The organism is Mesorhizobium sp. WSM1386 (genome assembly GCF_055901595.1).
The window spans coordinates 6,605,915-6,663,282 of the sequence record NZ_CM148373.1 but is presented as its reverse complement, the minus strand read 5'-3'; the positions used below and the strand labels follow the sequence as shown (position 1 = coordinate 6,663,282).

Annotated in this window: 49 protein-coding genes, 1 tRNA gene and 2 pseudogenes (2 of these 52 running past the window's edge); 24 read left to right on the top strand and 28 right to left on the bottom strand. The window is 61.3% G+C overall.

What is annotated here, in order from left to right; genetic code table 11:
• From mmsB to chvE, 3 genes are all read right to left on the bottom strand, one after another.
• On the bottom strand, window positions 1-575 hold the beginning of the coding sequence (gene mmsB / locus AC0NIH_RS32370) for a multiple monosaccharide ABC transporter permease (protein ID WP_473463195.1). The gene continues 712 nt to the left of window position 1, outside the view; 575 of the gene's 1,287 nt are visible here — the first part of the coding sequence; it begins with the start codon at window positions 573-575; its stop codon lies off the left edge, out of view.
• Window positions 572-2,104, bottom strand: a complete 1,533-nt coding sequence (mmsA, locus tag AC0NIH_RS32365; RefSeq protein ID WP_473463192.1) for a multiple monosaccharide ABC transporter ATP-binding protein — start codon at window positions 2,102-2,104, stop codon at window positions 572-574. The genes mmsB and mmsA overlap by 4 nt, the downstream gene beginning before the upstream one ends.
• Before the next feature lie 99 nt (window positions 2,105-2,203).
• A complete protein-coding gene (gene chvE / locus AC0NIH_RS32360) occupies window positions 2,204-3,274 on the bottom strand; it encodes a multiple monosaccharide ABC transporter substrate-binding protein (protein ID WP_023768349.1) in 1,071 nt (356 codons plus the stop codon).
• 289 nt (window positions 3,275-3,563) lie between these two features.
• On the opposite strand from chvE, the gene AC0NIH_RS32355 reads away from it, so the two are divergent.
• Entirely contained in the window at window positions 3,564-4,553 is a 990-nt protein-coding gene (locus AC0NIH_RS32355; RefSeq protein ID WP_023768348.1) for a LysR family transcriptional regulator, read from the top strand.
• A 119-nt stretch (window positions 4,554-4,672) separates the two neighbouring features.
• Here AC0NIH_RS32355 and AC0NIH_RS32350 read toward each other — a convergent pair whose 3' ends face one another.
• Window positions 4,673-4,945 carry a hypothetical protein gene (locus AC0NIH_RS32350; RefSeq protein WP_473463189.1) on the bottom strand — a complete coding sequence of 91 codons (273 nt, stop codon included), beginning with the start codon at window positions 4,943-4,945 and terminating at the stop codon, window positions 4,673-4,675.
• Window positions 4,946-5,280: 335 nt separating this feature from the next.
• Between AC0NIH_RS32350 and AC0NIH_RS32345 the strand changes: the two genes are divergently transcribed.
• Window positions 5,281-6,042, top strand: a complete 762-nt coding sequence (locus AC0NIH_RS32345; protein ID WP_473463187.1) for a Stf0 family sulfotransferase — start codon at window positions 5,281-5,283, stop codon at window positions 6,040-6,042.
• 244 nt (window positions 6,043-6,286) lie between these two features.
• On the opposite strand, the gene AC0NIH_RS32340 is transcribed toward AC0NIH_RS32345, so the two are convergent.
• The 7 genes from AC0NIH_RS32340 to AC0NIH_RS32310 form a co-directional block, all read right to left on the bottom strand.
• Window positions 6,287-7,627: a TubC N-terminal docking domain-related protein gene (locus AC0NIH_RS32340; protein ID WP_473463184.1), complete on the bottom strand. Its 1,341-nt coding sequence runs from the start codon at window positions 7,625-7,627 to the stop codon at window positions 6,287-6,289.
• Window positions 7,628-8,029: 402 nt separating this feature from the next.
• Entirely contained in the window at window positions 8,030-8,371 is a 342-nt protein-coding gene (locus tag AC0NIH_RS32335; protein WP_473463181.1) for an ATP-dependent DNA ligase, read from the bottom strand.
• A 189-nt stretch (window positions 8,372-8,560) separates the two neighbouring features.
• Window positions 8,561-8,634 (bottom strand) — tRNA-Gly (locus AC0NIH_RS32330).
• Window positions 8,635-8,658: 24 nt separating this feature from the next.
• On the bottom strand, window positions 8,659-10,626 hold the full coding sequence (locus tag AC0NIH_RS32325; RefSeq protein WP_473463179.1) for an acyltransferase family protein: 1,968 nt from the start codon (window positions 10,624-10,626) through the stop codon (window positions 8,659-8,661).
• 235 nt (window positions 10,627-10,861) lie between these two features.
• Window positions 10,862-12,352, bottom strand: a complete 1,491-nt coding sequence (locus AC0NIH_RS32320; RefSeq protein ID WP_473463176.1) for a hypothetical protein — start codon at window positions 12,350-12,352, stop codon at window positions 10,862-10,864.
• Window positions 12,353-12,401: 49 nt separating this feature from the next.
• A complete protein-coding gene (locus AC0NIH_RS32315) occupies window positions 12,402-12,857 on the bottom strand; it encodes a GtrA family protein (RefSeq protein ID WP_473463174.1) in 456 nt (151 codons plus the stop codon).
• Between the two features lie 32 nt (window positions 12,858-12,889).
• Window positions 12,890-13,918, bottom strand: coding sequence for a glycosyltransferase family 2 protein (locus tag AC0NIH_RS32310; RefSeq protein WP_473463171.1), 1,029 nt, complete (start codon window positions 13,916-13,918; stop codon window positions 12,890-12,892).
• 234 nt (window positions 13,919-14,152) lie between these two features.
• Between AC0NIH_RS32310 and AC0NIH_RS32305 the strand changes: the two genes are divergently transcribed.
• Entirely contained in the window at window positions 14,153-14,416 is a 264-nt protein-coding gene (locus AC0NIH_RS32305; protein WP_473463168.1) for a DUF6460 domain-containing protein, read from the top strand.
• 20 nt (window positions 14,417-14,436) lie between these two features.
• Here the strand turns inward: AC0NIH_RS32305 and AC0NIH_RS32300 are convergent, their stop codons facing one another.
• Window positions 14,437-15,333, bottom strand: coding sequence for a histone deacetylase family protein (locus AC0NIH_RS32300; RefSeq protein ID WP_473463166.1), 897 nt, complete (start codon window positions 15,331-15,333; stop codon window positions 14,437-14,439).
• Window positions 15,334-15,464: 131 nt separating this feature from the next.
• On the opposite strand from AC0NIH_RS32300, the gene AC0NIH_RS32295 reads away from it, so the two are divergent.
• Window positions 15,465-16,805: an MATE family efflux transporter gene (locus AC0NIH_RS32295; protein WP_473463164.1), complete on the top strand. Its 1,341-nt coding sequence runs from the start codon at window positions 15,465-15,467 to the stop codon at window positions 16,803-16,805.
• On the opposite strand, the gene AC0NIH_RS32290 is transcribed toward AC0NIH_RS32295, so the two are convergent.
• Window positions 16,798-17,877 carry a quinone-dependent dihydroorotate dehydrogenase gene (locus tag AC0NIH_RS32290; RefSeq protein WP_473463162.1) on the bottom strand — a complete coding sequence of 360 codons (1,080 nt, stop codon included), beginning with the start codon at window positions 17,875-17,877 and terminating at the stop codon, window positions 16,798-16,800. The two genes, AC0NIH_RS32295 and AC0NIH_RS32290, sit on opposite strands and share 8 nt — an antisense overlap.
• Window positions 17,874-18,224, bottom strand: coding sequence for a DUF952 domain-containing protein (locus tag AC0NIH_RS32285; protein WP_473463160.1), 351 nt, complete (start codon window positions 18,222-18,224; stop codon window positions 17,874-17,876). Before AC0NIH_RS32285 ends, AC0NIH_RS32290 begins: the two co-directional genes overlap by 4 nt.
• 163 nt (window positions 18,225-18,387) lie before the next feature.
• Here AC0NIH_RS32285 and AC0NIH_RS32280 point away from each other — a divergent pair, with 163 nt between their 5' ends.
• Window positions 18,388-18,822, top strand: a complete 435-nt coding sequence (locus AC0NIH_RS32280; protein ID WP_473463157.1) for a hypothetical protein — start codon at window positions 18,388-18,390, stop codon at window positions 18,820-18,822.
• A 127-nt stretch (window positions 18,823-18,949) separates the two neighbouring features.
• Window positions 18,950-19,609 (top strand): response regulator transcription factor, encoded by a 660-nt coding sequence (locus AC0NIH_RS32275; protein ID WP_023768333.1) that lies wholly within the window; start codon window positions 18,950-18,952, stop codon window positions 19,607-19,609.
• Between the two features lies 1 nt (window position 19,610).
• On the opposite strand, the gene AC0NIH_RS32270 is transcribed toward AC0NIH_RS32275, so the two are convergent.
• Window positions 19,611-23,102, bottom strand: a complete 3,492-nt coding sequence (locus AC0NIH_RS32270) for a PAS domain-containing hybrid sensor histidine kinase/response regulator (protein WP_473463154.1) — start codon at window positions 23,100-23,102, stop codon at window positions 19,611-19,613.
• A gap of 250 nt (window positions 23,103-23,352) precedes the next feature.
• On the opposite strand from AC0NIH_RS32270, the gene mscL reads away from it, so the two are divergent.
• Both mscL and AC0NIH_RS32260 read left to right on the top strand, forming a co-directional pair.
• Window positions 23,353-23,775, top strand: a complete 423-nt coding sequence (gene mscL / locus AC0NIH_RS32265) for a large conductance mechanosensitive channel protein MscL (protein ID WP_473463152.1) — start codon at window positions 23,353-23,355, stop codon at window positions 23,773-23,775.
• Window positions 23,776-23,880: 105 nt separating this feature from the next.
• Entirely contained in the window at window positions 23,881-25,047 is a 1,167-nt protein-coding gene (locus tag AC0NIH_RS32260; protein WP_287275447.1) for a pyridoxal phosphate-dependent aminotransferase, read from the top strand.
• A 74-nt stretch (window positions 25,048-25,121) separates the two neighbouring features.
• On the opposite strand, the gene hemA is transcribed toward AC0NIH_RS32260, so the two are convergent.
• Window positions 25,122-26,399: a 5-aminolevulinate synthase gene (gene hemA, locus AC0NIH_RS32255; RefSeq protein ID WP_473469868.1), complete on the bottom strand. Its 1,278-nt coding sequence runs from the start codon at window positions 26,397-26,399 to the stop codon at window positions 25,122-25,124.
• A gap of 278 nt (window positions 26,400-26,677) precedes the next feature.
• Between hemA and galE the strand changes: the two genes are divergently transcribed.
• Together galE and AC0NIH_RS32245 are read left to right on the top strand one after the other, a co-directional pair.
• Window positions 26,678-27,673 (top strand): UDP-glucose 4-epimerase GalE, encoded by a 996-nt coding sequence (gene galE / locus AC0NIH_RS32250; protein ID WP_473469136.1) that lies wholly within the window; start codon window positions 26,678-26,680, stop codon window positions 27,671-27,673.
• A gap of 97 nt (window positions 27,674-27,770) precedes the next feature.
• Complete coding sequence (locus AC0NIH_RS32245; protein ID WP_473469139.1) at window positions 27,771-29,021, top strand: D-amino acid dehydrogenase; 1,251 nt, start codon at window positions 27,771-27,773, stop codon at window positions 29,019-29,021.
• A 192-nt stretch (window positions 29,022-29,213) separates the two neighbouring features.
• Here AC0NIH_RS32245 and AC0NIH_RS32240 read toward each other — a convergent pair whose 3' ends face one another.
• The 7 genes from AC0NIH_RS32240 to AC0NIH_RS32210 form a co-directional block, all read right to left on the bottom strand.
• Window positions 29,214-30,590, bottom strand: coding sequence for an FGGY-family carbohydrate kinase (locus AC0NIH_RS32240; RefSeq protein ID WP_473469142.1), 1,377 nt, complete (start codon window positions 30,588-30,590; stop codon window positions 29,214-29,216).
• On the bottom strand, window positions 30,587-30,904 hold the full coding sequence (gene rhaM / locus AC0NIH_RS32235; protein ID WP_023769312.1) for an L-rhamnose mutarotase: 318 nt from the start codon (window positions 30,902-30,904) through the stop codon (window positions 30,587-30,589). Before rhaM ends, AC0NIH_RS32240 begins: the two co-directional genes overlap by 4 nt.
• Entirely contained in the window at window positions 30,904-31,899 is a 996-nt protein-coding gene (locus tag AC0NIH_RS32230) for an ABC transporter permease (protein WP_023769313.1), read from the bottom strand. Before AC0NIH_RS32230 ends, rhaM begins: the two co-directional genes overlap by 1 nt.
• The gene (locus tag AC0NIH_RS32225) at window positions 31,896-32,873 is read right to left on the bottom strand and encodes an ABC transporter permease (protein ID WP_473469145.1); all 978 of its coding nucleotides are present in this window, start codon (window positions 32,871-32,873) and stop codon (window positions 31,896-31,898) included. The genes AC0NIH_RS32230 and AC0NIH_RS32225 overlap by 4 nt, the downstream gene beginning before the upstream one ends.
• Window positions 32,870-34,426, bottom strand: coding sequence for a sugar ABC transporter ATP-binding protein (locus AC0NIH_RS32220; RefSeq protein WP_473469147.1), 1,557 nt, complete (start codon window positions 34,424-34,426; stop codon window positions 32,870-32,872). Before AC0NIH_RS32220 ends, AC0NIH_RS32225 begins: the two co-directional genes overlap by 4 nt.
• A 117-nt stretch (window positions 34,427-34,543) precedes the next feature.
• Complete coding sequence (gene rhaS / locus AC0NIH_RS32215; protein ID WP_023769316.1) at window positions 34,544-35,539, bottom strand: rhamnose ABC transporter substrate-binding protein; 996 nt, start codon at window positions 35,537-35,539, stop codon at window positions 34,544-34,546.
• A gap of 55 nt (window positions 35,540-35,594) precedes the next feature.
• Window positions 35,595-36,398 (bottom strand): DeoR/GlpR family DNA-binding transcription regulator, encoded by an 804-nt coding sequence (locus tag AC0NIH_RS32210; protein WP_013897232.1) that lies wholly within the window; start codon window positions 36,396-36,398, stop codon window positions 35,595-35,597.
• A gap of 184 nt (window positions 36,399-36,582) precedes the next feature.
• Between AC0NIH_RS32210 and AC0NIH_RS32205 the strand changes: the two genes are divergently transcribed.
• From AC0NIH_RS32205 to ggt, 3 genes are all read left to right on the top strand, one after another.
• Window positions 36,583-38,685 (top strand): bifunctional rhamnulose-1-phosphate aldolase/short-chain dehydrogenase, encoded by a 2,103-nt coding sequence (locus AC0NIH_RS32205; protein ID WP_473469150.1) that lies wholly within the window; start codon window positions 36,583-36,585, stop codon window positions 38,683-38,685.
• 94 nt (window positions 38,686-38,779) lie between these two features.
• Window positions 38,780-40,072: an L-rhamnose catabolism isomerase gene (rhaI, locus tag AC0NIH_RS32200; RefSeq protein WP_473469152.1), complete on the top strand. Its 1,293-nt coding sequence runs from the start codon at window positions 38,780-38,782 to the stop codon at window positions 40,070-40,072.
• A gap of 264 nt (window positions 40,073-40,336) precedes the next feature.
• Window positions 40,337-42,073, top strand: coding sequence for a gamma-glutamyltransferase (gene ggt / locus AC0NIH_RS32195; RefSeq protein WP_473469154.1), 1,737 nt, complete (start codon window positions 40,337-40,339; stop codon window positions 42,071-42,073).
• Window positions 42,074-42,184: 111 nt separating this feature from the next.
• Here ggt and AC0NIH_RS32190 read toward each other — a convergent pair whose 3' ends face one another.
• Window positions 42,185-42,526, bottom strand: coding sequence for a hypothetical protein (locus tag AC0NIH_RS32190; protein ID WP_473469192.1), 342 nt, complete (start codon window positions 42,524-42,526; stop codon window positions 42,185-42,187).
• A 269-nt stretch (window positions 42,527-42,795) separates the two neighbouring features.
• Between AC0NIH_RS32190 and AC0NIH_RS32185 the strand changes: the two genes are divergently transcribed.
• Window positions 42,796-43,119 carry a hypothetical protein gene (locus AC0NIH_RS32185; protein WP_473469156.1) on the top strand — a complete coding sequence of 108 codons (324 nt, stop codon included), beginning with the start codon at window positions 42,796-42,798 and terminating at the stop codon, window positions 43,117-43,119.
• Window positions 43,120-43,128: 9 nt separating this feature from the next.
• Here AC0NIH_RS32185 and AC0NIH_RS32180 read toward each other — a convergent pair whose 3' ends face one another.
• The 3 genes from AC0NIH_RS32180 to AC0NIH_RS32170 form a co-directional block, all read right to left on the bottom strand.
• The gene (locus AC0NIH_RS32180; protein WP_473469159.1) at window positions 43,129-43,521 is read right to left on the bottom strand and encodes a hypothetical protein; all 393 of its coding nucleotides are present in this window, start codon (window positions 43,519-43,521) and stop codon (window positions 43,129-43,131) included.
• Between the two features lie 341 nt (window positions 43,522-43,862).
• Window positions 43,863-44,303, bottom strand: a complete 441-nt coding sequence (locus tag AC0NIH_RS32175) for a hypothetical protein (RefSeq protein WP_352702123.1) — start codon at window positions 44,301-44,303, stop codon at window positions 43,863-43,865.
• Window positions 44,304-44,494: 191 nt separating this feature from the next.
• Window positions 44,495-44,752: a hypothetical protein gene (locus AC0NIH_RS32170; protein ID WP_352702129.1), complete on the bottom strand. Its 258-nt coding sequence runs from the start codon at window positions 44,750-44,752 to the stop codon at window positions 44,495-44,497.
• A gap of 1,081 nt (window positions 44,753-45,833) precedes the next feature.
• Here AC0NIH_RS32170 and AC0NIH_RS32165 point away from each other — a divergent pair.
• The 3 genes and pseudogenes from AC0NIH_RS32165 to AC0NIH_RS32155 all read left to right on the top strand — a co-directional run.
• The gene (locus AC0NIH_RS32165; RefSeq protein ID WP_473469162.1) at window positions 45,834-46,637 is read left to right on the top strand and encodes a coniferyl-alcohol dehydrogenase; all 804 of its coding nucleotides are present in this window, start codon (window positions 45,834-45,836) and stop codon (window positions 46,635-46,637) included.
• A 120-nt stretch (window positions 46,638-46,757) separates the two neighbouring features.
• Complete coding sequence (locus AC0NIH_RS32160; RefSeq protein ID WP_473469165.1) at window positions 46,758-48,629, top strand: acyltransferase family protein; 1,872 nt, start codon at window positions 46,758-46,760, stop codon at window positions 48,627-48,629.
• A 631-nt stretch (window positions 48,630-49,260) separates the two neighbouring features.
• Window positions 49,261-49,429, top strand: a pseudogene (locus AC0NIH_RS32155) (transposase); the annotation flags it as partial.
• A 205-nt stretch (window positions 49,430-49,634) separates the two neighbouring features.
• Here AC0NIH_RS32155 and AC0NIH_RS32150 read toward each other — a convergent pair.
• A pseudogene (locus AC0NIH_RS32150) lies at window positions 49,635-50,025 on the bottom strand (LysR family transcriptional regulator); the annotation flags it as partial.
• Window positions 50,026-50,242: 217 nt separating this feature from the next.
• Between AC0NIH_RS32150 and AC0NIH_RS32145 the strand changes: the two are divergent.
• From AC0NIH_RS32145 to AC0NIH_RS32115, 7 genes are all read left to right on the top strand, one after another.
• Window positions 50,243-50,833, top strand: coding sequence for a NodA family N-acyltransferase (locus AC0NIH_RS32145; RefSeq protein WP_473469167.1), 591 nt, complete (start codon window positions 50,243-50,245; stop codon window positions 50,831-50,833).
• Entirely contained in the window at window positions 50,830-51,489 is a 660-nt protein-coding gene (nodB, locus tag AC0NIH_RS32140) for a chitooligosaccharide deacetylase NodB (protein WP_473469169.1), read from the top strand. Before AC0NIH_RS32145 ends, nodB begins: the two co-directional genes overlap by 4 nt.
• A gap of 16 nt (window positions 51,490-51,505) precedes the next feature.
• Complete coding sequence (gene nodC, locus AC0NIH_RS32135; protein ID WP_473469171.1) at window positions 51,506-52,861, top strand: chitooligosaccharide synthase NodC; 1,356 nt, start codon at window positions 51,506-51,508, stop codon at window positions 52,859-52,861.
• 122 nt (window positions 52,862-52,983) lie between these two features.
• Window positions 52,984-53,898: a nodulation factor ABC transporter ATP-binding protein NodI gene (gene nodI, locus AC0NIH_RS32130; protein WP_473469173.1), complete on the top strand. Its 915-nt coding sequence runs from the start codon at window positions 52,984-52,986 to the stop codon at window positions 53,896-53,898.
• A gap of 3 nt (window positions 53,899-53,901) precedes the next feature.
• The gene (locus AC0NIH_RS32125; protein WP_473469175.1) at window positions 53,902-54,690 is read left to right on the top strand and encodes an ABC transporter permease; all 789 of its coding nucleotides are present in this window, start codon (window positions 53,902-53,904) and stop codon (window positions 54,688-54,690) included.
• Window positions 54,691-55,047: 357 nt separating this feature from the next.
• The gene (locus tag AC0NIH_RS32120; RefSeq protein WP_473469178.1) at window positions 55,048-57,093 is read left to right on the top strand and encodes a carbamoyltransferase family protein; all 2,046 of its coding nucleotides are present in this window, start codon (window positions 55,048-55,050) and stop codon (window positions 57,091-57,093) included.
• A gap of 151 nt (window positions 57,094-57,244) precedes the next feature.
• On the top strand, window positions 57,245-57,368 hold the start of the coding sequence (locus AC0NIH_RS32115) for a nodulation protein NodZ (RefSeq protein ID WP_473469180.1). The gene runs 860 nt beyond the window's last position; the window shows 124 of its 984 coding nt (coding positions 1-124); its start codon is at window positions 57,245-57,247; the stop codon falls past the right edge of the window.

The window sequence follows — 57,368 nt, the reverse complement described above, 5'->3', positions numbered from 1 at the left end:
AGCGGGCCGATCACGTCAGGGATAAAGCCGGAGCTGAGCATTTTGAAGTCGTCCGGAAGCGGGCCGACCGAAGAGCCGCCGCCGAGCAGCGCCTGGCAGATGCCGCGGAAGATCAGCATGCCCGCTAGTGTCACGATGAAGCTCGGTATCCGGTGATAGGCGATCCAATAGCCTTGCGCGGCGCCGATCAGGCCGCCCACGATCAGGCAGATGATCGAAACCACCAGCGGATTGCTGAGCGGTCCGAGCTGCCAGATAACCATCATGTTTGCCGCCAGCGCGCCGATGAAACCGGCGACCGATCCGACGCTGAGGTCGATATAGCCGGAGACGATGACCAGCAGCATGCCCAGCGCCATCACGATGATGAACGAGTTCTGCTGCACCAGGTTGCTGAGGTTGACCGGCTTGAACAGCGTTCCCGAGGTGGTGAACTGGAAGAACAGCATGATGACGATCAGCGCGATAATCAGGCCGTATTCGCGCAAATTCGTCGCCAGCGCCGACACGGCGATGCGTGGACGCTGTTCTTCGGCGATGTTGCCCTGTGGGGCGGGGGCGCTATCGGTGCTCATGCTGCTTTTCCTTCTCCCCGGACGATGGCGCGCATTATTTTTTCCTGGCTCGCGTCCGCCGCGGGCATTTCGCCCACGATGCGTCCTTCGTTCATGACGTAGATGCGGTCGGTAATCCCGAGCAATTCCGGCATTTCCGACGAGATGACCACGATCGCCTTACCTTCCGAGGCAAGCCGCGCGATGATCGTGTAGATTTCGTACTTGGCACCGACATCGATGCCGCGTGTCGGCTCGTCGAGGATCAGCACGTCAGGGTCGGCAAACAGCCATTTCGACAGCACCACCTTCTGCTGGTTGCCACCGGAAAGATTGCCGGTCAACTGATAGACACTGGACGCACGGATATTGGTCTTCTTGCGATAGTCGTTGGCAACGGCGAGTTCGCGCATGTCGTCGATGACGCTGTGGCGCGACACGCCGCCGAGATTGGCGAGCGTTATGTTGTGCTTGATATGGTCGATGAGGTTGAGACCGTAAGTCTTGCGGTCCTCGGTGACGTAGGCAATGCCGTGTTGGACCGCCTTGCTTACCGACGAGACATCGACCGGCTTGCCCCTGAGCAGCACCTCGCCGGTGATACGGCGGCCATAGGAGCGGCCGAAAAGGCTCATCGCGAATTCGGTGCGCCCGGCGCCCATCAGCCCGGCAATGCCGACCACCTCGCCCTTGCGCACATTGATGTCGATGCCCTTGATCACCTGCCGTTCGGCGTGGAGCGGGTGATAGACCGACCAGTTCTTCACCTCGAACGCGACCTCGCCGATCTTGGGCTCGCGCGGCGGATAGCGGTCATCGAGCGAACGGCCGACCATCGAGGTGATGATACGATCTTCGCTGATATCTTTCTTGGCCAGCGTCTCGATGGTGCGTCCGTCACGGATGACCGTTACCTTGTCGGCGACCCGGTTGATCTCGTTGAGCTTGTGCGAGATCAGGATCGAGGTCATGCCTTGCCGCTTGAATTCGAGCAGAAGATCCAGCAGCGCCTGGCTGTCTTTTTCGCTGAGCGACGCGGTCGGCTCATCGAGGATCAAAAGCTTGACGTCCTTGCTCAGCGCCTTGGCGATTTCGACCAGCTGCTGCTTGCCGACGCCGATATTGGTGATCAGTGTCTTGGGGTCCTCCTTGAGGCCCACCTTCTTCAACAGCGCGCCGGTGCGCGCCTCGTTGGCATCCCAGTCGATGATGCCGTATTTGGCGTGTTCGTTGCCGAGGAAGATATTTTCAGTGATCGACAGCATCGGTACCAGCGCAAGCTCCTGGTGGATGATGACGATGCCCTTGTGTTCGCTGTCATGGATGCCTTTGAACTGGCATTCCTGGCCCTGGAATATGATCTGGCCATCATACGTGCCTGCGGGATAGACGCCCGACAGGACCTTCATCAGCGTCGACTTGCCGGCGCCGTTCTCTCCGACCACGGCGTGGATCTCGCCTTCCTCGACGCTGAGGTTGACGTTCGACAGCGCCTTCACGCCGGGGAACGTCTTGGTGATGTCGCGCATCTCCAAAATCGTCGAGGTCATGGGCAATAATTCTCCTGCGAGGTCCGCAACAATACCGGGGTCGCTGGTGAACGAAAAGGGGCCCTGCGTTGCGCAGGACCCCTGGCTTTGCAACCGAAATTACTTCAGGTCTTCGGCCTTGATGTAGCCGGAGTCGACGACCAGCTTCTGGTAGTTCGACTTATCGACTTCGTGCGGCGTCAACAGGATCGAGGGAACGACCTTGACGTCGTTGTTGTAGGTCTTGGTGTCGAGGCCGTCAGGCTTGCCGCCCGAGAGCACCTTGTCGACCAGACCGACAGTGGCCTTGGCCAGGTCGCGGGTGTCCTTGAACACGGTCGAGTACTGTTCGCCCGTGATGATCAGCTTGACCGAGGCAGTCTCGGCGTCCTGGCCGGTCACGATCGGCCAGGGCTGTGCGTCGGTGCCGTAACCAACGGCGCGCAGCGAGGCGGTGATGCCGCGCGACAGGCCGTCATAGGGCGACAGAACGCCATCGACGCGGCTGCCGTCCGAATAGTTGGCCGACAGGAGGTTGTCCATGCGCGCCTGGGCGGTGGCTGCCAGCCAACGCAGCGTGCCGACCTTGTCCATGCCCATCTGGCCGGACTTGATCTTGATCGAGCCGTCGTCGATCAGCGGCTGCAGGACGGAGATCGCGCCATTGTAGAAGAAGAAGGCGTTGTTGTCGTCGGGCGAGCCGCCGAACAGTTCGACGTTCCACGGCTTGGTGTTCGGGAAGCGTTCCTTGAGGCCCTTGACCAGCGAATTCGCCTGGATCACGCCGACGCCGAAATTGTCGAAGGTGGTGTAATAGTCGACATTGGCGGTCTTCTTGATCAGGCGGTCATAGGCGACCACGACGACGCCCGCGTCAGCGGCCTTCTGCAGCGCATCCGAGAGCGTGGTGCCGTCGATCGAGGCGATGATCAGCGCCTTCGGGCCCTTGGTGATTTCGTTTTCCAGCTGGCTGAGCTGGTTGGGGATGTCGTCCTGCGCGTACTGCAGGTCAACGGTGTAGCCAAGAGCCTCGAGCTGGGACTTGACGGCGTCGCCGTCATTGATCCAGCGCTGCGAAGTCTTGGTCGGCATCAGCACGCCGACAAGACCCTTGTCGGCCGCGTGTGCCGAATAGGTCATGGCAGCGATGCCAAGCGCCGCGACTGCGGCCAGTGTCTTGATGATTTTCACATAACTCTCCCTGTTTGATGGACGCGGCACCCCGGGGGGTCGCGGGCCGCGCAATCGTGCAGAAGCGCCAAGGCACTGCTGCCGTCATATCGATCTCCGGTATCCTCCCATGGTCCCGAACCGCTGATTTCAATCGATACGATTTTATCGTCGGCGACTGTCACGTCTCGGAACGCGCGAAGGGTGTGGCTCTTTGCCATAACTGTCAAATGCGATCTTTGATGGTTGCTATACCGGGACTGATATATGTTGGATCCAGGAACACGATATTGGCGAGTTAGGGGCATTCATGGCGACATTGCGCAATCCCGGTGGAATTTCAGAGGGTTACAACGAGCTGCCCGGTGACGGCGAGACCCTGCTGCGCAGCGGTCTCAGCCTGCGTCACATGCGCATGATCGTGGCCTTGGACGATCACGGTCGGGTGAGCGCGGCTGCCCAGGTCATGAACATCTCGCAACCGGCGGCTTCGCGCATGATCGCCGAGATGGAGGCGGTGCTGGAGGTCAAGCTGTGCGAAAGGCTGCCGCGTGGCGTCACGCTGACGCCCTACGGCAAGGCGCTGGCGAGGCGTGCGCGCTCGATCCTGCTGGAGATGCGCGAGGTCGATCGCGAGATCTCCGAGCTCAAGGCGGGCAAGGGCGGTTCGGTGTTCCTGGGTGCCGTGACGGCGCCGGCGATCGAACTGGCGGTGCCGGCGATTCGCGAAATTCGCCGCATCTATCCGCGCATCGAGATCACCATGCAGGTGGAGACCTCGAATGTGCTGGCGCGCGAACTTATTGCCACGCGCCATGATTTCATCATTGCGCGCATTCCTGACGACCTGAACCCACGGCTGTTCGAATCCCGTGTCATCGGCGTCGAGAAAGCCTGCCTGATCGTGCGCCGCGGCCACCCGCTCACCAGGGGCAGCGTGGTGCGGCTGGAAGATACCGCCGCCTATGACTGGGTCTTTCAATCGGGCGGTTCGCCCTTGCGCCAGGCGATGGAGAGCAATTTCCTCAACCGCAACATCGCGCTTCCGGACCGCATCCTCAACACCAGCTCGCTGCTCTTGACGCTGGTCATGGTCGCGCAGTCCGACGCCATCGCCCCGGTCTCGATACAGGTCGCGAAATTCATCCAGAATCCCGACGGACTCGCCGGCGCCATCGACGTCGTCCAGACCGAGTTCGACATCGAGGTCAGGCCCTACAGCCTGATCACGGTCAGGAATCGCGTGCTGTCGCCGGCCGCCAAGATGCTGCACGATTTTATCCTGCGCGAAGTGGGATGATGGAACGCGAATCGAGCTCGCGCGTTCAGTCCAGTCGGCATGCTCGCTGGAGCCCGTTTTGGGCGAGGGAACGAGGCGCCGGTAGTCAACAAGTCGGGAGGTTTTTGATGGAACGTCGGTTATTTCTCACTGGAATGCTTGGCGTTGCGGGGGCAGTTGCGTTTGCAACCGTAGCCGGATCCGGCCGCGCGGTTGCCGGTATTCCCCAAGGCAACGGTAACGGAATTCTCGATGAATTGGACAAGCCGGATCCGGCTGTCTTCGAAGGCGACGACCAGGTCGAGGTGGAGCAGGTCTCCCATCGCCGTTGGCATCGTCGCTACTATCGCCATTACCGCCGTGGTGGACGGCGTCGCGTCTGGAGAAGGGTCTGCCGTCGTTATTGGCGCCATGGCCGTCGCCGTGTCCGCTGCTGGCGTGAGCGCGTCTGGGTCGGCATCTGGCTGTAACGGACCGCGAGTTGAAGGCCGGCCACCGCTGCGGTGGCCGGTTGCCTTGTTGATTGGGGACGTATGCAGGGGCCAGACCTGTGTGTCGCACGCAGGGAATTTGCCGGCCTGTTTAGCCTAAGATTGTTTAGCCGAAGATCGAATTGACGGAATCATATTAGAGGCTACTAATTGACGTGTTGTTAGACGGAGGTGACCATGCCGAGGAGCCATCGAGGCGCAGAACCGTATCCCGCAATGCCGGCCATACGCTTACAGGCAGGGGGCAACCGGCACGCATGAAAGGTGTGGCGATACTGACCGAGGCCCGTAGCGGCTCCGAATGGCTTGGCAGCCTCGCAAACAGCACCGGATTGTTAGGCAACTCGGCCGAATGGCTCGACACGGCCAATCTGGGTTTCAAGCCGAAATCCTTCGATGAACTCCTGTCTGCCGTCATCGATCGCGGCGGGACCGCGAATGGCAGGTTCGCCGTAAAACTGTTTCCACGCCACCTTCACTGGTCGCAGGCGAAACATCGAGCCGACTTCCTTGCCGAATGTGTCCGGCGCCATACCATGGGTTTGATCCTGCTGGAACGGCGCGACCGCCTTCGTCAGGCGATTTCCTACTGCCGGGCAAAGGCGTCTGGCGGTTGGAGAAGCACGATGGACCGCGCGGATATGGTTCCGCAATACGATTTCGCCGGTATCTGCCGGGCCTATTTCCTGATCGAGCAGAGCTATGCCTTCTGGGAGGCCTACTTGCGCCTCGCCGATTTGCCCCACGACCATTTCTTCTACGAAGATCTGCTGGATGATCCTCGTCCCTACGTCGCATCGGTTGCCCGGCAATTGTCGGTTGAGATGCCCGACTGCGAGTTCAAGACGAATTTGCGGTTGCAGCGGGACACGCATACCGAAGAGTGGGTGGAGCGTTTCCAGGACGACGCCCGATCCGGAGACGTGCTGGCCCACCTCCCCGAACAGGTGGCGCCGCGCAACTTCGAGAACTTCACCCGGTTCCTTCTCAAGAAGCAGATGCGAATAGGCCAGGCTTAGACTTGCTTGCGGCGCCCACTGGTTTCCGGAGCCAAATCAGGCGCAAGCCCTTCGGACATATGCTGGAGCGGGTAGCGGGAATCGAACTCGCGCGTTCAGCTTGGGAAGCTAGCCCTTTCGACCGGATTCCAACGACTTTCGTGTAAAATCGGGCAAATAGCGCTTGTTTGAAATCAATGGGTTACCGTCGAAATGTAAAACCGTCGGACGGTTAGAATGCCGCGGTTCTTCCCAGCGCAAGGGGTCAGTGGCCGTCGTGATCGGCAACCAAGTTGCAGCGTCCATCCGTCCCGAAAAACAAACCTCTGCCGGCCCCCTCTTTCCACCAACCATTTCCGGAGGCAGAGCGACGCAGACTGACCACGCCGAAACGCCACGCGCTCTTGTCGCCCTGGTAGGGCTGCAAGGAGAATAAATCTTCGTAGTGCGGCACCGGCCAGGTGTGATCCAGCACATCCCAGTCGCCTATCTTCCCACCAAGCCACATATCAAAATGATCTCGAGTCTTTGTGGCGGGCGGATTCGGATAGAGGGCAATTAGATGGGCTGTTCCGTCAGGATCGAGCTTGGCAGGCAGCGATTCGACAATTTTTCGAAGCAGGTCGGTCCCTTGCAGTCCGCCGCTCCAGAAATTGTCTCCTGGTTGCGCTGCACTATCAGGAGCGTAAGGAGGATTGGCCAAGAGGAGATCGCATGTTCCCTCGATTGAGTTGAACAAATCGCTTAAAATAAACTGTGCGTTGCTTTTGCCGTTAAGCATTGCATTGAACGTTGCAAACTCAACAGCGCGCGGATTGATGTCCGCGCCGATAACCGACGAACAATGATCTGCGGCCAGTATCGCGTGAATACCGGATCCTGTCCCCAAATCGACTGCCCGCCGTCGTGGACTTCTTTTGACCAAGCCGCCGAGAACAAAGCTCTCTCCCCACAACCACATGACCTGATTGATTGTAGAATTCTTGGTAGGATGGTCCGTTACAATGTAGCTGCCGTAGCAAGGAAATAAACACGCGTTCGCTTGCAGGACTCCGCCCGCACAGTCGGTCAAGAGGCCCATATCAAGCGCTGTATCGACGAACCTCGACGTAAGCTGTTTGGCAAAGAGGTTCGTGTTGACCTGACAGCCATCGATAAAGAGCGAAATAAGATTGTCGATGGGATCGTTTGCACGAGCGACCCAGTCGGGTCTCATCGAGGCCCAGAAATTAACCCCTAGGCGAGGAAAAACCCCCAGTCGCTTTGCGCAACTAGCGAGGTCAAAACTGCAACTGCGCAATTCGCTCACAAATTGCGTCATTCGTTCAGGTGCCACCGGGACCGGTGCAGCAACTTCGCGACAAATCGTCTGCAGTGTCGAGCTTGCTGGCTGTTCGGATCTAGCTGGTGGCGCTTCAGCCAAATGACCTGGCGGCGTATCCGCTTGCAGGAGGGCAATTATCTCATCTTTCTGATCGACAAGTGCCGATTTCAATTCCGCGTCGATTGCACCCACAGGAGCACTGCATCGAAGCCGGGACCCTTCTACCCATAGGTTCACCTTGCGGCTACGCAAAATTGTTAGAAGCGTGCTGACGTCCATCATAGAGTGTTCCTGATACTGAACGTTACCTTCGAAGGATGAAGCCTGGCCGCCGCTTCCTGGCGTTCTTTCGCCAGCGATCAGCCTGGTTGGCACCTTGATGACGCTGGACTTTGCCCACGCCCCTCACTCCCAAAGGAAGAATGCTTCCAAAGTGGCAGTGAGTCCAGATAAGTTTAGCTACGGCTAATGGGCAGGGTAAGCGTGATACGCCGTTGGACTAATTGTCCTTATGCTAGTTCCAGCTAATTTGCCCTGCGACGGGAATTCAAACCCTACTCCTCGTCAGCCTTATGACACTTAAGCCCGCTGGCCCCCTGGCGGGCTTTTTTGTGCCTGGTCGACGGCGGTTTTATTTGACGGGCGGCACTGATCGGAAAACCAGCACATTGGGGCCGAACTCCCTCACCCAAGCCTCATCCCTGGCGCCGCTGCGGCAGGAGCTTCCCCGGCGCTTCGACACAATGCCTTCGAGGCCCATCCGCTCGGCCGCCGCGAAGAACGCGGCGCCACCGCCTTCAAGGTACTGGCTGTACTGGATGACGCGTCGGCGGGCTTTACCAGGTCCCACAGAATCACCTTGCGCTCGATCACCGGCAGCGGGCGCAGATCCTCGCCATCCTTGTGCAAGATGTCGAAGGCGACGAAGGCAAGCAGCTCGGCATTCAATGCCATGCGCGAATGCATGGCGTGAAAGTTCGGCCGGCCGTCCGGCTCGGGCGCGATCATCTCGCCGTCGAGGATCAATGATTTCGCCGGCAAACGCCCGGCCGCCGGCCCAGTCGAGCACCAGCTGGGTGCGGTCGTCGTCGGACGCGCGCTGTAGCGTCCAAGAGAGCGACTCGACCAAAAGCGGAACGAAAGCGGTAAAACTGCCTGTAAAAACCACCCACTTTAGCTTGCTCCAAATCAGGCGCAAACCCTTGCGGCATATGCTGGAGCGGGTAGCGGGAATCGAACCCGCGCGTTCAGCTTGGGAAGCTGACAGGCTACCATTACATCATACCCGCGCAGCAGCCTCGTTACCATGAGGATTAGCCTCCGGGCAATCGCAAACCGGCTCCCGTCGCAAGTTGCGGCGGTTCAGCGGGTCCATGGCCCGCGGATTGCACTTTTGCCTTCGCGACTTCGTTGCTCGCGGCAAAGCTCGGCCAGTATTTCGAGATGGCGAGCTCCGCTCCGGCGGTCGAGAAATGGCCGTAGTCGAAGTAGAGAAATTGCTTGGTGCCTGCATCGGCGTAGGAACAGCCGGCCGCGTCGCACAGATAGGCCAGCGGGTCGATGAAATCAGCGCCTTTGACGAATGGCAGCACTCGCTTGTTGATGTCGGGATCCATGGCCATCGGCCAGGACGTGTTCGTGGCATGCTCCCGCGTTGCGAAGAAAGCGATTTTCTGGACGTCGGCGACGAATTCCGGAGACTGGCCGATGACATAGACCTTGACGCCCATTTCGCGAAGCCGGTCGACTGTCTTCTGCAGGCCATCGAAGCCCCTGATCTGGTAGTCGCTCCAACGGCCGCTCAGGATCACCGCCTGGACATTGGCATCCCGGATGACCGACAGGGCCCGTTCGTTGAAGCGGGTGCAGGCCGGCCGGGCATAGGAAAAATAGCTGAGGTCCGGTGGACAGCCGGCATAGGTGTATTGGATGACGTTGGCCTGGACCTTCTGCGCGTTTGCGTCGAGCCCCGGAACATAGTGGGCCGCAAAGGAATCGCCCCACAGCAGCACATTGGTGGCAAAGCCCTGCGTGCGGGTGCAGTCGGCGAGGTTCCAGGTCTCGATCCGGGTCTCGCCTTCATTGAAACAGACGCCGTTGCGCCAGTCGCCGACGCGAATCCGTTCGGTCGAAAAATCCGGGAACCGTTGCGGAAAACCGTTGCCCAGCGCACCAGTCAGGCCAACGGCGCACAGCAGCGCGATCGCCGTCGCCGAAAAGGCGAAGATGGGCAAGGGGGCGGTGAACGCCCGTTTCTGGCGAAAGGGTTGCTCGACATATTTCCAGGAGAACGTCGCCAGGGCGAAGCTGGCCACCGTCATCGCGACGATCGTCGGCACGCCGATGGCCTTCAGGGAGAGATAGTGGACGAACGAGTTGATCGGCCAGTGAACCAGATAGAGCGAATAGGAAATGAGGCCGACCCAGACCAGCGGGGCGAACCGAAGCACGCGGGTGGCGATAGGTGCCGACCCTTCCGCGCCCGCGCGGTCCGTGCCGGCATAGATGAGCAGCGCCGTTCCAACGCAGGGCAACAGGGCATTGTAGCCTGGAAACGGGTCGCTTTCCGAAATCGTCAGGAAACCGGCCGCGACAAGGACAAAGCCGGCCAGGCCGATCAGTTCCATCGCCAGCCGGCTGGCAAGCGCCGGAGGCCCTTTCAGCATCAGCATGGCGCCCAGCGCCAGTTCCCAGATCCGTGTCGGCAAGAGATAGAAGCCGGCGGTCGGCGCCAGCGTGGTTGCCATGACCGCGACGGCAAAGCTGCCGATGGCGATCGGCAGCAATATCGTCAGCCAGCGTTTCGAGGCATAGCGGTAGATCAGATACACAAGGATCGGAGCGAAGATGTAGTACTGCTCCTCGACCGAAAGCGACCATGTGTGCAGCAGCGGCCGCAGTGCGGCATCGATGGAGAAATAGTTGGTCGTCTTCCAGAAATAGATGTTCGACCAGAAGGTCGAGGCCGCGATCACGCTGAGACTGAATTCGTGTAGATCCGTCGGCAGAAGGATGAACCAGGCAGCAATGCTCGCCAGCACGATGACGAAGGTCAGCGCCGGCAGGATGCGGCGCGCACGGCGCCAGTAGAAGCGGCCGATCGAGAACTGGCCGCGATCGAGATCGTCGAGCAGGCTGCCGCTGATCAGATAGCCCGATATGACGAAGAAGATGTCGACGCCGGTGAAGCCGCCGGGAATGGCGGACACGCCGAAATGGAAGAGCACGACAGGCAGCACCGCGATCGCCCGCAGACCGTCGATGTCGCGCCTGTAGTTCATTTGGCCGGTCCGGATGATGCGGTCGGCGGTGTTGGCTTGCCGCAGCTTGCTGCATCGCTCATGCGGCGACGTCCTGATATTGCGAAAAATGCCAGTTTGCTGGTCGCACAGATCTACCCTCTGTCGCGCAACTTTGCTGCACTGCAACATCGGTGTCAAGGCAAACCGGTGTTCGATTGATGAAGCCGATTGGCGCAGGCGTTGAAATATCGGCGTTGAAAAATCGCCGTAAAAATCAGGCGCCGGGCAGGTAGATCACGGCATAGTCGTCCGCATAGGCCCGCTTCCAGCCCAATTCCGCGAAGAACGGTATGCGGGTATCGTCGGCTGTAAGCAGCGCCCAGCCAACAGCGTATTTTTTCAGCTGGGCCTTGAGCAGCGGCTTTCCGTCGCTCTTGCCCGTCCCCTCATCGGCTTTCGTGAATCCGCCCAGGAACAGCTGGTCCGTCCTGCCGTCGATATAGGTCTTGATGTCATGGAAAATCAGCGTGCCGCCGAAATTGTAGGAGTTCAGCACGTTGCCTGTGAGGTGGTGATCCCCGGCGAATGCCAGGGCGCCGCTGGCCGATGTCTTCGGGCTCGGTGCAACCTGATAGGCGCTGCCGAGTATCAAGACCGCACCGACCAGCAAGACAGCCATGGTGCCGCAGAGCATATGGAATCGGCTGGCCAAGAGCTTTTCCAGCCCGTCACGTTTTTCCGCCAACCAGGTCGTGGTTGAGAGCGAAGGATACTGCCATGCGACCTCGACCGCGATCACCAGGGGAATCAACAGGAAGGGCAGATACACAAATCGCATATGGCTGAGATAGACATGCAAGGCGAAGACGATGAACAACGCCTTGGCCCAGCCGATCCGGAGCCTCGATACCAAAAGCCCGAAAAGCGCCAGCAGCATCACCGCTTCCTGGAAGAGGTGCTCCTGGGCATTGAATGGGCGCCACTCCAGGATGAGCGGCACCGCCTCGTTGCCATAGGCGACGGTGAACGTGGCCAGAATGGCCTTCACCCCATAGGGATGCATCAGGCTGACCAGCGGGCAGAGCAATCCGAACGCAACCCATTTTGCCAGAAGCGCGGGCTTCGACAGGCCGATCCGCGACAGCAGCTCCAGTCCGGCAAATCCAGCGATGACGTAGCTCAGGGTGAAGGTGGCGTGCAGGTTCGCCCACAAGACGACAAGCACGAGCAGCAACAGGGGCGGGGCTTTCTCTTCATGCGCGGCGCGAAACAGCATTGCCGTCCAGACGACGATGATCGGCAAGGTGAAGACGTGCGGGCGCGCCGTATAGATCGGAGCGACCAGGAAAGCCGCTGTGAAGGCCAGCGCTATCGCCAGGATCGGCTTCAGCCATGCGCTGAGGAACCATCCCATCAGGAAGACCGTAAGGCCGACGGTGGCGATGATCAGCGTGACGACGCCATTCCAGCCGCCCGCACTGTAGGCAAGGGCCAGAAGCACTTGCCCCAGCCATTCCTTGGCGATCCAGGGCTGGCCGGCGAACGTGTAGGAATAGGGGTCGACGGTTGGAAACGTCCGGTTTGCCAGGAAGTCCAGCCCGACCTTCACTTGCCACCAATTGTCGGGATCCTGCAGGATCGCGCCGGCGAAGGCGGTGAGCACATAGGCCACGACGCAGGCGCAGAGAAGGCAGAACATCAGCCTGATGCGTTGCGCGTCCCCAAGTGACGGGGTCGCCGTCACGATCGCTGCGGCCTCGGTCATGTCGCAACTCCGGGTGACGGCGTCGCCGTCAAGATCGCTGCGGCTTGTGTCATGTCACGACTCCGGGCCATTTCGCGTTCGTTGCGGCCACGGCATCGTCCGCGCCGCTAACGAAGACGAAACGGGACGAGCCGAGATAGAAGATGACGGTGTAGAGGCAGTTTCCCGCCAGATGGACGAAAGGGGTTTCGATGATGCCGGCGGACATTGCGGCGATCACTATGCCTAGATTGGCGCTGTAGGAGACAATGAAGGTGATCGCGTATCGTACGGCTGTGCCGGGGCGAAAGCCGCCCGCTGCTGTGAATGTCCATCGGCGATTGAGGAAAAAGCCAAGGGTGAGGCCCGCTGCATAGCCTGCCGCGTTGGAAACGATGTCGCCCAGTCCCAGCCACAACCCGGTCAGGATGATCGTGTATCCAAGCGCCGTGTTGAGCAGCCCGACGGCGCCAAAGCGCAGCATCCGCGAGAAATCAGACGGAAGAGCCGACCGCATCCTGTCCATGCCGTTCCCGTTGCATCCGGTCGACCTTCGCCTCAACCACGCGCGGCTCTTTTCGCCATCTCCTGCAGGCGATGGACGGGCAGGTCGCTGTCCTTGGCCGGCTGGTCGCGCGAAACGATTTCGTTGACGAAGTAGAGCGGCCGCCGCTTGGTCTCCATATACATGCGGCCGAGATACTCGCCGAATATGCCGAGCACCAGAAGCTGCACACTGCCCATGATCAGCATGATCGCCGCAAGGCTCGTCCAGCCGGGCACCACGTTGCCCCTGGACCATTCGAACAGCGTATAGCCGAGCACGACCAGCCCGAGCACGCCGAACATCATCCCCAGCAGCGAGGCAAACCGCAAAGGCACGATCGAAAAGCTGGTCATCGCGTCGACCGCCAGAAGAACCATCTTCTTCAACGGATAGTGGGTGATGCCGGCAAAGCGCCGGTGCCTTTCATAGGGGAAGGCGACCTGCCTCAGCCCGATCCAGCTCACCATGCCGCGAATGAACCTGTAGCGTTCGGGCATCGCGTTCAAATGGTCCACCGCGCGGCGGCTCATCAGCCGGAAGTCTCCGGAGTCCTGCGCGATCTCGACATCCACCATCCGGCCCAGCAAGCGATAGAACATCGAGGCGGAAGCCAGCTTGAACCAGCTCTCGCCGTCGCGCTTCATCCTCTGGCCGTAGACGACGTCGAAGCCCTGATCCATCTTCCCCATCATTGCGCCGAGCAGTTCGGGCGGATCCTGGAGGTCGGCGTCCAGAATGAGGATGCGCTCGCCGCGGCAGAATTCCAGCCCGGCGCTGAGCGCGATCTGATGGCCGTAATTGCGGGCAAGGTCGATGGCGACCACATGGTCGTCCTTTTCGGCCAGTTCGAAAATGGCCTCGCGGGTGCCGTCGGTCGCCCCGTCGATGACAAGCACGATCTCGTAGGAACGGCTTTGCTCGAGGCATGCGGCACTGACGCGTCGATGCAGCTCGGCCACGCCGTCACGCTCGTTGTAGCATGGCACCACGACCGACAGCATGACTGTGCGGTGCGCGCCGATTTTTCCTGTTCCCGCCAAAGCCTGGCTCCCGCTCTTGGAACGGCAATAGCGGCAATTGGTTAGAAAACAGATAAGTCGGGATCGAGGGCGCTATCGAACGGCCGGGCGCGTCCTGCGCCGTCACGAACGGACCGACAGTTCCACGCCACGCACACTTCTGCCGCGCGGGCCGCGCTGGCTTGATGGATAGCCGCCAAGCACGTATTTCTGGGCGGTGCCCGTGAGTCTGGGCATCTCAATCGGGAGACGGCCTTGTCCGCACTGACGCGTTTTCTCGGCGACTCGCCGTTCAGGGTGGTCCTGAAGCTGCTGGTGGTCTCGTTCCTCGTCGGCCTTGTCATGAACGCCTTCGGCTGGTCGCCGATGGATGTCTTCTATGGCATCCAGAAGTTCTTCATGGATATCTGGAACCTGGGCTTCCGCGCCATCGACCGCTTCCTTGGCTATATCCTGCTCGGCGCCGCGATCGTTGTTCCGGCCTTCATCCTGCTCAGGATCGCCAACTACCGGAAGTAGGCCATGCTCGAAAAAGTTCGTCAGGCGTAGCCCGAGGCGACCTCGAACAGGATGGCGTGGCGCGCGGCAAGTGCTGGCACGTCCGTGGAATAACCGCCACCGATGACACCGCAGACGGGGATGCCGTCTGCGCGAAAATGGCCGATCACCATCTCGTCGCGGCTGCGCAGGCCGTTGTCGGAAAGCGCCAGCCTGCCAAGCCGGTCCTGCGCATGGACGTCGACGCCGGCATTGTAGAAAACGATGTCCCAATGCCGCATGGCCGACAGTTCCGGCAGGATCGCGGCGAGCCTTTCGAGATAGGGTGCATCGCCGGTGCCGTCGGGCAGCGCGACATCGAGGTCGGAGGCGATCTTGCGCACCGGGTAGTTGCGCTCGCCATGCATTGAAAAGGTGAACGCGCGCGGTTCATCGCCCAGAATGTCCGCCGTGCCGTCGCCCTGATGCACGTCGAGATCGACGACAAGGACGTTGTGCGCGGCACCCTCCGCGAGCAGCATCAGCGCGGCGACGGCGACATCGTTGAAGGTGCAGAAGCCGGCGCCTTGCGCGTGCCGCGCATGATGGCTGCCGCCGGCCGTGTTGCAGGCTATGCCGTGACGCAAGGCGAGCCGCGCCGCCAGTATAGTGCCGCCCGTGGCAAGCTGCGCGCGACGCGAAACGCGCGGGCCGATCGGAAAGCCGATCTCACGCTCGATTTTTTCCGGCACAAAACAGCCGATGACCTGATCGACGTAATCGGCCGCATGGGCAAGCTTCAGCCATGATGCCGGCGCGGGTTCCGCTGTGTTGAGCGCGCTGGCCAGGCCGCGTGCGTGCAAGGCCTCCATCAGCAGCGGATACTTGCTCATCGGAAAGCGGTGGTTGACGGCGAAGCCGGCGTCGTAGTCGGGATGGTGGACGATCTGCAGGGGCATGGACTGGGTCCGGCGGGCTCGCGCCAGACCGGGATTTCGGTTGGCCGTCGCGGCAAGGGTGATTGCGCGGTGGCAGGAAAATGGGGCACATCGGACGCTCGATCAAGCCGCAATCAGCAAGGCAGCAATCCTTGGACAAGGGCGCGACCACAGCCGACGCGAGACCTTTCGTCGTCACCAACCGTTCCGTGCTCGCCATCGCGGTGCCGATGACGCTTGCCTATCTGACGACGCCGATGCTCGGCCTAGTCGATACGGCCGTGATCGGCCAGTTCGGCGATGCCGCCTTGCTCGGCGGCCTGGCGGCGGGCGCGCTGGTCTTCGATGTCGTCTTCACCGGCTTCAATTTCCTGCGCTCGGGCACCACCGGCCTCGTCGCCCAGGCTTTCGGGCGTGGCGACGCGCTCGAGGAACAGGCGGTATTCTGGCGCGCCGTGCTGATCGCGGTCGTCGCCGGCATCGTAATGGCGGCACTTTCGCCGTTGATCGCCGTCGGCGGCCAGTGGTTCATGGATGCAGGACCGCGCGTCAGCGAGGCGATGGGCGTCTATGTCAGGATCAGGCTGCTCGCCGCGCCCTTCTCGCTGATCAACTACGCCATCCTTGGCTATGTGCTGGGCCGCGGCGAGGGCGGGCTTGGGTTGGTGCTGCAACTGGTGCTCAACGGCATCAACATCGCGCTCTGCTTCCTGCTCGGACTGGAACTTGGCTGGGGCGTTGCCGGCGTCGCCTGGGCGACCGTCAGTGGCGAATTCCTGGCCATGCTGCTCGGTCTGGCCATCGTCATCAGGCGGTTCCGGACGGCGCCGCCCTTGCCCCGCCATCGCTTGCTCGACATGTCCGCCTTCCTGCGCATGATGTCGCTCAACCGCGATATCATGATCCGCTCGTTCTCGCTGCTTGCCGCCTTCGCGCTGTTCACGCGCCAGGGCGCGCAGTTCGGCACCGTGACGCTGGCCGCCAATGCGGTGTTGATGAATTTCTTCCTTGTCGCCGGCTATTTCCTCGACGGTTTCGCCACCGCCGCCGAACAGCTCGCCGGCCGCGCCGTCGGTGCACGCGCGGAGCAGCCCTTCCGTCAGGCCGTGCGGCTGACGCTGTTCTGGGGTTTCGGGCTGGCCGGGGCCGCGACGCTGGTGCTTCTGTTGGCCGGTGCCACCCTGGTCGCCGTCGTTACGACATCGCAGGAGGTCCGCTCCGTGGCCGACATCTACCTGCCGTGGGCGGCATTCACCGCGCTGAGCGGCGTGCTGGCGTTCCAGATGGACGGCGTCTTCATCGGCGCGACCTGGTCGCGCGACATGCGCAACATGATGCTCTTGTCGTTCCTGGTTTTCGCCGCCGCGCTGCTGACCCTGGCGCCGGCCTTCGGCAATCACGGCCTGTGGGCGGCGCTGCACGTCTTCCTGCTCGCGCGCGGCTTCAGCCTGCTGGCGATTCTACAACTGCGAATGCGCACGGCGTTCAGCTGAGTGGCTTCGACGCCCACCGATCGAGATTGCTGTCGCGCAATTCGCGGATGGACTTGAGGCGCCCTTTTTCCATGAAGCTTACCATCCCTGCAATAATGCGGCTTGGCAGTGCCGGTCCGGCATAGATCATGCTGGTGTAGAGCTGGACGAGATCGGCACCCGCGCGGATTTTCTCCAGTGCGGCGTCCGTGGTATCGACGCCGCCGACGCCTATGATGGTCCTCTCGGGGCCAAGCAGCCTGCGCATTTTCGCCAGCACGATGGTCGAGCGTTCGAACAGCGGCTTGCCCGACAGCCCACCCGTCTCGCGCGCAACGTCGCCGCTGCGCAAGGCCGGTCGCGAAATGGTTGTGTTGGAGACGATGACGCCGTCGATCCGCTTCTCGGTCACCTCGGCGGCGATGTCCTCCAGTTCGGCCTCGACCAGGTCCGGCGCGATCTTCAGGAAGACCGGCGGCTGCGCGGACGCCACGGCGCGTGCGGCCATGACCCGCGACAGCAGTTCGCCGAGCTGTTCGCGCGCCTGCATGTTGCGCAGACCCGGCGTGTTGGGCGAGGAGATGTTGACGGTGAGATAGCTGGCATAGGCCGCAAAGCGGGCGACGCCGCGCTCATAGTCGCCGATGCGGTCGGCACTATCCTTGTTGGCGCCGATGTTGACTCCGACGATGCCGCCACGGCCCTCACGGGCGGCGAGGCGTTTTTCGGCAGCCGCATGGCCTTCATTGTTGAAGCCCAGCCGGTTGATCACCGCCTCATCCGCCGTCAGCCGGAAGATGCGCGGCTTCGAATTGCCGGCCTGTGGCAGCGGCGTGACCGTGCCGACCTCGGCAAAGCCGAAACCGAGGCCAAGCAGCGCATCGGGCACCTCGGCGTTCTTGTCATAGCCGGCCGCCATGCCGAGCGGGTTCGGGAAATCGAGACCACAGAGACAGACCTTCAGCCTGGCATCGCGCGTTGCACGCGCGCCAACCGGCAGGCCGCAGCGCAACGCCGCGATCGACAGGCCATGCGCTATTTCCGGATCGAAGGTGAACAGCAGCTTCTGGCCGAGCCGGTTGAGCACGCTCATTGCCCCTCCAGCGGCGGGAACTGGTGGGTGCCGTCGGCGCCGAGCGGCAATGGCTTGACCCACTTGACCGCTTTCAGGTCCAGCACGCCGTAAAGATGCGGGAATAGCGCGCCGCCGCGCGAGACTTCGTATTTCAGGGCATCGCCCAGGCTGGCGTCGTCGATGGCGACCAGCAGAAGATCCGTCTGGCCGGAAAAATGTTTTGCCGCTGTTTCCCTGACCTGCGACGTCGTGGAGAAGTGGATGAAGCCGTCGGCGACATCGATCGCGGCACCAGTGAAATGGCCGTTGGTTTCGGCCTCGCGCCAAGCCGCTTCCGGGGTTATCTTATAGATAAACTGAGACATGGTTGCGCTATAGAGCAATTCCAGGACAAGTGTGAAACGGTTTTCCGTCCGGAATTGCGTCAAAACGAATCCGAACCAGCCGTGCGGGAAAGGCCACGCTAAGGGTCTTCCCCATTTCCGGCGCAAAGATGCGATATTTCAGGCTTTGGCCATGGAGGACAACATGCGTCTGCAGCACATCTTGATCCCCGCCGCGCTCGTTTCGCTGGTCGCGGCTTCAGCATATTCGGAAGAAACCGATCGCTACCGGCTGGAAAGGTCGGCCACCGGCTATATCCGCATGGACACCCAGACCGGCGCGATGTCGATCTGCGAGGAACGCTCCGGCCAGCTCGTCTGCAAGATCGCGGCCGACGAGCGCGCCGCTTTCCAGGACGAGGTCGACCGCTTGCAGACCTCGATGAAGGCGATGGACGAGCGCGTCACCAAGCTGGAAAATTCGCTCTCCGCCCGGCTCGAATCGAAGCTGCCGAGCGAGGAGGAATTCAACAAGACGATGAGCTACATGGAGCGCTTCCTGCGCGGCTTCATGGGCATCGTCAAGGATATGGACAAGGACAAGGGTGACGGCGCCCAGCTCAACTCGCAGAAGACCTGAGCGCTATAGACAAGGGAAAACGCGGCGCGCTGGCTTTGCCGCTTGAAAACAGCGCGCCGCCCCTCATAATCGTCCAACGTGCCCCGGAAAAAGCTTAAAAAATCATCGGGGAATCGGGGAGGGACATTTGCCGTCAGGCTATTCTTTCGTCATCGCCGACGATCATCCGCTGTTTCGCGGCGCGCTGCGCGAGGCGCTCGCCGGCATCGGCAATGTCGCCGCCATCCACGAGGCCGGCGACTTCGAAAGCGCCAAGGCGCTGGTCGTGGCCAATGAGGATGTCGATCTGGTGCTGCTCGACCTGTCGATGCCGGGCGCCAGCGGTCTCTCCGGCCTGGTTTCGCTGCGCGGCGTCCATCCGTCGGTGCCGCTGGTCGTTGTCTCGGCGCACGATGACCCGGCGACGATCAGGCGCGCCCTCGATCTCGGCGCTTCCGGCTTCATCTCCAAATCGGCCAGCATGGAGGAGATCCGCAATGCGGTGCAGTCGGTGCTTGCCGGCGACATCGCGGCACCCGCCGGCATCGATCTCGGCGTCGAGCGCGATCCCGAAATCTCGGACCTGATCAAGCGGCTGCAGGCGCTGACGCCGCAGCAGACCCGGGTGCTTGGCATGCTGGCGGAAGGCCTGCTCAACAAGCAGATCGCCTATGAACTCGGCGTCTCCGAGGCGACCATCAAGGCGCATGTCTCGGCCATCCTGCAGAAGCTCGGCGTCGACAGTCGCACCCAGGCGGTGATCCTTTTGTCCAAGATCGGCGGCGACCCGCTGCAGCCGACGAGCTGACCTATTCCGCCGCCGAGGCCAGCGGCCTGACCCTGGCCATCATCGAACGCAGCACGGCGGGTTTCAGCGGCTTGTTGATCACCGGGATCTCAAGCTCGCTCGCGGCCGCCCGCACCTCGTTGGAGCGGTCGGCCGTGACCAATACGGCCGGCAGGCCGGCGCCATGGGCCGCCCGCAGCCTGACGATGATGTCGAGACCGGTTTCGCCGTCGAGATGGTAGTCGGCAAGCACGATGTCCGGGCGGCCGATCGCGGCGGTCTCCAGATCGCGTGAGCCGGATACGGTGTCGACATGGCACCCCCAGCCTTCGAGCAGCAGCCGCATGCCTTCGAGGATGCGGGCATCATTGTCGATGCAAAGCACATGCAATCCCGCCAACGAAGCCGCCGCCCGCGCAGGGCCTCTGGTCTTTTCGATCTCGCGTCGCGGCTCCTGCATGGCAGCGACCGGCAAAACAACGGAAAAGCGCGTGCCTTTGCCTGGGTTGGAGAAGATGCGGATTTCGAGCCTGAGCACCCTGGCGATGCGGTCGACGATGGAGAGGCCGAGGCCGAGGCCCTCGGCCTCGCGCGCACCCTCGTCCAGTCGCGTGAATTCGCGAAAGACCGTGTTCAGCTTGTCACCGGCAATGCCGATGCCGGTATCGATCACCTGGATCTCTGCCAGTTCGCCGCGCCGCCTGACGCCGACCAGGATGCGGCCGTGGCGGGTATATTTGATGGCGTTCGAGACGAGATTCTGGATCAGGCGGCGCAACAGATTGCGGTCCGTCATTACCGTCAGCGACGACGGCATGATCGCCAGCCCGAGCTTCTTTTCGGCGGCAAGCGGCCGGAAGTCGTTGCCGATCTGGCTCAGCAGTCCGTCGAGGGTGAAGGCGCTGTCATCCGGCTTCATCGCGCCGGCATCGAGGCGCGAGATGTCGAGCACGGCGCCCAGGATCGTCTCGACCGATTCCAGCGAGGATTCGATGTTGACCGCCGCCTTTCCGGCCGGACCCTTGCCGGCCTTCTCGATCAGCGAGGAGCAATAGAGCCGGGCGGCGTTCAGCGGCTGCAGGATGTCGTGGCCGGCGGCGGCGAGGAAGCGCGTCTTGCCGAGATTGGCCTCCTCGGCCAGCATTTGCGCCTGCGCCAGCTCCTCGTTGACCCTGGTCAGTTCGATGGTGCGGGTCTTGACGCGCTGCTCCAGCGATTCATTGGCGCGCTTCAGCGCCAGATCCTGTTCGACGCGGCCGGAAATGTCGGCATAGGTGGCGACGATGCCGCCATCCGGCATTGGGTTGGACCGCAGTTCCAAGATGCGGCCGCTGGTCTTCAATTCCATCTGCCAGGGGCTGACGAAACTGGTCAGCCGGTTGAGCATCATCACGCGCTGGTCGGCGGGGATGTCGCCGCGTTCGGCAAGATGGCGCAGGATCTGGTCGAGCGAGACGCCGACCTGGCCCATGTCGTCGGGCAGGTCGAACAGCGCCCGGTATTGGCGGTTCCAGCAGATCAGCCTGAAATCGCGGTCGAAGACCGTGATGCCCTGCTCCATCTGGTCGAGCGCGATCTGCAACAGGTCGCGGTTGTGCTGCAGCGCTTCGGTGGCGTCGTCGAGCAGGCGGAAGGCATCGCTGGATTCGCGGTCGTGGCGCCGGAACAGCAGCGACAGGATCAGCCGCGCCGAGGAGGAACCGACAGCACTTGCCAGCAGTTGCTCGGAGAAGCGGATCACGTCCATGCTCGCCTGCTCCTTGCCGAGCAGCGTGGTGCCGTTGGTCTTCTCGAATGATTGGAAGGAGCGCTCGGTGCGTTCGACGCCGAGGTAACGCCCGATCGTATCCTTGAGGTCGTTGACGGTGATGGCGGTGCGGAAGCGGCGCAGGCTCGGCATCGGGCCGGCATCCCTTGGCACGAAGATCGATGCCTGGATGCGCTCCAGCGGCACCGACGCGCGCGACAGCGAGCCAAGCACGAAGAACAGCGTGTTGACAGACAGGCTCCACAGCACGCCGTGGTTCAGTGGTTCGGCCACAGTGCCGAACAGGGCTTGCGGCCGCAGCGCTTCGAAGCCGAACAGCCCGTGCACGACCATGTCGGTATCGGGCGCGACAAGCGAGGGCAAAAGCAGCGTGTAGCCCCAGACGAGGATGCCGGCGACCATGCCGAGCGCGGCGCCCCTGCCGTTGGCGCCGCGCCAGATCAGGCCGCCGACCAGTGCCGGCGCGAACTGCGCGATGGCCGCGAACGACATCAGGCCGATCGATGACAGTCGTGCGCTGTTGGTGCTCTCGCGGTAGTAGAGGAAAGCGATGAACAACAGGATGAAGATCGCCCCGCGCCGCACATTGAGGATCAGCGTCGACCAGTCCTCGTTCTCCGAGGTCGAGGTCTTGAGCAGCCGGCGTACGAACAGCGGAATGACGAGATCGTTGGAGATCATGATCGACAGCGCCACGCTTTCGACGATCACCATGGCCGTTGCCGCCGACAAGCCGCCGATGAAGGCCGCCATGGCAAGCACGTCATGGCCGCTGAACAAGGGCAGCGACAGCACGTAGAGATCGCTGCTGGTGCCGGTGCCGACCAGCGACAGGCCGGCAAAGGCGATCGGCAGCACGAACAGGTTGATCGCCACGAGGTAAAGCGGGAACACCCAGGTCGCCGTGCGCAATTCGGCCTCGCCACGGTTCTCGACGATCGTGACGTAAAACTGCCGCGGCAACAGGATGATGGCAAAGCCGCTCAATCCCGTCAGCACCAGCCAGGTGGCGAGCGAGGTGTTGTAGCCCATCGCCTGACGCACCTGCCCATTCTGCGCCAGCTTGGCGAACATGTCGCCCGGTCCGCCGAAGATCAGGAAGGTGACCATCAGGCCGATCGCCAGGAAGGCGGCAAGCTTGACCACGGTCTCGACCGCCACCGCCAGCACCAGTCCGTCCTGGTGCTCGGTGGCGTCGGCGTGGCGGGTGCCGAACAGCACCGCGAACAGCGCCAAGAGCATGGCGACGACCAGCGAGATGTCGCTGACGAACGGATCGAAGGAGGGCGGCGATCCCGTATAGTGCTCGACCATCAGGCTGACCGAGCCGGAGATCGCCTTCAGTTGCAGCGCGATGTAGGGCACCGCGCCGATGGTCGCGATCAGCGTGGCGATCGCGGCGACGGTGAAGCTTTTGCCGTAGCGGGCGCCAAGGAAGTCGGCGATCGAGGTGATCTTCTCGGTCTTGGCCAGCCGCACGATACGGTTGAGCAGCGGGAAGCCGAACACGAACACCAGCACCGGGCCGGTATAGATGCCGAGGAATTCGAGGCCGCGCTCGGAGGAGAGCCCGACCGAGCCGAAGAAGGTCCAGGAGGTGCAGTAGATGGCAAGGCTGAGCGCATAGATGAAGGGCCGCGCGCGGCCGGGTCCGGAGACAGCCGAGCGGCGGTCGCCCAGGCTGGCGATGGCGAACAGCAGCGTCACATAGGCGATCGCGATGATGACGATGAACAAGCCCTGCACGCCTGGAATTTCCTCCTTTGCCGCCTTTTTATCCGGCTTGTGCGAACGCAATCACAGCTTGGCGCTGGAGTCCATCGCGGCTTTGGCAGCATGATCGGGGCGACGAAGCGAGCCCGGGCGCTGCCTAAGGAGAAAGCGGTTGCTTTCCCCTTTTTGCCCATGTTGCAACCGCAGGTTTTTGTTATGTTGCCGTCGGGTCGACGCCGCAAGGACGGAGCGGCAGCGCGGCCGCCATGACAAGGAGGGTCGAATGCTGAGAGAATTCCAGGAATTCATTTCCAAGGGCAATGTGATGGACTTGGCCGTCGGCGTCATCGTCGGCGCTGCGTTCGGCAAGATTGTCGATTCCCTTGTCAACGACATCATCATGCCGATCGTCGGTGCGATTTTCGGCGGCCTGGACTTCAACAACTATTTCTTTGGATTGTCCTCTGCCGTGAACGCCACCTCGCTGGCCGACGCCAAGAAACAGGGTGCGGTCTTTGCCTATGGCAGCTTCATCACGGTGGTGCTGAACTTCCTCATCCTCGCCTTCATCATCTTTCTCATGGTCAAGGCGGTGAACAATCTGCGCAGGCGGCTCGAGGCCGAGAAGCCTGCGGCCCCCGCCGCGCCGCCCCCCGCCGATGTTGCTTTGCTCACCGAAATCCGCGATCTGCTCGCCAGGCGATAATGTAGCCAACCGTTGCTGGACCAAAACCCCGGCCGTTCTCGGCCGGGGTTTTCCGTTCAAGCATCTGGTAAAGAGCGGCAACCCTAATCGAAAACGGATTTGTCCATGAGCCTGATCGACAGCTTTCGCGCCGAAGCCCGTGCCGCACCTGAGAGCGGCATTGTCGCCGTCGTCAATTACGGCCGCCTGCGTGAGGGGCTGATCCCGCTCTGGGCCGGCGAGGGCGACCTGCCGACGCCGGCCTTCATCACCGATGCCGCGTCGAAGGCGCTGGCAGGCGGCGAGACGTTCTACACCTGGCAGAGGGGCATTCCCGACCTCAGGCAGGCGCTGGCCCGCTACTACGCCAGGCATTTCGCCAAGACCTTCCCGGAGGAGCAATTCATCGTCACCGGATCCGGCATGCATGCCATCCAGATGTCCCTTACCGCTCTCGCCGGCGCTGGCGATGAGGTGATCTATCTGTCGCCGGCCTGGCCGAATTTCGACGCCGCCGCCGCCCTGTCGGGCGCCGTTCCGGTGCCGGTCACGCTCGATCATTCCGGCAATGGCTGGTCCTGCGACGTCGAGAAGATCGCCGCGGCGATCACCCCGCGCACCAAGGCGCTGTTCATCAACACGCCGTCGAACCCGACCGGCTGGACCGCCGATCACGAGACCTTGCGGGCGATCCTCGATCTCGCCCGCGCCAGGAACGTGTGGATCATCGCCGACGAAATCTATTCGCTGTTCCACTATGGCCCTGGCCGTGCGCCGTCCTTCCTCGACATCGCCACGGCGGAAGACCGCATCCTGTTCGTCAACTCCTTTTCCAAGAACTGGGCGATGACCGGCTGGCGCGTCGGCTGGATCAAGACGCATCCGAGCCTGCAGCAGGTGTTCGAGAACCTGATCCAGTATTCGAATTCCGGCGTCGCCCAATTTATGCAGCGCGGCGCCGTCGCAGCTCTCGACGAGGGCGATGGTTTCGTCGCCGAACAGGTGGAGCGGGCGAGGAAGGCGCGCGACCTGGTCTGCGGCATTCTTGGCGCCACCGGCCGCGCCCGGTTTACCGTGCCGCAAGGCGCCTTCTATTTGTTCTTCACGGTCGATGGCATCACCGATTCGCGCACGGCGGCCTTCGACATCGTCGACAAGGCCAATGTCGGCCTGGCTCCGGGAACCGCCTTCGGTCCCGGCGGCGAAGCCTTCCTCAGGCTGTGCTTCCACCGCCGCCTCGACCAGATCGAGGAGGCCGCGCATCGGCTGGCGAAGTGGATGGGAACTGTCTGAGCAGGCGGCGAAGCCCGATCTGGAAGTCGCTCTGGTGCCTCAGATGCCGCCGGAGTTGAGTTTCAAACGGGCTTTCAGCCGCCTGACTTGGGCACCAGCAGCGGCACGATCCGGTCGCTCTTGGCGACAGAAGGCCGGCCGGCGGAACCATAGGGAATGCCCAGCGCATCCCAGGTCTCGACCAGCGCATCCTGCAGTCCAGCGATCAACTCATCCGAATGGAACGGCGTCGGCGTGATGCGCAGCCGCTCGGTGCCGCGCGGCACGGTCGGGTAGTTGATCGGCTGGATGTAGATGCCGTGCACGCCAAGCAGGCGGTCGCTCGCCATCTTGCACAACTCGGGGTCACCGACCAGCAGCGGCACGATATGGGTCGGCGATTCCATCACCGGCAATCCGGCGGCCGACAGGATCTGCTTGGTCCGGCTCGCCTGCTGCTGCTGGGCATCGCGCTCGGCCTGCGAACCCTTGAGATGGCGGATCGAGGTGGTGGCCGCGGCGGCGATCGCCGGCGGCAGCGCCGTGGTGAAGATGAAGCCCGGTGCATAGGAGCGCACCGCGTCGATCACCGCACTGGTGCCGGTGATATAGCCGCCCAGCGTGCCGAACGCCTTGGCCAGCGTCCCTTCGATGATGTCGATGCGGTCGGCCAGGCCCTCGCGCTCGGTGATGCCGCCGCCGCGCGGCCCGTACATGCCCACCGCATGGACCTCGTCGATATAGGTCATGGCGTTGTGGCGCTCGGCCAGTTCGACGATCTCTTTGATCGGCGCGATGTCGCCATCCATCGAATAGACGCTTTCGAAGACGATCAGCTTGGCGCGTTCGCGGCCCGCCGCCTGCAGCAGGCTTTCCAGATGCGCCACGTCATTGTGGCGGAAGATCTTCTTTTCGGCGCCCGAACGCCGCACGCCCTCGATCATCGAGGCGTGGTTCAACTCGTCCGAGATGATCAGACAGTTGGGCAAAAGCCGGGCGATGGTCGAGATCGAGGCTTCGTTGGAGACGAAGCCGGAGGTGAAGACCAGGCCTGCTTCCTTGCCGTGCAGGTCGGCAAGCTCGTGCTCGAGCTCGACCAGCGGGTTCGAGGTGCCCGAAATGTTGCGGGTGCCGCCGGCGCCCGAGCCCATCTTGCCGGCAGCGTCCTGGAACGCGGCGATGACGTCGGGATGCTGGCCCATGCCGAGATAATCGTTGGAGCACCAGACGGTGATTTCCTCGGCGCGGCCGTTGGACCGCCATATGGCGCGCGGAAACTGGCCCGCGATGCGCTCGAGATCGGCGAAGACGCGATAACGACGCTCGGCATGGAGCTGGTCGATCGCTTCTTCGAAGAACCGCTGGTAGTTCATGTCGGCTTCCCAATTTTGCGCGGGATCATAGTCATTGCCCTTTTGGCCGTCCACCGGGCCGCTTTGGTCAAAATGCCACGCCCCGCACCTGTTCCTAACGATGCCGGATCGTGGCCTATTCCCCTCCACGGTACCCCTTTGGATCACTTTTGTTTCAGCTCGATGCCACATCAAGTGAACGCCGGTTACCTAGGGTACTAATGGCCATCCGCCAGGCTTTCCAGTAAGGCGGTTGTTGAGACAGTTTCCGATAAATCTTGGGTAAGCGAGGACTTGGGATGGCGGTTTTGGTGACAGGCGGCGCCGGCTATATCGGCAGCCATATGGTCTGGGAATTGCTGGATGCCGGCGACAGCGTGGTCGTTCTCGACCGTCTGTCTACCGGCTTCGAATGGGCGGTGGCGCCGGAGGCAAAGCTGGTCGTCGGCGATGTCGCGGACAAGGAATTGGTCGGTTCGATCATCAGGGACAACAAGGTCGACGCCATCATCCATTTCGCCGGCTCCATCGTCGTCCCGGAATCGGTTTCCGACCCGCTCGCCTACTACGAGAACAACACCTCGAAGACCCGCACGCTGATCGAAACCGCGGTTCGCGAGGGCGTGCCCAATTTCATCTTTTCCTCGACCGCCGCCGTCTATGGCGGCGCCGGATTGGAGCCGGTGCGAGAGGATGCCCGCCTGGCGCCGGAATCGCCCTATGGCCTGTCCAAGCTGATGAGCGAATGGATGCTGCGCGATGCCAGCCTCGCGCACGACATGCGCTATACCGCACTGCGCTATTTCAACGTCGCCGGCGCCGATCCCAAGGGCCGCACCGGCCAGTCGACGCCCGGCGCCACCCATCTGATCAAGGTCGCCTGCGAGACAGCGCTCGGCAAGCGCCCCTTCATGCAGGTGTTCGGCACCGATTATCCGACACCGGACGGCACCTGCATGCGCGACTACATCCATGTCAGCGACCTGGCGGCGGCGCACCGCCTGGCCTTGCAGCGGCTGCGCGCCGGGGGCAAGAGCCTCGTCGCCAATTGCGGCTACAGCCATGGCTATTCGGTGCTCGAGGTCATCGACAGCGTGCGCCGTGCCTTCGGCCATGATTTCGAGGTGAAGATGGGCGACCGCCGCCCCGGTGACGCCGCGGCGGTGGTTGCCAATTCGGACCTCGCCCGGGCTGAACTCGGCTGGACACCGCAGCGCGACGATCTCGACCGGATCGTTGCCGACGCGCTCGCCTGGGAACGCATCCTGACCGGCAAGAACTCCTCGCGCGGCTGAGTCAGCCCCAAGGGCTCGCAAGCCACCCGGCGAAGCGCTATGGAAGCATTCGCGGAGGGCGCGGACGCGCTGCGCCGTGTCGAGCTTGGGGGATGGCATGAAGATAACGGTGCTCGGAGCCGGCGTTGTCGGTACGGCGGCGGCCTATTACCTGGCCGGCGATGGCCACGAGGTCACCGTGATCGAGCGCCACGCGGCGCCGGCGCGCGGCACCAGCCAGTCGAATGCCGGCCTGGTGTCGCCGGGGGATGCCACCGCCTGGGCCTCGCCGGCGGCATTGAAGACGTTCCTGCGCGCGCTCTACAACCACGATCTCGGCATCAAGGTGCGGTTGCGCTTCGATCCCTATTTCCTCGCCTGGAGCCTGCGTTTCCTGCGCCAATGCACCGTGGCGCGCCTGCGCGCCAACAGCCAGGTCAAGCTGCGCCTGGCGCTCTATTCCAGGGATTGCATCAACGCCATCTCCGCGGAAACGGGCATCGGCTACGACGAGCGCAAGAAGGGCATCCTCTATTTCTTCCGCTCGCAGCACAGTCTCGACACCGGCACCGACAATTACCGCTATCTCGCCGAGCAAGGCCTGCCGATCGAGATCGTCGGCCGCGAGCGGCTGGTGGAGCTTGAACCGGGTCTTGCCGGCGTGAAGGAAAAGATCGCCGGCGGCGTCTATTCGCCGATCGACCAGACCGGCGATTCCCGCCAGTTCGTCGAAAAGCTCGCCGCTCATGCCGCCGAGAAGCTTGGCGTGAGATTTCTCTATGGCACCGCGGTCGAGGGGCTGGACATCGAGGGCGACCGGGTGCGCGCGGTGATGACCTCGGCCGGACCGATTGCTGGCGATGCCGTGGTCATTTCTATGGGACCGGAGAGTGGTCTGCTCGGCCGCCGTTACGGCATAGACCTGCCGGTCTACCCGGTGAAGGGCTATACCGCGACCATTCCTCTGGAAGACGAGAGCAAGGGGCCGACCATGGGCGGCGCCGACGAGGACCAGCTGATGGCGTATTCGCGCCTTGGCAATCGGTTGCGATTGGCTTCGACCGCCGAATTCACCGGCTTCGACCGCACCCACAAACCCAGCGACTTCGCCACCATGTTCAGGACCGGCAAGGATCTGTTCCCCGGCGCCTTCGACGAGAAGAAGGCCGAACTCTGGGCAGGCCTCAGGCCAATGATGCCGAACTCCGTGCCGGTGATCGGCCAGGCGCGCTATGAAAACCTCTACCTCGATACCGGCCACGGCCATGTCGGCTGGACCATGGCCTGCGGCTCGGGAAAATTCCTTGCCGACCTTGTCGCCGGCCGCAAGCCGGAGATCGACCCGCAAGGGCTGGTCTATGTCAACTGAAGGAGCTCTCAAGCGGTCCACCGTTTCACGGAAACGTCGGACCGCTCACATCTAACTCTTTGTTTTGGCGCAATTCCCCAAGGGAAAGCGCTGCGCGCTTTTCCTGGAAAACCGTTTCACACTTTTCCTGGAATTGCTCTATCGTCGTGCTGGCACCGAACCCATTCTCCCGGACTCAAACGGATCCTATGATCATCCCCGCGCTTCGACCGCCGCGCGCCAGGCATTGACATAGCCGGCCCAGGCCGCGCTGGTCGGCGGTTCAACTCGCTCGCCTTTGCCGTGCGCTGTCACCTGTTTCGTTGCCAGCAACGCCGCGCCGATGCTGGTGCCGGTGGCGGCCTCCGAGGCAATGACGGTGCGCCCCGTGACCGCCGCCAGCATGCCGACAAACAGCCGGTTGCGGGCAAAGGGCCCCTCGACAGTGGTCGGGCCGTCGGCGCCGATCAGGTCGAGGCAGGTCGCCGTCATCAGCGCCAGATAGAACGAGATGGCGGCGAAGCGCTGGCCGCTGTTCATGTCGTCGGCATCAAGCCATGCCGCGGCCTGATGTGGGAACGGCCCCGACCCCTGCTGGGTCGACGGCAGCAGCAACGTCCTTCGCGCCAGCACGGCGTCGACATCTTCCTCGGTCCAGTTCTCCGGCTGGCCTTCCGTCAACAACGAAAATTCGCGCCCGCCCATGAAGCGGGCCGAGGGAACGGGATCGCCGAGCGCGTTGACATTGACCAGCGTGTCGCGCGCCGGGTCGAGCGTGACCTGTTTGCCGCCGACCGCCATCGACACCACCCAGGTGCCGGTCGAGACAACCGAAAACGGTGGCGCGTCGGATAGAAGATGCGGCAGCAGCGATGCGTTGGAATCGTGCAGGCCGCAAAAAACAGGCGTTTGCGGATCGAGCCCGGTTTGCGCCGCAAGCGCAGGCAGGATCGGGCCGAGGCGATCCCTGGCCGGCCGCACCGGCGCCATCAGCGCGCGCCAACCCAGCCTGTCGACCAGCGACGAAAAATCCGATTTCCACGGGTTCCACAGATCGGTGTGGCAGCCGAGCGAGGTCACCTCGTTGGCGGCGATGCCGGTCAGCCGCAAGGCCCAGTATTGCGGATACATCAGCACGGCGGCGGCTTTTGCGAATTCGGCCGGGAAGCCTTTCTGCTGCCAGAAGAATTGCGCGCCGAGATTGAGGCCGAGCGGCAGGCGCGGCGTGCCGGTCTCGGCGAAGGGCGGGCGAACAACGTCATAGTCCGCCGCCAGCCTGTCGGGGCCGTCGAACTCATAGTCGAGCACAGGCAGCACCAGTTCGCCCGCGGCATCGACCAGCACGCCGGTCGCGCCATGGGTGGTGATGGAGATGGCGTCGATGCCCTCTTGGAGGTTGAGACTTGCCAGGCTGTCGAGGATGAAGGTCCACAGCGCTTCGACATCGTGATGCGGATAAGGCGCCTGGCGCACCGGGGCATTCGCCACGCGGCGCAGCGCAACCTCGCTCAGCGTTGCGAGATCGACCAGCGCCACCTTGGCGTTGGTCTTGCCGATGTCGATCACGGCGATGTGACGCATCGCACTCATTCCATATGGAACACGGTTTCCAGCGGCACCGCCACCGGCTCGTTGTCCGGCTTGGTCTCCATGAGGTCGGCCATATCAGCCCACCAGCGCTGCATCACCGGATGGCCGGGCAAATCGTCCATGCCGTGGTCGTCACGCCGCCACAGCACGCCGAACAGAATGTTGGTCTCCTCGTCAAGGTGAATCGAATAGTCGGAGACGCCGGCCTGCTTCAACAGCGCGACCAGCGACGGCCAGATTTCGTCGTGGCGCTTCTGGTACTCGGCCTTCATGCCGGGCCTGAGCTTCATCTTGAACGCGTATTTCTCAGGCATCAGCGTCCCCCGCGCAGCCGCCGCCAGACGATCGGCAGCGCGATGACGATGATCAGCAGCAGGCCGATGAAGATCGACATGACGATGCCGGGCACGTTGAGCAGGCCGAGCCCGAAGGTCACCAGTCCCATGATGAAGGCGGCGAGCACGACGCCCAGGATGCTGCCGGCGCCGCCAAGGATGCTGACGCCGCCCAGCACCACCATGGTGATGACTTCGAGTTCATAGCCCTGCGCGATCGACGGCCTTGTCGAGCCGAGCCGCGAAGTGATCAGCACCGAGGCAATGCCCGCCATCAGTCCGGTCAGGCAGAACAGGGTGAATTTGATTCGGCCGACGCGCACGCCGGAAAACTGCGCGGCGACCGGATTGTTGCCGATCGCAAAGACGCGGCGGCCGAAGCTCGTGCGATGCAGCAGGAACCAGTAGATGACGGCGGCGATGAGGAAGAGCACCAGTTCGAACGACACCACCCACCAGACGTAGCCCTGGCCGAAGAAAGCAAAACTCTCGGGATAGCCCTTGTAGGCCTGATCGCCGAGAATGATGAAGGCGATGCCGCGAAACAGGCTCATCGTGCCGATGGTGACGACGATGGAGGGCAGGCCGAGCCTTGTCACCAGCAGCCCGTTGAAGGCGCCGCAGCCGAGCCCGACGACGATGCCGATCAGCACCAGCACAGGCGTTCCGGCACCGGCCTGCACCGCCATGCCCATCATGGTCGAGGAAAGCGCGATGATCGCCGCCACCGACAGGTCGATTTCGCCGGAAATGATCAGCAGCGCCATGGCAAAGGCGATCAGCCCCTTCTCGGTGAAGTTGAAGGTCAGGTCCGAGAGCGAATAGGGGTCGAGGAAATAGGGCGAGGCGAAACTGTTGATGGCAAAGATGGCGACCGCCACCACGACCAGCAGCGCTTCCCACGAAAAGATCGCCGAGCGGAACGGCTTGTCCAGCCGGTCTGGAATGTGGCGCGGGGCAGGGATGTCGGTCATGCCGCCTCCGCCTTTCTCAGGATTATGCGGCCCTGCTGGCGTTCGCCGCGCGCGTTGAGCACGACGGCGAGGATGATGGCGCTGCCCGAGATCGCCATCTGCCAGAAGGGCGAGATGTTGATGACCGGCAGAGCGTTGGAGATGATGCCGAGGAACAAGGCGCCGAGCACTGCACCGCCGACCGAGCCGATGCCGCCGGCGATCGAAATGCCGCCGATGACGCAGGCGGCGATGATGTTGAGCTCATAGCCGTTGGCGACCTCGACCGAGGCGATCACATAGCGCGAGATCCAGAGATAACCGGATAGCCCGCCGACCATGCCGGAGATGCAGAAGACGATGAATTTCGTGCGGCCGACATCGATGCCGGCATAGACCGACGCCGTCGGGTTGACGCCGATGGCGTAGATCGAGCGGCCGAGCGCGGTGCGCGTCATCACAACGAAGAACAGCGCGATGACCAAGATGGCGATCCAGGACAGCACCGGTATGCCGATGAAGGCCGCACGCTGGAAGCCGATGAATTCGGGGCTCATCTTGTCGGCATTGACCCAGGCGCCGCCGGACAGGACGAACGTGGCGCCGCGATAGATGGTCAGCGTGCCTAGGGTCACCACGATCGAGGGGATGTTCAGCCGCCACACCAGCAGACCGTTGATGGCGCCAAGCACCAGCCCGACGGCCAGCGCGATGACGATCAGCAGCGGGATCGGGATCGCCGGATGCGCGGCGTTGAGCATCGCCACCACCATGCCGGTGAAGCAGAGGTTCGACGCCATCGACAGGTCGATCGATCGGGTCAGGATGACGACCATCTGGCCGAGCGCCAGGATCATCAGGATCGAGGTGTCGTTGAACACCTGGCGCAGATTGCCGGGATCGGCAAAGGCCGGGAAGCGCGTCGAGATCAGCCCGATCAAAACGACGATCGCCGCAGCCAGCCAGATTTCGCGGTATTTCAACAAAGCCTTCATGCCGCGATCCCCGCTGCCGTCCGGACCAGCGTCTCGGCGTCCAGTTCCTTGTTGTCGTAGACCGCCGCGACCAGCCCTTCGCGCATGACGACGACGCGGTCCGACATGCCGAGGATTTCGGGAAGCTCCGACGATACCATGATCACCGACAGGCCTTGCGCCACCAACTCGGCCATGAAGCCGTGCACCGCGGCCTTGGAGCCGATGTCGATGCCTTTGGTCGGCTCGTCGAGGATGATGACCTTGGGCGCGGTCGCCAGCCATTTGGCGATGACGATCTTCTGCTGGTTGCCGCCCGACAGCGTGCCGACATCCTGGCTGAGCGAGGAGGCCCGGAGGTCGAGCCGCTCCGTGTAGGAGCGGGCGAGCGAAAACTCTTCCGCCAGCCGCAGCAGGCCGGATTTGGACGTGCGCTTGAGTGAAGGCAGCGAGACGTTCTGGAAGATCGGCAGGCCGATCACCACGCCTTGCTTGCCGCGCTCCTCCGGCACATAGACGATGCCGGCCTCGATCGAATCCGCCGCGGATTTCGGCGCGGTCGCCTTGCCGTCCAGCGTGATGGTGCCGCCCGAAATGCGGGTGATGCCTGAAATCGCCTGCATCACCTCGCTGCGCCCGGCGCCGACAAGGCCGTAGAAGCCGAGGATCTCGCCCTTGTGCAGTTCGAAGCCGATGTCGTTGAATTCGGTTGGATGCGAAAGCCCGGAGACGGAGAGCACCGGCGCGCCGATCTGGGCCTTGCGCTGCGGAAAGATGTGATCGACCGAGCGGCCGACCATCATGCGCACGATCTGGCTCTGGGCGGCATCCTTGATCAGGCCTTCGCCGACCATCTCGCCGTCGCGGAACACCGTGTAGCGATCGGCGATCCGATAAATCTCGTCGAACTTGTGGCTGATGAACAGGATCGCCTTGCCTTGCTCCTTGAGAAACTCGATGAGCAAAAACAGCTCCTCGATCTCCTTCATCGAAAGCGCGGCGGTCGGTTCGTCCATGATGACGATCTGCGCGTCGATCGACATGGCGCGCGCCACGGCGACGAGATGCTTGTTGGCGATACCGAGGTCCTTCAGCCGGGCGTCGGCGTCGATATGGCCGGCGTGCATGGTATCGAGCACTTCGCGCGCATTCTTGCGCATCGTGCGCCAGTCGAGGGTGCCGAATCGCGTGCGCGGCGCATGGCCGAGAAAGATGTTTTCGGCAACGCTCAGATCGTCGAACAGCACCGTTTCCTGATGGATGGCGGTGACGCCATGGCCGAAGGCCGCATGCGCGCTGGGCAAGGTGACCGGCTGGCCATCTATGCTGATCGTGCCCGCGTCGGGCTGGTAGATGCCGGTCATGATCTTGACCAGCGTCGACTTTCCGGCGCCATTCTCGCCGATGAGCGCTGTCACCTGGCCAGGATAGAGCGACAGGCTGACATTGTGCAGCGCCCGCACGCCGGGAAAGCTCTTGGAGATGCCGGACAGCGTCAGGCGTGGGACTGCCTTACCCTCCCCCTTGTGGGGAGGGTCGCGAACAATTTGAGCGGGGTGGGGGTCTACTAGCATATCAAGGTCCTGGTGCATGGAGATGTCGCCACCCCCACCCCGTCTCGCCTGCATCGCTTCGCGAAGCCGGCTCGCCGACCCTCCCCACAAGGGGGAGGGTGGTGCGAGCGTCCGAGATCAATAGATCTTGGAGAACTTCTCGATGTTGGACTTGTCGAACTGGAAGGGCGGAGCCATCGCAGCCGAGTTCGAGTCGTCGAGCGTGACCTTGCCGACGCGGCCGATCGACAGCGTCGCACCGGGCTTGGCCTCTTCCTTCTTCACCGCCAGGTCATGGGCGAGGTAGACGGCGGAGTAGCCGAGGTCGATCGGGTTCCAGAGAGCCACCGCCTGGCTGGCGCCGTTGTCGATGAACTTCTTGAACTCGGACGGCAGCGCGAGGCCGGTGACGTTGACCTTGCCGATCAGGTTCGCGTCGGTGACGACCTGGGCGGCGGCGACGACGCCGACGGTGGTCGGCGCGATGATCGCCTTGAGGTTCGGATAGGACTTCAACAGGCCCTTTGCTTCGTCGGTGCTCTTGGCCGAGTCGTCATCGCCATAGACGGTGGCGACCAGTTTGATCTTGGGGAACTTCTCCGGCAGGATTTTCTTGGCCGCGTCGATCCAGGCGTTCTGGTTGGTCGCGGTCGAGGAGGCCGACAGGATGGCGACGTCGCCGCCTTCCGGCAGATAGTCGGCGGCAAGCTTGATGATGGTCTCGCCGATCAGGCCGGTGTCGGACGGGTTGAGGTGAAGCTGGCGGCCTTCCTTGGCGACGCCCGAATCCCAGGAGATGACGGTGATGCCGCGCTCCATGGCCTTCTTCAGCACCGGCACCAGCGCGTCGGCGTCGTTGGCGGAAATCGCGATGGCGTTGACCTTCTGCGCGATCAGCGAATTGACCACTTCGATCTGCGCCTCGGCGGTCGCTTTGGTCGGGCCGGTGTAGATGATGTCGACATCGCCGAGTTCCTTGGCCGCCTCTTCGGCGCCCTTGTTGGCGGCATCGAAGAAGCCGTTGCCGAGCGACTTCACCACCAGCGCGATCTTGACGTTCTCGGCGTAGGCGGCATTCACGAACATGGCGGCGGAAAACGCCGCCGTAACCATCAATTTCTTCAGAAAGCTCATCGAATTTCCTCCCTTGAGCGTTGCATTCCATCGCCGCTGCGGGCGTGAGTTGGCCTCAGGCCTGCAGCGAAGATTCTTCCTTTGCCGATTTGCGGGCGACGATCAGCGTCACCCCCGCGGTCTCCAACATCTTGGCTTCGCGATCCTCGATGCCGTCATCGGTGATGACCGTGGCGATGCGCGACAGGCCGCACAGGATCAGGCTGGAGCGCTTGCGGAATTTCGAGGAGTCGACGAGCACCACCAGCTCGTCGGCCTGGTCGATCAGCTTCTGCTCCGCCTGGATCAACAGCGGATCGCCTTCCATCAGGCCGAGCGGCCCCAACCCTTGAGCACCCATGAACATGCGGCGCGCGTAGAAATTGCGCGTCACGTCATTGTCGAAGGGCGACAGGATGATGTTCTGCTCGCGGTAGATCGTGCCGCCGGACAGCATCACCGTGTTCTTGGAATGCTTGAGCAGATGCTCGGCGATCGGGAATGAATTGGTGAAGATCGGCATGCGCCGGCCGGTCAGGAAATGCACCATCTGGAAGGTCGTGGTGCCGCCATTGATGATGATCGGCTCGCCATCCCCGCACAATTCGACCGCTTCACGCGCAATCGCTCGCTTCTGCGAAGCGTTGATCGTTTCGTTGACGGAAAAGGGCCGGCCGGCGAGCCCGATGAACTGTGGCGGCGAGATTGCCTCGGCGCCGCCGCGCACTCGCCGCAGCCGCTTCTGGACATGCAGTGCCGCGATATCACGCCGGATCGTCGCCTCGGAGGACTCCGTCAGGTCGACCATCTCCTGCACCGTCACCACAGGCTTTTCCTGGACGGCGGACAGAATGATCCTGTGGCGCTCTTTTTCGTGCATGGTTCCTCCCTGCCTGGCCATCTAGGCACTCAAAACGAGCAGTGTCAATCATTTCCGATCATATAATTTCATTGTGCAGTGCAATATGATCGATATTGATCGTTTATGATTGACAATCGGACGGCTTGCGTAGACATTCCCGGCAAAATGGACTGCACCCTTTTGCGTCCCAGGGAGGATACCTATGCTCGACAAGCGCTCCGGCTCGCGCCTGGCCAATCTGTGGGATGATGCGAAAGCCAAGGGGATGAGCGACCCCGAGCTTCTGGTCTATCGCTCGAACACGCTCGGCTCCGACAAGCGCGTCACCAACTATGGCGGTGGCAACACCTCCTCCAAGATCTGGCAGAAGGATCCGCTCAGCGGCGAGACCGTCGAGGTGCTCTGGGTCAAGGGCTCCGGCGGCGACAGCGCCTCGATCAAGCTCGATGGCTTCGCCACGCTCTACATGGACAAATTGCGCGCGCTCAAAGGCCTTTATCGCGGCGTCGAGCATGAGGACGAGATGGTCGGCTTCCTGCCGCACTGCACGTTCAATCTCAATCCGCGCGCGGCCTCGATCGACACGCCGCTGCACGCCTATGTGCCGAAGCCTTTTGTCGACCACATGCATCCCGATGCCATCATCGCCATCGCCGCCGCGAAGGATTCCAAGGCGCTGACGAAAGAGATATTCGGCGACGCCATCGGCTGGTTGCCATGGAAGCGGCCGGGCTTCGAACTTGGCCTGTGGCTGGAGAAATTCTGCATTGAAAACCCCGAGGCCAAGGGTGTCATCCTGGAAAGCCACGGCCTGTTCACCTGGGGCGACACGCCCAAGGAATGCTACGAGACCACGATCTCGGTGATCAACCAGGCGATCGAGTGGTTCGAGCGCCGCTCCGAGGGCCTCGCCATATTCGGCGGCGAAGTGGTGAAGTCGCTCGACGCCGCCGCACGCCGCGCCATCGCGGCGAAACTGATGCCGAAAATCCGCGGCCTGATCTCGGAAAAGAGCCATAAGCTCGGCCATTTCGACGACCAGCCCGCCGTGCTCGAATTCGTCAACTCCAGGGATTTGCGCTCGCTGGCCGCACTTGGCACCTCGTGCCCGGACCACTTCCTGCGCACCAAGATCCGCCCGCTGGTCATCGAGTTCGATCCGGCCAAACCCGATGTCTACGCCGTCATCGCCCGCCTCGCCGACGACATTGCCGCTTATCGCGTCGGCTACCAGGCCTATTACGACAGCTGCAAGCATGCGGACTCGCCCGCCATCCGCGATCCCAACGCCGTCGTCTACCTGATGCCCGGCGTCGGCATGTTCACCTTCGCCGGCGACAAGGCCACCGCGCGCATTTCGGGCGAATTCTACGTCAACGCCATCAATGTCATGCGCGGCGCCTCGACCGTCTCCTCCTATGTCGGCCTGCCCGCGCAGGAAGCCTTCGACATCGAATACTGGCTGCTCGAGGATCTGAAGCTGCAGCGCATGCCCAGACCGAAGTCGCTCGCCGGGCAGATCGCGCTGGTCACCGGCGGCGCCGGCGGCATTGGCCGGGCAACTGCCAACCGGCTGCTGCGCGAAGGCGCCTGCGTGGTGCTGGCCGACATCGACGAGGTCGCGCTCGCCAGCGCCAATGAGGAACTGGCGAACGCCTACGGCAAGGATTTCGTCCGGCCAGTGGTGATCAACGTCACCTCGGAGGACCAGGTCGTCGCGGGCTTCGCCGAGACGGCGGTCGAGTTCGGCGGCATCGACATTCTTGTGTCCAACGCGGGTCTCGCCTCCTCGGCGCCGATCGAGGAGACGACACTGGCGTTGTGGAACAAGAACATGGACATCCTGTCGACCGGCTATTTCCTCGTCTCGCGGGAGGCATTCCGGCTGTTCAGGGTGCAGAAGATCGGCGGCAACGTCGTCTTCGTCGCCTCCAAGAACGGCCTTGCCGCCTCGCCCAACGCCGCCGCCTATTGCACCGCCAAGGCGGCCGAGATCCATCTCGCCAGGTGTCTCGCGCTGGAAGGCGCGGAAGCCCAGATCAGGGTCAACGTCGTCAACCCGGACGCCGTCCTGCGCGGCTCGAAGATCTGGACCGGCGAGTGGAAGGAACAGCGTGCCGCCGCCTACAAGATGTCGACCGACGATCTGGAAGAGCACTACCGCTCGCGCTCGATGCTGAAGCGTTCGGTGTTTCCCGAAGACATCGCCGAGGCGATCTACTTCTTCGCATCCGACATGTCGGCCAAGTCGACCGGCAACATCATCAACGTCGATGCCGGCAACGCGCAGAGCTTTACGCGCTAGGCCTTCTTCCTTCTCCCCGTTCACGGGGAGAAGGTGGCCTGAAGGGCCGGATGAGGGGCAGCGCTGACGGAACGCATTTTGGGAGGAATAGCAGTTGTCCGAAACCATCATCTCCACCGAAATCGTCGAAAAGGACAACGCCGCGCGCAAAGCCAACCTCGAGCGTGACTACGCCTCGCTTGGCGAACGCCTCGACCGTCGCGGCATCGCCATCGACGCCATCCGCGACAAGGTCGAGAAATTCGCGGTGGCCATCCCTTCCTGGGGCGTCGGCACTGGCGGAACACGCTTTGCCCGCTTTCCTGGTGCCGGCGAACCGCGCGACATCTTCGACAAGATCGAGGATTGCGCCGTTATCCAGCAATTGACGCAGGCGACGCCGACCGTCTCCTTGCACATTCCGTGGGACAAGGCCGATCCGAACCGGCTGAAGCAGGCGGCCTCGCGCTTCGGTCTCGGCTTCGACGCCATGAACTCCAACACCTTCTCGGATGCCAGGGACCAGAAGCTGTCCTACAAATTCGGCTCGCTATCGCATGCCGATGCCGGCACCCGCCGGCAAGCGGTCGAGCACAATCTTGAATGCATCGAGATCGGCAGGACGCTGGGCTCCAAGGCGCTGACGGTGTGGATCGGCGACGGCTCGAACTTCCCGGGCCAGGTGAATTTCACCAAGGCGTTCGAGCGCTATCTCGACGCCATGAAGCAAATCTATGCCGGGCTGCCGGCGGACTGGAAGCTGTTCAGCGAACACAAGATGTACGAGCCGGCCTTCTATTCCACCGTCGTGCAGGACTGGGGCACCAACTACATCATCGCCAGGGAGCTGGGCGACAAGGCCTTCTGCCTGGTCGACCTTGGCCACCACGCGCCCAACGTCAACATCGAGATGATCGTGTCGCGGCTGATCCAGTTCCGGAAACTCGGCGGCTTCCACTTCAACGATTCCAAATATGGCGACGACGATCTCGATGCCGGTTCGATCGACCCCTACCGGCTGTTCCTGGTCTTCAACGAACTGGTCGATGCCGAGATCTCCGGCGCCGAAGGTTTCGACCCCGCCCATATGCTCGACCAGAGCCACAACGTCACCGATCCGATCGAAAGCCTGATGCTGTCGGCGGTCGAGGTGCAGCGCGCCTATGCGCAGGCGCTGCTGGTCGACCGCAAGGCGCTCGAAGGCTTCCAGGAGGCCAATGACGCGCTGATGGCGACGCAGACGCTGAAAGCGGCCTACCGCACCGACGTCGAGCCGATCCTCGCCATGGCACGGCTGCAGACCGGCGGCGCCATCGATCCCGTCGCCGCCTACCGTGCCGCGGGCTACCGAGCCAAGGTCGCGGCGGAGCGTCCGGCGGTCGCCGGCGGGAGCGGCGGGATAGTATAGCCCAAAATTCGACGTTTCAGTCGATCCGACAGGGGCGAGGACATCACTTGAGCACCCCCCTCTGCCCTGCCGGGCATCTCCCCCGCAAGGGGGGAGATTGGTCGCTTCATCGGCGGGGCTCTTCCTGCAACGTCGGAGATTGGCGGGGGGAGATGTCCGGCAGGACAGAGGGGGGTGAAGGATCGCCACCCGTTATTATTGGCTGGACTAACCCACCCCAAGAGGGTCTTCTAGACGCACCCCTCACGCTCCCGGAGGCACGCCATGCCGCTCACCCGCAGAACGCTGATCGCCGTCAGTCTATCGTTGATGCTTACTCTTCAGTCGGTGGCGGCTTTCGCTGCCTCGCCGGCGCCGGCCAAGGGCGAACACGGCATGGTGGTTACGGCCCAGCATCTGGCATCCGAAGTCGGCGTCGGGGTGTTGAAGAAGGGCGGCAATGCCGTCGATGCGGCGGTCGCGGTCGGTTATGCACTCGCCGTGGTCTACCCGAACGCCGGCAATATCGGCGGCGGCGGGTTCATGACCATCCGCTTCAAGGACGGCAGGTCGACCTTCCTCGATTTCCGCGAACGCGCGCCGCTGGCGGCGACCAAGACCATGTATCTGGACAAGGACGGCAAACCGGTGAAGGGCGCGAGCCTCGATGGCTACCTCGCCGTCGGCGTGCCGGGCTCGGTGGCCGGCTTCGAGATGGCGCGTGAAAAATATGGGACGCTGTCTCGGCAAGACCTGATGGCCCCGGCGATCACCTATGCCAAGGACGGCTTCGTCCTCAACCAGGGCGATGCCGCGTCCCTTGCCGGCAATGCGGAGCGGCTGGCCAAGGATCCCGCCGCGTCCGCCATTTTCCTGAAGCCCGATGGCAAGCCCTATGGCATCGGCGAGCGGCTGGTCCAGCCTGATCTTGCCGCCTCGCTCTCGGCGATCTCCGACAAAGGTCCTGATGCATTCTACAAAGGCCCCATCGCCGACGCCATCGTCAAGGCAAGCGGCGCCAAGGGCGGCATCCTGGCCAAACCAGATTTCGAGCAATATGCGGTGCGCGAACTCAAACCGGTGACCTGCAGCTATCGCGGCTATGAGATCACATCCTCGCCGCCGCCAAGCTCGGGCGGTGTCATCATCTGCGAGATCCTCAACGTGCTGGAAGGCTATCCGCTGTCCTATCTCGGCGCCGGCTCGGCCGAGACGGTCCATGTCATGGTCGAGGCCATGCGCCATGCCTATGTCGACCGCAATTCGGCACTCGGCGATCCCGATTTCGTCGACAACCCGGTCTCCAAGCTTCTCGACAAGGCTTACGCCAAGGACATCCGCGACAAGATCGATCCGTTCCGGGCCGGGGTCTCGCAGGACCTGATGCCGAAGGGCTTTGGCGAGTCGAAGGAGACGACCCACTACTCCATCATCGACAATGACGGCAATGCGGTCGCGGTGACCTACACGCTGAACGGCTCGTTCGGCGCCGGCGTCGTCGCCGACGGCACCGGCATCCTGCTCAACAACGAGATGGACGATTTCACCCAGAAGCCCGGCGTGCCCAACCTTTATGGGCTGGTCCAGGGCGAGGCCAATGCGATCCAGCCGAAGAAGACGCCGCTGTCATCGATGAGCCCGACCATCGTCGCCAGGGACGGCAAGCCGTTCATGGTCGTCGGCAGCCCGGGCGGCTCGCGCATCATCACCATCACGCTGGAAGCGATCGTCAACGTCATCGACCACGGGATGAACATCCAGGAGGCGATCGACGCGCCGCGCATCCACCACCAGTGGCTGCCCGACACGGTTTACATCGAGCCATTCGGCCTGTCGCCCGACACCGAAAGGTTGCTGGCCGGCATGGGCTATCACCTCGATCTGAGCGACAAGACCTGGGGCCAGGCCGCCGGCATTCTCGTTGGCGGCAAGAGCCTGGCGGAAATCGAGAAGGGCGGCGGCGCGCGCTATAATGGCGCCATCGACAGCCGTGCCGTGTCAGGCGAGGCGCTGGGATATTGACAGGCCCGCGGCCTGTCCCGTCCCGGACGAAACCGGGTTCGCATTTCGGGTTTGCGCTCTGGTTTGCGGCCCGGCCCGAGCCGTCAAGTAACCGCCGTCAAGTAATCGTCGTCAGGTCACCAGCGTGATCGTCGATGCGATCAACATCAGGGCGGCGATGGCGACGAACAGCGCGTAGATGCGCGGCCGGTCGAGCAGAAGCGCGTTTCCGGAGATCCACGCCGATGTGGCGCCGCCCAGCGCGAAAAGGAAGCCGTTGCGGTGGCCGAAGGTCATCGATGCGGCCATCAGCCCGCCAATGATCAGGGCGCCGAACACGATGATCACGGCGACCGCGTATTTTTCGAAATCGTTGCTACCGATCCCCGGCCCGATCGCGTTCAGATTTGGCAGGTCGTCCGGATCGAAAGGGTTGGCCGACCCATACTCGTCTTGACCTAAGGATTCTCGCATCACTCGTTCTCCGCTGACCGGCAACAAACCATCAACACTTGCCGAGCGCAACCCGATCGTATGTCCCCCTACGTGCTGAGTGTCATCTTCAACACGTTCCAGCGGCGCTTGTCACCGCCTTTTCGGGCACATGACTTGACGATCTGGCAATTAGCGCCCGCGTTGGGCAATGCCAGGGATGAATTCGGTTTCCGCTCTTCGCGACTGCGGCCGCGAGTCGCAGCGCCGGGTCTTTCGCCGGAATGGTGGCCTCCTGAGCATCTTAAATCTTGGCTATGAAGATCATGTTTCATAGTCAACCGGCATTGGTCGCTCTAGGCCTAGGGTCCGCAGACAGGCATCGCACGTTGAAAGCAGATCAGGATAACCGGCTGGGCAAGGCAGCCGATCGCCCCTGCGGTCGGATGACCCGGCGCGGCGCGCTTGCTCTGTTCGTGCTGCCTTTGGCCGCAACCATGGTTCGGCCGGCTGACGCAATGCACGCCGGCGAGAACCAGATGTCGATCCTGCCTGTGACAGTCAACCGAGCTGTGCAGACGGCGTTCGCGGTGCGGCAAGGGAATATCGCCGCTGCCGAACGCCTGCCTCGGTAAGAGGCGCCGTCATTCCTGTGAAGGGGGCGCGCTCAATCGACGATAGGGGATGCCATCGAATCTTGCCGTCACAAAATCCGTTACGGACATCCTGCGCTTGCGTCCGTCGCTGCAGGCGTAGACCGGCCAACCGGCATCGCTGCATTCGCTGGCGGCGCAGATGCGCGCCAGGCAGTTACCGATCGTCAGCCGGAAGCCGCCCTTGCCGGCGAAGCCTTGCAACAAGCTGCCATCCGCGGAGCGCCATGTCCGCGCACGGAATTCCGTCCGCAAAAGCGATGGTTCGAGAGGGACCGCAAGATTGGTTTCGCCGGCACGCCCTGCGAACTGCAGACGGAAATGCGCCATTGCAGTCGTGTACGCGGTCACAAGATCCGGTTCGCGAAAATAGGCGATGGCCATATTGGAGCGGTCAAGTAGATGAGACGTACGCTCGCTTGCCACTACCGGCGTCAGCAAGGCAACAAAGACAAGAAAGGCGAAGCAAGCTCGCGACATTTTCCAGCAGCCATATCGATCCCGGCCTGCCGGTTTGGCTCCGGTTGCCCTCCAACAACATCCCGCCAATCGTCGCCCTGCGCAAGCCGCTTGCCGAGACGGTCCAAAGGCGGCGTAGTGTCCAACTCGCAAGGCAACCAGTTAAAGGGCTTGGAGCCGAAGGCGATGACTACGAATTTGCGCGGGCTTGGCGAGGTGCAGGCGGCGTTTGCGATAAGGAGGACACCTGCCGCCAGACAGGTTTCTTAGCCGGCGCGGGCCGGCGGCAGTTCGAACAGATTGGCGCCGTTCTCCTGGCCGCGCTCGACATAGCCGATGATGTGAAACCACCTGGCGACATCGGGTCCTTGGAGCCAGCTGCGGGAGTGGATGGGAAGGTTACCGGCGAGAGCCTGGATATGCCTTATATGCCGCTTGCAGAAACGGACGGTCGAGGCCCGGAAGAAATCATCCTGCGCGGCGAACAGCGTATCGGCGGCGTCGCTGCTTTCATGCCAGGCGATGATGGCCACGGTCTTCTCGCCCTCGGCCAGCGCGTGCGCGCGGCCCTCCTTCAAATTCATCATCAGGTTGTCGTAGGCGATCTTGCTGTCCTTGCCGGCGGCGACGTATTCGTCCGACATCCGCTTGGAGAGACCATGAAAGACGTCCTCGAGATCGCCGAGAGTAGCTGCGCGTGCTCTCATTTCACCTCCTGCAGCCCCAAGGGAAGTTTGCCCTAGGGTTGAAGGGGCGCCAAGCAAATTGAATCCGGATACGGGCCGATCAGAGCAAAGCCGTTCCGCCAGATCACGGGCGAAGTCGCAACGGGGTCTTGGGGAGAAGGTCGACAGTCGCGACGCCGGCCAACCGCTGCACGCGGTCGGCCATGTTTGCCTCAGCCAGCTTTGCCAGTGCGTGCCCGACTTCCTGCGCCGAGTCGTGCCGAAGCCTTCCGCGCTGGCGGATCGATCTTCACCATCTGTCGCTTGGCCTCGCTCACTCGGCGTTGAGCAGACCGTATCCGGCCGCACAACGCCAAGCTGATGCCGACGCCGCAATCGCCTCCGAGCAATTCTTCAGCGCGTTCGAGATCCAGCTTCGCCCGGCTGACACTCTGCCTGGCCTTGGCCAGTTCCATCTCCAGCAGATCCATTCTTCCGCTCCCATTTGGGTTGCGGTCCCTTCGCTTCGTTAACCGCGGCTGATCGCGTTGGTTCCGACAACGACTAATCACGGATGGCGAATTACATATTTGAAGCTGGCCTGATGGGTGGCCGAGGTCGATATTCCGGCCTCTGCCGTGGTTTGAGCGGAACATCAGCCAGCGATACCCGCACCGGCTTGCCGGGCAGCGATGGCACGGCAGCAGCCTGACGCTTGCGCAGCGCGGCTGACAGCTTGGAAACGAAGTCTCGTATCTCCATGGGCGCTCCTCCCGAGCAGCCCCCCGAAGCTTGCATACACTACCGCGGCAATCTCTGCATTTAACTTTGATGTACCGGCAGGCGCTTCGCGACCGGCCCCGGGGACCAAACGGGAAGGCTCAGCTGCGATCCTGCATCTGTGCCTTCTCAAGGCACGACAAGAAACCAAACCCCGGTAGCTGTTCTGGGTGAGATAAGTGTCTGAATTTGCTTGGAAAAATGGTGCCCAGAGGCGGAATCCAAATCAAAGAAATCTGTTTTTGTTTTCAAATGCTTGGAACTCGCGCACCGACGGGACAGTCAACAGAAATACCAACAGAATATTTCTGTGGATTGGTTCGGTTCCAGACCATTGCAAATGAAATGCACCCGCATCCCCACTCAGAAACCTGATCGCTCTTCTCATTAACCGTAGCCCGGGACTAGACATGGGTCTCTTCCATCGGGATTTTGAGGCCTGCACATCTCGGCAATGGCACCGGACGGCTCAGAGGCTGCCTTTGACGGAGATTGAAGTCAAAGCGGCTTTACGCGATGCATCCACAACACGGATGGTTCGCCATAGAAACAATCAATTATGTCAATCTCGCCCGACGCTTCATAAACGAACGCGCCTAACATGCGTCGATTGCCGCGGCTTCGATCGCGCTTGCCTAACTTGGCACGCGCGGGGCGGGCGTGGAGGCCAGTTAGGACTTCATCGGCGAGGCGGCGGCTTGGGTTAGGGAACGCGACGCCTTAACAGCCCAACTGGTTTGGGACGTCTACTCGACGAGAGCGCCGTGCTCGGCCGTCAACTTGGAAAGTCCCATGAAACTTACAGGTAAAACCATTGTCGTAACCGGTGTCTCCTCCCGCGTAGGCAGCGAAGTCGCCCGTCTCGCCCGGCTCGAAGGCGCGCTAGTCATCGGCGTCGATGAAGGTTACGCTATGGCCACGCTGGACGGCTTCATTCAGATCGACCTGAGTGCGCCCGAAGAGATTAACGCAGCGCTTACCCAATTTCCTGGACGCATAGACGGACTTGTGAACGCCGCCAGCGTCCCCGCCATGCTGGATCGTGACATTGTTGCACGTGTGAATTATCTCGGGATACGCCATTTGTCACATGCACTTCTTTGCCGCATGCCCAAGGGCGCTTCGATCGTGAATTTCGCCTCCCTCTCTGAAACCGAGTGGCCCAAGCGCCTTCATCTGCATAAGGATCTCGCCAACGTTCAGAGTTTTGGAGATGGACTAACTTGGCTCGCCGCGCATCCAGTGCCACAGGAAACCTGCTACCAGTATTTCAAGGAGGCATTGATCGTATGGTCGGCCAGCGCGAGCTTCGACCTTTACATGCGGCGGGGCGTCCGCATGAACACGGTGGCGCCTGAACCTGACTTGCACATACTCGGGGATCTCTTCACAAGGCGCGGCCGAGAACCAGTTGAGCGGGAGGTAGGCCGTTTTATCAGGCCCATCGCCCTGTGCGACGAAGCTGTTGGACCCGTCATCTTTCTCCTGTCGGATGACGCCCGCTTTGTCCACGGCTCCAATGTAGCACCTAATCTGGCTGCGTGCCCGACCCCAGACATAGATATTCATGGCCTTGCAAACATTGTTCGGTCCTAGAGGGGACGCCCTCGTTTTGTGGGTGCCCAGTTGATATCGATCTGCCAGACTCACGCGTATCGCCCAGCTATGGACGGACTGCTTCGTCTCACCGTAACCTGCGGACACAGGACTTATTGAATGAAATACAGGCGCGATATCGATGGCCTTCGCGCCATTGCGGTACTTCCGGTCGTACTCTTCCATTTCGGAATCTCGGCAATTCCCGGTGGCTTTACCGGCGTCGACATCTTCTTCGTCATTTCCGGCTACCTGATCAGTGGAAGCCTTCTGGACGACCTTGAACGCGGTAGGTTTTCGATCGTCAGCTTCTACTGGCGCCGTGCCCGGCGCATTCTGCCGGCTCTGATCTTTGTCATGCTTCTCACGTGCATTGCGGCATTGTTCATTCTTCTGCCGTCAGACTTGCACGAATTCAGCCTTAGCGTCATTGCGGCCTCGACCTTCTGGTCGAACATTTATTTTTGGAAAACGTCAAATTACTTCTCAATCGACGCCGCGCTCCGACCGCTGTTGCACACATGGTCGCTTTCGGTCGAGGAGCAGTACTATATCTTTGCCCCAATCCTGATGTTCCTGATCTATCGTTATTTTGGCGGGCGCTGGCTGACTATACTCCTGCCGATCATTCTTGGCAGCTTCGTGCTGGCGGTCATGGCGACATCGCTGGCGCCAACCGCTGGATTCTATCTGCTGCCGACACGAGTCTGGGAACTCATGCTGGGCGCGGTGCTCATGCTGAAACGGCCCCCGCCGTTGAGCAACCGGTTCCTCATGGAACTGGTCGGGCTGGCCGGATTTAGCCTTCTCGCCATCGGGTTCTTTGCGATCTCGGAGAGCGATCCGTTCCCAGGTTACAACGCTTTGTATCCGTGCCTCGGAACGGCCCTCCTTATCTATGTCGGCCAAAACAGCCCCTCGACGATCGCCAGCCGTATACTCGAAGTTCGGCCGCTGGTCTGGATCGGCCTCATCTCCTATTCGCTGTATCTTGTTCACTGGCCGATCAATGCGTTCGCGCACTATCTTTCGTTACAAAAACTTGACCCGTCGATGACCGTTGCGATGACGGTTGCAAGCTTCGCATTGGCTGCATTTTCGTGGAGGTACATCGAGCAGCCGTTTCGGCAGAAAAGAAACTTTACCGCCCCGGTGCCCATCTTCGCCTTTTCAGCGGGCGCGATCGCTTTTCTTTGCGTTGCCGGGGCGGCCGGGGCGCTCGGCAACGGCTTTCCGCAAAGGTTTCCGGACTATGCCCAACAGCGGATTCCTGTCGGGGACTGGGGCAATGGCACCTGTTTCAACGAGGGCTCCAGCCGGATCGAAAGCTGGAATATCGAGGATTGCACGCGCACTCGCGGCTTCCCTACAACCGTTTTGTTGTGGGGCGACTCGTTCGCCGCCCACTATGTCTCGGGCTTGGACGCCAACATAAACCAACTCCAGGCCAACATCGTGGAGTACACCTACGCAGGCTGTCCCCCGATCCTCTCTTACTTCTCCTATGCACGCCCGGATTGCATGCGGTTCAATCAGCAGGCCCTGAAGATCGTCCAGGACGCCCGCATCAAGACGGTTGTACTCAGCGGTCGGTGGACCGACTACGAGGCCAGAGGTTTCGACGGTCTCCAGCAAACGATCGATACGCTTCGTGGTCTGGGTGTGCGCGTGTTTGTCATCGGCCAGTCTCCACAGTTCATAACCGACGTTCGGAAAATCGCGTTCTTCGCAAAGCGCGAAAATCTCGATGATACGTCCTGGCCAATGGCCATGGATCCCGACATCAACAACCGTGTGCGTGCATTTACCAAAGGCGCCACCTTTATCGATCCGCTCAAATTCCTCTGTAGTGCAGGACGCTGCTCCTACGCCGACGCAGGCCAGTTCCTTTATTTCGACTATGGCCATTTCTCCTCAATCGGGGCCACTCTGGCGGTTTCGAAATACTGGCCGGCTTTTGGTACAGACAAGGCCGTTGCCACGACGAAATAACGGCCGGAGGCCGGCAAGGCACGAGTGCACGCTTAACCATTGCCCGGACGCCGGCCTGCGTGGTTCGGGGCCCGTTGCGCGGGTACTGTCAGCTTCCCAAGCTGAACGCGCGGGTTCGGTTCCCGCTACCCGCTCCAGCTCACCCTCCAAGGGATTGAGTTTGACGTCGATCTGCGAGCCGCAGCCGTCGAACTTGGCCTAGTGAATGCAGTGGTCACTTGGGGCGGCTTGGTTACTACTAAGGTTGTGTGCATCAAGTCCTTGTGTGGATTCCAGCCGTTTGCAAGGAAGAATCTGAAGCCACGGCAATGACGCCCCCAATGGTGCTGACGCGGCAGGCGGAGAAGGTCAGCGCGTACTTGATGGTCTCCCCCACCACGGTCGTCAGCCGCGGATAGTCCAGCCCGCCCAATTTGGCAAGCCATGCGGCGAGATCGAACTTGGCCTCGGCAAGATCGCGCCGGTCTAGAGCCGACGTACCTCCTGGAGCCAGTCGTCGCCGTGCCTCCTCGGTAGTGTCGAGCGAAGGGTTGAAGAAGTCTCCTCCCACTGGTTCAATTAGGATTTAGTTGATTCTCGGGTTGGGGCTCGCGATGGGGCACCCAAGGAGCGCGATCAGCTCGAGCTATTCATGGCTGGCTCATTGTGACAGCTTGTTCCTAATCATCATATCCTCGCGCGGGTCGTTCGTGTGCTGGATCTGTCCTGGCAGGGTGAAGAGGTGGCGAGCCCTTACCTGCACGAGAATGGCCGCCCTGGTATTGATCCCGAGGTTGCGGGTCCGACTGATGCTCGCCGGTGCTCATGCGCCTCAGGAAGCCAGACAGCACAGCGGACAGCGCCTCGAAGCTACAACCCGATAACCCCCTATCGATGTTGACCTGCGCCTCTCGGCCCTGAGAAGCGGCCAGTATGAGGATCTCGACAGCGCGGCCGGCGATTCTCATCGACCGGGATCCAATGTGACTCTGTCGCGGATGATGCAGATCAGCCGAGCGCCGTGTACGGGGCTTCGCAGGCAACACGCTCCACGACGTTTTCCAAAACCCTGAGTGTGTTGAAATCGGAATATGATGATGCTGAGGCGGCGATCGGATTGAGCCGGATTAAAGGATGTGCAGGAGAGCCTCGCGAACTGCCGGAGCGAGTGCTTCCGCACGCGGTGTTAAAACACGTTCGCGGCCGCTCGTCGTTAACAGTTCATCGTTGAAATGCTGGCGCAATCGGGAGACGGCCGCATTCATGGCCGGCTGACTCAGATTCATGCGGGTTGCCGCCGTCATGAGGGTGCGCTCGGCACGCCAGTGCGTCGAGTACGAAGGTTCAGATCAAAGCCCTTGAAACGCGCGTCTTCGACTAATCCATCGCGTGGATGCGTTTCATTGAAACAAACGATTTTACCGAATTTGGAACCTTGCATAGGAACACCTTCTGAATGCAGCCGGTAAAGGAAATTTGATGTTTGCGTTGGCTCCGAGGGACGTCCGACTGGTTTGCGCCGAAGATGAGCGGTCGCATGTTCACGGTCAAGATCCGCAGGTGATCTGCGCAAGCTGCATCGACAAGCTCCAGATCGCGTAGGCCTCAAACAACAACAAAGGTGAGGTCCGCCCATGCGCTCTCAAGTGCAGTGGAGGTTTTGTTGGGAAAATGAGTTGGAGCTGGCCGACCATGTCGAACTCGCTGACTTTTTCCGCAACACGTACGAACCGACCGGCGCCGCTAACGGAAAGCTGTTCCCATCCGCTCGTAGTTGGGCTCGGGCAAGACCAGAACTGCGCGCAATCGGCTACGACTCCCAGGGGATAGCGGCCCATGTGGGTTTGTTGCGCCGCTTCATCAGGATTGGCGAAGTCGATCTCCTGGTCGGCGAACTCGGACTGTACGGCGTGCGTCAGGATCTTGAAGGACTCGGTGTCAGCTTTTCATTGCGACCTATGCGTTCAGTTCTGCACCAACTTGACGTCCCATTCGCGTTCGGCACGGTTCGGCACGCGCTGCGGAGCCATTTTGACAGGCTCTGCCGAGGCGGCTTAGGGGCCATAATGCCAGGGGTTCGCGTACGTTCAACCCAGGCTGAAGTATATCTCGACCTACCGCCCACGCTCATTCAGGACGTCCTCCTGGTGGTCATGCCGATTTCGCGGCCCATCAGCGAGTGGCCATCCGGCACTCTGATAGACAGGAATGGCCCGGAGCTATGAAATATCTCGATCAGATATGCGAACTGCAAACAGAATGGGGGCACGGCGCCGGCAGTCGCAGCATTTATCTGACGTTTGATGACGGTCCCAACCCTATTTACACACCGCAAATTCTGGATGTGCTGGCCCAACATCGGGTGCCGGCGACATTCTTCGTCGTCGGTGCCTGTGCTGCAGAGCAGCCGGAACTCGTCCAGCGTCTGATCGCGGAAGGCCACGAGGTGGGCAACCACACGATGACTCATCCGGATCTGTCCGAATGCAGCCTCGACGAAGTGCAGCGAGAGATATTTGAGGCGAACGGCGCCATCATGGCGGCGTGCCCCCAAGCCTCGGTACGCCACATTCGCGCGCCGTATGGGGCGTGGAGCGAAGAAGTGTTCACCGCCTCAGAAATCGCTGGGCTGGCGGCAGTTCATTGGTCGGTAGACCCGCGAGACTGGTCTCGCCCTGGCGTGGGCGCGATCGTCGATGCAGTGCTCACCTCTGTCCGGCCGGGCGCAATCGTGCTCTTGCACGACGGGTGTCCTCCCGAAGTCTTTAGACGGGGTGACCTCGCCGGTATGCGCGACCAGACGGCCACGGCGCTGTCCTACCTGATCCCGGCGTTACATGCTTCCGGATACGAATTTCTCCCCCTTCCACAATATCACTGAAAGCATACGAGAACCCATGGATCTGCTTACCCCAGCCAGTACCTTTGTCGTCTCGGCCTATGCGCTGTTCTCCGCAGCCTATAAAGGCCTGCAGGCGGTTTATGCCCTGCAATCGAACGTTTCGTCGGCATCGGACCAACTGATCGGCTCTGAGCCTTGGCCGAGCGTGGATGTCATCGTCCCCTGTTATAATGAGGACCCGCACACGCTCTCGGCGTGCCTTGCTTCCATAGCAAGTCAACAATACGTTGGAAAACTGCGAGTGTATGTAATTGACGACGGTTCTGGCAATCGCGAAGCTGTCCTCCCCGTACACAACGCTTTTTCTGGAGATCCCAGATTCAGCTTCATTGTTCTTCCAAAAAACGTCGGGAAACGCAAAGCGCAGATCACTGCGATACGCCGCTCATCCGGAGATTTGGTGCTTAACATCGACTCTGACACGACAATTGCATCCGACGTCATCAGCAAACTTGCAACCAAGATGCGAAATCCAGCGATCGGCGCCTCGATGGGGCAGTTAACCGCCAGCAACCGGAGAGACACCTGGTTAACCCGGTTGATCGACATGGAGTACTGGCTCGCTTGCAATGAGGAACGGGCGGCCCAGGCACGTTTCGGCGCGGTTATGTGCTGTTGCGGACCCTGTGCGATGTACCGCCGTACCGCGCTCGTTTCGCTGCTTGATCAGTACGAGACGCAACTGTTTCGGGGGCAGCCAAGTGACTTCGGTGAGGATCGTCACCTTACGATCCTCATGCTGAAGGCAGGCTTTCAAACCGAATATGTTGCGGACGCCATCGCCGCAACAGTCGTTCCGGATAGGCTAGTACCTTATCTGCGGCAACAGCTCCGGTGGGCGCGCAGCACGTTTCGGGACACCTTGCTAGGGCTGCACCTACTGCCCAGTCTCGATCGCTACCTCACGTTGGACGTAGTCGGACAGAATTTCGGTCCGCTGTTGCTCGCCCTTTCGGTAATAACTGGGATGGCGCAGCTCGCATTCACGGGCACTTTCCCATGGTGGACATTTTTGATCATCGCATCAATGACCTTGATCCGCTGCAGCGTCGCTGCGCTTCGTGCTCGTGAGCCTCGGTTCCTGGGTTTTGCACTGCACACGTTTTTACATGTCTTCCTGATAATTCCAGTGAAGGTCTACGCGCTGTTTACCTTGAGCAACAGTGATTGGCTGTCACGAAAGATTCCTGCCGAATCTGACGGGGAGAGCAAAAAATTCGGTTTTCCAAGCCCCGTGGAAGATACAAATACTACAGCAGGCTCGCCAATTTCGGGACCAATCCACAGAACGGATCTTCCACGGGCTTCAGCGAGACTGCTGACGTCTGATGCGGTTTCCGCCGAAGAGTGATGCCCTGTTCGGCATTCCCGCTGCAATGACACCGACGACGGGGATACGCGCCCGATAACTTAGCGTTACACAACCTCGCAACGGAGATAGGTCGGCCGCTAACTTAAGGCTGACGAAAGCCCATGTCTGCAGTCGCAATCGAACTTACCGCAGTAAAAAAGTCCTACGGCGACAAAATCGTTGTCGACGGGCTGTCGTTCACCGTTGCGCCAGGAGAGTGCTTCGGCATCCTGGGGCCGAATGGCGCGGGCAAAAGCACAATCACACGCATGATGCTCGGCATGGTGTCTCCTGACGCGGGCAAGATTTCGGTTCTTGGTGAACCCGTCCCCTCACGTGCTCGCGTGGCCCGAACGCGCGTCGGCGTAGTCCCGCAATTCGACAACCTTGATCTCGAGTTCACAGCGCGCGAAAATCTGATGGTCTTCGGACGCTATTTTGGCATGAGCGCCCGCAAGCTTGAAGCCGTCATCCCATCGCTCCTCCAGTTCGCCCGCCTTGAGAGCAAGGCGAATGCACGGGTTGCCGAATTATCTGGCGGCATGAAGCGGCGCCTGACATTGGCGCGTGCGCTGATCAACGACCCGCAGCTACTCGTGATGGACGAACCGACCACCGGCCTCGACCCGCACGCCCGCCACCTAATCTGGGAGCGTCTGCGCCTCCTGCTGGCGCGTGGCATGACCATCATTTTGACAACCCACTTTATGGAAGAGGCTGAGCGGCTGTGCCATCGGCTGTGCGTACTTGAGCATGGACGCAATATCGCCGAAGGCAGCCCTCACGCTCTGATTGAGAAGTATATCGGGTGCCACGTGATTGAGATCTTCGGCGGCAACCCACATGAGTTGCGTTCGCTGATCAGCCCATACGTTCAGCACGTCGAGGTGAGCGGCGAGACACTCTTTTGCTATGCACCTGACCCGGAGCAGGTGCACGTGCGGCTACGCGAGTACGCGGGTCTGCGCATTCTGCAGCGTCCACCTAATCTGGAGGACGTTTTCTTGCGGCTGACCGGGCGCGAGATGGAGAAGTGAACGATGGGTGAAGGTTTTGCAGCGGCTCTACCCGCCAACGCGTGGAACTGGGCTGCGGTATGGCGCCGCAACTATCTGGCATGGAAGAAGGTCGCACTTGCGTCAATTCTCGGTAACCTCGCCGATCCGATGATCTACCTTTTTGGGCTCGGCTCTGGGCTCGGTATAATGTTAGGTCGCGTTGATGGTACCTCGTACATTGCCTTTTTGGCAGCCGGGATGGTCGCGACAAGCGCAATGACGGCGGCTACCTTCGAAACCATTTATGCGGCTTTCGCTCGCATGCGCGATCAGCGCACTTGGGAAGCAATTTTGTTCACACAACTTACCCTAGGCGACATCATTCTCGGTGAGTTGGCTTGGGCCGCCACCAGGGCCTTTCTGGCCGGTACGGCAATCACGATTGTCGCCACCGTGCTTGGCTACGCGATCTGGCCCTCGGCGCTGTACGCACTGCCAGTGATCGCTCTTACTGGGTTGGCATTTGCGAGCCTAGCGATGATCGTCGCGGCGCTCGCGCCCAGTTACGACTATTTTGTGTTCTATCAGACGCTCTTCCTCACACCCATGCTGTTCCTATCCGGCGCGGTTTTCCCGGTCACCCAATTGCCCAGCGCTTTTCAGCAGGTGTCGCACTTTTTGCCGCTGGCACATTCGATCGACCTCATTCGTCCGGCGATGCTTGACCGCCCGGTCGGCGGCATCGCGATTCATATCGGTACGCTTTGCCTATACGCGGTGTTGCCATTCTTTGTCTCGATGGCGCTGTTCGGTCGGCGCCTCATGCGCTGATGCGACATCTTGCAGTAACGAAGGATGCGACATGTGCGCTATCGCAAGCAGCCGACCGGTCAGAGCAAGCACCTTCGGAGGCGGTACTTCAGGGTGCAAACGAAAAGCGTGATCGCCAGCATGGAAGTCAGCATGCCAATGATGGTCGTTCGGTAGAGCGATCTCTCTGCAAGTGGCGAAACACCGGCCCTTGATCGACGGATCTCATGTTGATGACGGCCGGCCTATGAGAGTTTCTTTGAGATTACGATTTCTGATTGGGTTCGCAGCAGCGAACAATAACGCACCCTGTTAGTTGGAGCGGCCTCGAGCCAGGCCCTATTCCTCTTCCTGTCATGATCAAAAAAGGAAAACGAGATGTTGTGCCTAGGAGTGAGCGGCGGATTAGACAAAGTTTATGAAAACCGATTCGAGGTTCCGGACACATTTATGCACGATGGCGCTGCGGTGCTCGTCCGAGACGGACAAGTAATAGCGGCCGTTGAAGAGGAGCGCCTCAATCGGATCAAGCATTCCAACAAACTCCCAATCGGGGCGGTTCAATACTGCCTTTCAGCCGCTGGGGTTCAGCTCAAAGACATCGATCGTATAGCCTTCTATGCTACTGAAGACTATTGCAACGCCATGCTCAAAAACATGCTTGTTGACCTGCCAGATGCTGCCATTCCGCTGGATGCTAAATTGCTGGTGCAGAAGCTGATAGGGCAGGAGTTCGGTACCGAACTCGACGGTTCGCGCATCTCCTTCGTAAGTCACCATCAGGCGCATGCCGTGAGCGCATTCGCAATGTCGGGTTTCGAACAAAGCCTGATCTTCGCTATTGATGGCTCTGGTGATTTCCTGTCAGGCCTCTTGGCGGTAGGATCTGGCACCGACATTTCGCAACTGGCGACGTTCTCAGAGGATAATTCTCTCGGGCGGTTCTATATCGAGACGATCCGGTACCTTGGCTACGGCTTGTTCGATGAATATAAGGTGATGGGGCTTTCCCCCTACGGTGACCCGGTTCCCTATCGCGAGCTGTTTGAGCAGTTCTACGAGCTCTGCCCGAAGGGTGGCTACCGCCTCCACCTGGACCGCATCGGTCCAACGTTGCTCCACCACATCCAGGTTAGGCGAAAGGGAATGCCGTTTACACAGCAGCATCGAGATGTGAGTGCCTCGCTGCAGGAAGCGCTGGAGCGGATTGTGTTTCACGTTCTGCGGCATCATCGTGAGGCCACCGGCATGCAGCGGCTGTGCCTGGCTGGAGGGGTAGCCCACAACTGTTCCATGAATGGCAAACTACTGTATTCAGGGCTTTTCGAAGACATCTTCGTACAACCTGCGGCGCATGACGCTGGGTGCGCATTGGGCGCAGCACTGATCGTATCTAATGAACTGGGCTGCCCCGCGCCGCGCAAGCGATTGCAGGATGTCTATTGGGGTCCTGATCTCGGGAGCGAACGAATCATGCAGCAGGAACTGGATGCATGGGCCGGGCATCTCGACGTCAAGCGCAGTGATGACGTGGCAAGCGATGCAGCCGACTGGATGGCTAGCGGCGCGGTGATCGGATGGGTGCAAGGTCGTTCGGAGTTTGGGCCACGTGCGCTTGGCAACCGCAGCATTCTTGCCGACCCTAGACCCGCCACAAACAAGGACCGGATCAATGCAATGGTTAAAAAGCGTGAAGGCTATCGACCGTTCGCGCCATCGGTGCTGGAGGAGGATGCCCACGAGTTTTTCGAGCTCCCGAATAGTGCGTGCGAATATCCTTTCATGAATTTTGTGGTTCGTGTGCGCGACTGCAAGCGTGATTTGCTGGGCGCCATTACGCACGTCGATGGTACAGCTCGACTTCAAACAGTATCGCGCAAGGTTAATCCGGCTTACTGGGACGTCATCAACGCCTTCAAAGAGCGCACGGGTGTCCCGATGTTGCTTAATACGTCCTTTAACAACAACGCCGAGCCGATTGTGGATTCCGTTGCGGATTCGGTTGCCGCATTTCTCACGACAGAGTTGGACGGGCTTGTTGTCGGACCGTTCCTAGTCAAGAAACGGGCTGCAACGTTGGAAGATTGGACCGCGCTGGCGGTTTCATTGCCGCCCTATGTATCCCTCCATCAGGCCCGTATTTACACGGCGCGAGATCGCCAAGAGACAGTCTGCGAGATCCGTATGACCCAGTCCGCTAGTGAGGGTATGCGTGTCTCGGAGGACTTGTTCGACCTGCTGATGCTCATCGAGGGCGAAGCCTTGCTTGAGGATCTCCTCAATTCATCCAAGTCGGATCGGATTAAGCATGAAGGCCTCGTCAAGGAGCTGAGGCAATTATGGGAACAGCGCTGTGTTCGCTTGCATCCCTCACAAGCTGCTCGCGACCGTCACGATCTCGATAAATCTCGTGACGAAGCATAACCGGTCCGTAAATGACTATTTCCGTTCCATCCGGTCTTCCTAAGAGTTGTCTCGGTGCATTGGCCAGAATCGCGACCTCTCACGATTGGGATCAAGCTAAGCCCTCGATGTTCGTATCTGCTGCTCCCTTATTATTCCGACGAGATGCAACATGCTTTTGGGTGACACAATAATGGACCGATTCGTCGTGTCTCGACGGCGCACCGGCTTCGGTGATTGCCTGTGGTCTTTGGCGGCTGCTTGGTCCTACGCGCAGCGGACTGATCGGACACTCG

Bases quoted from the DNA above. Each gene is read 5' to 3' on its own strand.
- AC0NIH_RS32205 (WP_473469150.1), top strand. From the start codon at position 36,583: ATGCTCGACAAGCGCTCCGGCTCGCGCCTGGCCAATCTGTGGGATGAT.
- rhaS (WP_023769316.1), bottom strand. From the start codon at position 35,539: ATGAGCTTTCTGAAGAAATTGATGGTTACGGCGGCGTTTTCCGCCGCC.
- hemA (WP_473469868.1), bottom strand. From the start codon at position 26,399: ATGAACTACCAGCGGTTCTTCGAAGAAGCGATCGACCAGCTCCATGCC.
- AC0NIH_RS32350 (WP_473463189.1), bottom strand. From the start codon at position 4,945: ATGGCGCCAATAACGACGGCAGACCCTTCTCCAGACGCGACGCCGTCC.
- AC0NIH_RS32300 (WP_473463166.1), bottom strand. From the start codon at position 15,333: ATGCCCCTGCAGATCGTCCACCATCCCGACTACGACGCCGGCTTCGCC.
- AC0NIH_RS32220 (WP_473469147.1), bottom strand. From the start codon at position 34,426: ATGCTAGTAGACCCCCACCCCGCTCAAATTGTTCGCGACCCTCCCCAC.
- AC0NIH_RS32175 (WP_352702123.1), bottom strand. From the start codon at position 44,303: ATGAGAGCACGCGCAGCTACTCTCGGCGATCTCGAGGACGTCTTTCAT.
- galE (WP_473469136.1), top strand. From the start codon at position 26,678: ATGGCGGTTTTGGTGACAGGCGGCGCCGGCTATATCGGCAGCCATATG.
- AC0NIH_RS32230 (WP_023769313.1), bottom strand. From the start codon at position 31,899: ATGACCGACATCCCTGCCCCGCGCCACATTCCAGACCGGCTGGACAAG.
- AC0NIH_RS32260 (WP_287275447.1), top strand. From the start codon at position 23,881: ATGAGCCTGATCGACAGCTTTCGCGCCGAAGCCCGTGCCGCACCTGAG.
- mscL (WP_473463152.1), top strand. From the start codon at position 23,353: ATGCTGAGAGAATTCCAGGAATTCATTTCCAAGGGCAATGTGATGGAC.
- AC0NIH_RS32315 (WP_473463174.1), bottom strand. From the start codon at position 12,857: ATGGACAGGATGCGGTCGGCTCTTCCGTCTGATTTCTCGCGGATGCTG.
- AC0NIH_RS32355 (WP_023768348.1), top strand. From the start codon at position 3,564: ATGGCGACATTGCGCAATCCCGGTGGAATTTCAGAGGGTTACAACGAG.
- AC0NIH_RS32280 (WP_473463157.1), top strand. From the start codon at position 18,388: ATGCGTCTGCAGCACATCTTGATCCCCGCCGCGCTCGTTTCGCTGGTC.
- AC0NIH_RS32240 (WP_473469142.1), bottom strand. From the start codon at position 30,590: ATGAGTGCGATGCGTCACATCGCCGTGATCGACATCGGCAAGACCAAC.
- nodI (WP_473469173.1), top strand. From the start codon at position 52,984: ATGTCTGCAGTCGCAATCGAACTTACCGCAGTAAAAAAGTCCTACGGC.
- AC0NIH_RS32325 (WP_473463179.1), bottom strand. From the start codon at position 10,626: ATGAACTACAGGCGCGACATCGACGGTCTGCGGGCGATCGCGGTGCTG.
- AC0NIH_RS32290 (WP_473463162.1), bottom strand. From the start codon at position 17,877: ATGAGCGTGCTCAACCGGCTCGGCCAGAAGCTGCTGTTCACCTTCGAT.
- nodB (WP_473469169.1), top strand. From the start codon at position 50,830: ATGAAATATCTCGATCAGATATGCGAACTGCAAACAGAATGGGGGCAC.
- AC0NIH_RS32345 (WP_473463187.1), top strand. From the start codon at position 5,281: ATGAAAGGTGTGGCGATACTGACCGAGGCCCGTAGCGGCTCCGAATGG.
- rhaM (WP_023769312.1), bottom strand. From the start codon at position 30,904: ATGCCTGAGAAATACGCGTTCAAGATGAAGCTCAGGCCCGGCATGAAG.
- AC0NIH_RS32320 (WP_473463176.1), bottom strand. From the start codon at position 12,352: ATGACCGAGGCCGCAGCGATCGTGACGGCGACCCCGTCACTTGGGGAC.
- AC0NIH_RS32180 (WP_473469159.1), bottom strand. From the start codon at position 43,521: ATGGCCATCGCCTATTTTCGCGAACCGGATCTTGTGACCGCGTACACG.
- AC0NIH_RS32170 (WP_352702129.1), bottom strand. From the start codon at position 44,752: ATGGATCTGCTGGAGATGGAACTGGCCAAGGCCAGGCAGAGTGTCAGC.
- AC0NIH_RS32285 (WP_473463160.1), bottom strand. From the start codon at position 18,224: ATGTCTCAGTTTATCTATAAGATAACCCCGGAAGCGGCTTGGCGCGAG.
- AC0NIH_RS32210 (WP_013897232.1), bottom strand. From the start codon at position 36,398: ATGCACGAAAAAGAGCGCCACAGGATCATTCTGTCCGCCGTCCAGGAA.
- AC0NIH_RS32165 (WP_473469162.1), top strand. From the start codon at position 45,834: ATGAAACTTACAGGTAAAACCATTGTCGTAACCGGTGTCTCCTCCCGC.
- mmsA (WP_473463192.1), bottom strand. From the start codon at position 2,104: ATGACCTCGACGATTTTGGAGATGCGCGACATCACCAAGACGTTCCCC.
- ggt (WP_473469154.1), top strand. From the start codon at position 40,337: ATGCCGCTCACCCGCAGAACGCTGATCGCCGTCAGTCTATCGTTGATG.
- AC0NIH_RS32160 (WP_473469165.1), top strand. From the start codon at position 46,758: ATGAAATACAGGCGCGATATCGATGGCCTTCGCGCCATTGCGGTACTT.
- AC0NIH_RS32340 (WP_473463184.1), bottom strand. From the start codon at position 7,627: ATGATGGACGTCAGCACGCTTCTAACAATTTTGCGTAGCCGCAAGGTG.
- AC0NIH_RS32245 (WP_473469139.1), top strand. From the start codon at position 27,771: ATGAAGATAACGGTGCTCGGAGCCGGCGTTGTCGGTACGGCGGCGGCC.
- AC0NIH_RS32190 (WP_473469192.1), bottom strand. From the start codon at position 42,526: ATGCGAGAATCCTTAGGTCAAGACGAGTATGGGTCGGCCAACCCTTTC.
- AC0NIH_RS32145 (WP_473469167.1), top strand. From the start codon at position 50,243: ATGCGCTCTCAAGTGCAGTGGAGGTTTTGTTGGGAAAATGAGTTGGAG.
- AC0NIH_RS32125 (WP_473469175.1), top strand. From the start codon at position 53,902: ATGGGTGAAGGTTTTGCAGCGGCTCTACCCGCCAACGCGTGGAACTGG.
- AC0NIH_RS32225 (WP_473469145.1), bottom strand. From the start codon at position 32,873: ATGAAGGCTTTGTTGAAATACCGCGAAATCTGGCTGGCTGCGGCGATC.
- nodC (WP_473469171.1), top strand. From the start codon at position 51,506: ATGGATCTGCTTACCCCAGCCAGTACCTTTGTCGTCTCGGCCTATGCG.
- AC0NIH_RS32120 (WP_473469178.1), top strand. From the start codon at position 55,048: ATGTTGTGCCTAGGAGTGAGCGGCGGATTAGACAAAGTTTATGAAAAC.